The sequence below is a fragment of the Sphingomonas xinjiangensis genome (assembly GCF_014199255.1).
GTDB lineage: Bacteria > Pseudomonadota > Alphaproteobacteria > Sphingomonadales > Sphingomonadaceae > Sphingomonas > Sphingomonas xinjiangensis.
Window position 1 is genome coordinate 1 of record NZ_JACIJF010000015.1, and the last position, 57,489, is coordinate 57,489.

52 protein-coding genes, 1 tRNA gene and 1 pseudogene (1 of these 54 only partly in view) are annotated in these 57,489 nt (G+C 63.9%); 31 read left to right on the plus strand and 23 right to left on the minus strand.

Features of this window, described 5'->3' with window-relative positions; all coding sequences use genetic code 11:
- The first annotated feature begins 322 nt into the window (after positions 1-322).
- Positions 323-805, plus strand: a complete 483-nt coding sequence (locus FHT02_RS17075; RefSeq protein WP_184090520.1) for an NUDIX hydrolase — start codon at positions 323-325, stop codon at positions 803-805.
- Positions 806-826: 21 nt separating this feature from the next.
- Here the strand turns inward: FHT02_RS17075 and FHT02_RS17080 are convergent, their stop codons facing one another.
- A complete protein-coding gene (locus tag FHT02_RS17080; RefSeq protein ID WP_184090523.1) occupies positions 827-2,116 on the minus strand; it encodes an L-fuconate dehydratase in 1,290 nt (429 codons plus the stop codon).
- A gap of 247 nt (positions 2,117-2,363) precedes the next feature.
- Here FHT02_RS17080 and FHT02_RS17085 point away from each other — a divergent pair, with 247 nt between their 5' ends.
- Genes FHT02_RS17085 through FHT02_RS17095 form a run of 3 tightly spaced genes read left to right on the plus strand, consistent with a single transcriptional unit; the run spans position 2,364 to position 4,446 of the window.
- Positions 2,364-2,696, plus strand: a complete 333-nt coding sequence (locus FHT02_RS17085; RefSeq protein WP_184090526.1) for an L-rhamnose mutarotase — start codon at positions 2,364-2,366, stop codon at positions 2,694-2,696.
- Positions 2,693-3,721 (plus strand): aldo/keto reductase, encoded by a 1,029-nt coding sequence (locus FHT02_RS17090; RefSeq protein ID WP_184090529.1) that lies wholly within the window; start codon positions 2,693-2,695, stop codon positions 3,719-3,721. The genes FHT02_RS17085 and FHT02_RS17090 overlap by 4 nt, the downstream gene beginning before the upstream one ends.
- Positions 3,718-4,446 (plus strand): SDR family oxidoreductase, encoded by a 729-nt coding sequence (locus FHT02_RS17095; RefSeq protein WP_184090532.1) that lies wholly within the window; start codon positions 3,718-3,720, stop codon positions 4,444-4,446. Before FHT02_RS17090 ends, FHT02_RS17095 begins: the two co-directional genes overlap by 4 nt.
- On the opposite strand, the gene FHT02_RS17100 is transcribed toward FHT02_RS17095, so the two are convergent.
- The gene (locus FHT02_RS17100) at positions 4,443-5,225 is read right to left on the minus strand and encodes an IclR family transcriptional regulator (RefSeq protein ID WP_184090535.1); all 783 of its coding nucleotides are present in this window, start codon (positions 5,223-5,225) and stop codon (positions 4,443-4,445) included. The two genes, FHT02_RS17095 and FHT02_RS17100, sit on opposite strands and share 4 nt — an antisense overlap.
- Positions 5,226-5,418: 193 nt before the next feature.
- Here FHT02_RS17100 and FHT02_RS17105 point away from each other — a divergent pair, with 193 nt between their 5' ends.
- The 3 genes from FHT02_RS17105 to FHT02_RS17115 are packed head-to-tail and all read left to right on the plus strand — an operon-like array spanning position 5,419 to position 8,313.
- Positions 5,419-6,222: an SGNH/GDSL hydrolase family protein gene (locus tag FHT02_RS17105; RefSeq protein ID WP_184090538.1), complete on the plus strand. Its 804-nt coding sequence runs from the start codon at positions 5,419-5,421 to the stop codon at positions 6,220-6,222.
- A 55-nt stretch (positions 6,223-6,277) separates the two neighbouring features.
- On the plus strand, positions 6,278-7,549 hold the full coding sequence (fucP, locus tag FHT02_RS17110; protein ID WP_184090541.1) for an L-fucose:H+ symporter permease: 1,272 nt from the start codon (positions 6,278-6,280) through the stop codon (positions 7,547-7,549).
- Positions 7,546-8,313, plus strand: coding sequence for an amidohydrolase family protein (locus tag FHT02_RS17115; protein WP_184090544.1), 768 nt, complete (start codon positions 7,546-7,548; stop codon positions 8,311-8,313). Before fucP ends, FHT02_RS17115 begins: the two co-directional genes overlap by 4 nt.
- A gap of 30 nt (positions 8,314-8,343) precedes the next feature.
- On the opposite strand, the gene FHT02_RS17120 is transcribed toward FHT02_RS17115, so the two are convergent.
- From FHT02_RS17120 to FHT02_RS17130, 3 genes are read right to left on the minus strand one after another with little or no spacing between them, the layout of a single operon-like run.
- Positions 8,344-8,829: a metallophosphoesterase family protein gene (locus FHT02_RS17120; RefSeq protein ID WP_184090547.1), complete on the minus strand. Its 486-nt coding sequence runs from the start codon at positions 8,827-8,829 to the stop codon at positions 8,344-8,346.
- Between the two features lie 3 nt (positions 8,830-8,832).
- Positions 8,833-9,009 carry a hypothetical protein gene (locus tag FHT02_RS17125; RefSeq protein WP_184090550.1) on the minus strand — a complete coding sequence of 59 codons (177 nt, stop codon included), beginning with the start codon at positions 9,007-9,009 and terminating at the stop codon, positions 8,833-8,835.
- Between the two features lie 58 nt (positions 9,010-9,067).
- Complete coding sequence (locus FHT02_RS17130) at positions 9,068-9,886, minus strand: ferredoxin--NADP reductase (protein WP_425506451.1); 819 nt, start codon at positions 9,884-9,886, stop codon at positions 9,068-9,070.
- Positions 9,887-10,109: 223 nt separating this feature from the next.
- On the opposite strand from FHT02_RS17130, the gene FHT02_RS17135 reads away from it, so the two are divergent.
- Both FHT02_RS17135 and FHT02_RS17140 read left to right on the plus strand, forming a co-directional pair.
- Complete coding sequence (locus FHT02_RS17135) at positions 10,110-12,158, plus strand: carbon starvation CstA family protein (protein WP_184090553.1); 2,049 nt, start codon at positions 10,110-10,112, stop codon at positions 12,156-12,158.
- Entirely contained in the window at positions 12,155-12,340 is a 186-nt protein-coding gene (locus tag FHT02_RS17140) for a YbdD/YjiX family protein (RefSeq protein ID WP_184090556.1), read from the plus strand. The genes FHT02_RS17135 and FHT02_RS17140 overlap by 4 nt, the downstream gene beginning before the upstream one ends.
- 36 nt (positions 12,341-12,376) lie before the next feature.
- Here the strand turns inward: FHT02_RS17140 and FHT02_RS17145 are convergent, their stop codons facing one another.
- From FHT02_RS17145 to FHT02_RS17175, 8 genes are read right to left on the minus strand one after another with little or no spacing between them, the layout of a single operon-like run.
- The gene (locus FHT02_RS17145) at positions 12,377-14,035 is read right to left on the minus strand and encodes an ATP-binding protein (RefSeq protein WP_425506452.1); all 1,659 of its coding nucleotides are present in this window, start codon (positions 14,033-14,035) and stop codon (positions 12,377-12,379) included.
- Positions 14,025-14,381 carry a biotin carboxylase N-terminal domain-containing protein gene (locus FHT02_RS22300; RefSeq protein ID WP_425506453.1) on the minus strand — a complete coding sequence of 119 codons (357 nt, stop codon included), beginning with the start codon at positions 14,379-14,381 and terminating at the stop codon, positions 14,025-14,027. The genes FHT02_RS17145 and FHT02_RS22300 overlap by 11 nt, the downstream gene beginning before the upstream one ends.
- 27 nt (positions 14,382-14,408) lie before the next feature.
- The gene (gene bioB, locus FHT02_RS17150; RefSeq protein ID WP_425506454.1) at positions 14,409-15,416 is read right to left on the minus strand and encodes a biotin synthase BioB; all 1,008 of its coding nucleotides are present in this window, start codon (positions 15,414-15,416) and stop codon (positions 14,409-14,411) included.
- Between the two features lie 17 nt (positions 15,417-15,433).
- Positions 15,434-17,566 (minus strand): methylmalonyl-CoA mutase, encoded by a 2,133-nt coding sequence (gene scpA / locus FHT02_RS17155; RefSeq protein WP_184090562.1) that lies wholly within the window; start codon positions 17,564-17,566, stop codon positions 15,434-15,436.
- Positions 17,563-18,345, minus strand: a complete 783-nt coding sequence (locus FHT02_RS17160; protein ID WP_184090565.1) for an enoyl-CoA hydratase-related protein — start codon at positions 18,343-18,345, stop codon at positions 17,563-17,565. The genes scpA and FHT02_RS17160 overlap by 4 nt, the downstream gene beginning before the upstream one ends.
- Complete coding sequence (gene mce, locus FHT02_RS17165; protein WP_184090568.1) at positions 18,345-18,764, minus strand: methylmalonyl-CoA epimerase; 420 nt, start codon at positions 18,762-18,764, stop codon at positions 18,345-18,347. The genes FHT02_RS17160 and mce overlap by 1 nt, the downstream gene beginning before the upstream one ends.
- Positions 18,761-19,330, minus strand: coding sequence for a hypothetical protein (locus FHT02_RS17170; RefSeq protein WP_184090573.1), 570 nt, complete (start codon positions 19,328-19,330; stop codon positions 18,761-18,763). The genes mce and FHT02_RS17170 overlap by 4 nt, the downstream gene beginning before the upstream one ends.
- 51 nt (positions 19,331-19,381) lie before the next feature.
- Complete coding sequence (locus FHT02_RS17175; protein WP_184090576.1) at positions 19,382-20,908, minus strand: acyl-CoA carboxylase subunit beta; 1,527 nt, start codon at positions 20,906-20,908, stop codon at positions 19,382-19,384.
- Between the two features lie 238 nt (positions 20,909-21,146).
- Between FHT02_RS17175 and FHT02_RS17180 the strand changes: the two genes are divergently transcribed.
- The 11 genes and pseudogenes from FHT02_RS17180 to FHT02_RS17230 all read left to right on the plus strand — a co-directional run bounded on the left by FHT02_RS17180 (position 21,147) and on the right by FHT02_RS17230 (position 34,534).
- Complete coding sequence (locus FHT02_RS17180) at positions 21,147-21,905, plus strand: class II aldolase/adducin family protein (protein ID WP_184090579.1); 759 nt, start codon at positions 21,147-21,149, stop codon at positions 21,903-21,905.
- 58 nt (positions 21,906-21,963) lie between these two features.
- Complete coding sequence (locus tag FHT02_RS17185) at positions 21,964-22,461, plus strand: (2Fe-2S)-binding protein (RefSeq protein ID WP_184090582.1); 498 nt, start codon at positions 21,964-21,966, stop codon at positions 22,459-22,461.
- Between the two features lie 109 nt (positions 22,462-22,570).
- Complete coding sequence (locus FHT02_RS17190; RefSeq protein ID WP_184090585.1) at positions 22,571-23,392, plus strand: RcnB family protein; 822 nt, start codon at positions 22,571-22,573, stop codon at positions 23,390-23,392.
- 82 nt (positions 23,393-23,474) lie between these two features.
- Complete coding sequence (locus FHT02_RS17195) at positions 23,475-24,206, plus strand: 2OG-Fe(II) oxygenase (RefSeq protein WP_343056982.1); 732 nt, start codon at positions 23,475-23,477, stop codon at positions 24,204-24,206.
- 46 nt (positions 24,207-24,252) lie between these two features.
- A complete protein-coding gene (recJ, locus tag FHT02_RS17200) occupies positions 24,253-26,016 on the plus strand; it encodes a single-stranded-DNA-specific exonuclease RecJ (RefSeq protein ID WP_184090588.1) in 1,764 nt (587 codons plus the stop codon).
- Positions 26,017-26,078: 62 nt separating this feature from the next.
- A tRNA-Glu gene (locus FHT02_RS17205) sits at positions 26,079-26,153 on the plus strand.
- Positions 26,154-26,248: 95 nt separating this feature from the next.
- Positions 26,249-28,048: a site-specific integrase gene (locus FHT02_RS17210; RefSeq protein ID WP_184090591.1), complete on the plus strand. Its 1,800-nt coding sequence runs from the start codon at positions 26,249-26,251 to the stop codon at positions 28,046-28,048.
- Between the two features lie 322 nt (positions 28,049-28,370).
- On the plus strand, positions 28,371-29,276 hold the full coding sequence (locus tag FHT02_RS17215) for a sensor histidine kinase (RefSeq protein ID WP_246352490.1): 906 nt from the start codon (positions 28,371-28,373) through the stop codon (positions 29,274-29,276).
- Positions 29,277-29,401: 125 nt separating this feature from the next.
- A pseudogene (locus FHT02_RS17220) lies at positions 29,402-31,886 on the plus strand (PAS domain-containing protein).
- A gap of 178 nt (positions 31,887-32,064) precedes the next feature.
- Positions 32,065-32,850, plus strand: a complete 786-nt coding sequence (locus FHT02_RS17225; protein WP_343056985.1) for an alpha/beta fold hydrolase — start codon at positions 32,065-32,067, stop codon at positions 32,848-32,850.
- Positions 32,843-34,534, plus strand: coding sequence for a PAS domain-containing hybrid sensor histidine kinase/response regulator (locus tag FHT02_RS17230; protein ID WP_184090598.1), 1,692 nt, complete (start codon positions 32,843-32,845; stop codon positions 34,532-34,534). Before FHT02_RS17225 ends, FHT02_RS17230 begins: the two co-directional genes overlap by 8 nt.
- Before the next feature lie 389 nt (positions 34,535-34,923).
- On the opposite strand, the gene FHT02_RS17235 is transcribed toward FHT02_RS17230, so the two are convergent.
- The 4 genes from FHT02_RS17235 to FHT02_RS17250 form a co-directional block, all read right to left on the minus strand.
- Positions 34,924-35,418, minus strand: coding sequence for a hypothetical protein (locus FHT02_RS17235; protein ID WP_184090601.1), 495 nt, complete (start codon positions 35,416-35,418; stop codon positions 34,924-34,926).
- Between the two features lie 103 nt (positions 35,419-35,521).
- Positions 35,522-36,157 carry a hypothetical protein gene (locus tag FHT02_RS17240; RefSeq protein ID WP_184090604.1) on the minus strand — a complete coding sequence of 212 codons (636 nt, stop codon included), beginning with the start codon at positions 36,155-36,157 and terminating at the stop codon, positions 35,522-35,524.
- Positions 36,157-36,687: a hypothetical protein gene (locus FHT02_RS17245; protein ID WP_184090607.1), complete on the minus strand. Its 531-nt coding sequence runs from the start codon at positions 36,685-36,687 to the stop codon at positions 36,157-36,159. Before FHT02_RS17245 ends, FHT02_RS17240 begins: the two co-directional genes overlap by 1 nt.
- 157 nt (positions 36,688-36,844) lie before the next feature.
- Positions 36,845-39,964 carry a hypothetical protein gene (locus tag FHT02_RS17250; RefSeq protein ID WP_184090610.1) on the minus strand — a complete coding sequence of 1,040 codons (3,120 nt, stop codon included), beginning with the start codon at positions 39,962-39,964 and terminating at the stop codon, positions 36,845-36,847.
- Between the two features lie 740 nt (positions 39,965-40,704).
- Here FHT02_RS17250 and FHT02_RS17255 point away from each other — a divergent pair.
- From FHT02_RS17255 to FHT02_RS17270, 4 genes are all read left to right on the plus strand, one after another.
- Positions 40,705-41,148, plus strand: a complete 444-nt coding sequence (locus FHT02_RS17255; protein ID WP_184090613.1) for a DoxX family protein — start codon at positions 40,705-40,707, stop codon at positions 41,146-41,148.
- A gap of 785 nt (positions 41,149-41,933) precedes the next feature.
- Entirely contained in the window at positions 41,934-42,860 is a 927-nt protein-coding gene (locus FHT02_RS17260) for an L-lactate dehydrogenase (protein ID WP_184090616.1), read from the plus strand.
- Between the two features lie 10 nt (positions 42,861-42,870).
- The gene (locus tag FHT02_RS17265; protein ID WP_184090619.1) at positions 42,871-43,890 is read left to right on the plus strand and encodes an SDR family oxidoreductase; all 1,020 of its coding nucleotides are present in this window, start codon (positions 42,871-42,873) and stop codon (positions 43,888-43,890) included.
- On the plus strand, positions 43,887-44,912 hold the full coding sequence (locus FHT02_RS17270) for a patatin-like phospholipase family protein (protein ID WP_184090622.1): 1,026 nt from the start codon (positions 43,887-43,889) through the stop codon (positions 44,910-44,912). The genes FHT02_RS17265 and FHT02_RS17270 overlap by 4 nt, the downstream gene beginning before the upstream one ends.
- A gap of 136 nt (positions 44,913-45,048) precedes the next feature.
- On the opposite strand, the gene FHT02_RS17275 is transcribed toward FHT02_RS17270, so the two are convergent.
- Together FHT02_RS17275 and FHT02_RS17280 are read right to left on the minus strand one after the other, a co-directional pair.
- The gene (locus FHT02_RS17275) at positions 45,049-45,999 is read right to left on the minus strand and encodes a fatty acid desaturase (protein ID WP_246352491.1); all 951 of its coding nucleotides are present in this window, start codon (positions 45,997-45,999) and stop codon (positions 45,049-45,051) included.
- A 573-nt stretch (positions 46,000-46,572) separates the two neighbouring features.
- Positions 46,573-48,333, minus strand: a complete 1,761-nt coding sequence (locus FHT02_RS17280) for a sodium:proton antiporter (RefSeq protein WP_184090628.1) — start codon at positions 48,331-48,333, stop codon at positions 46,573-46,575.
- Positions 48,334-48,433: 100 nt separating this feature from the next.
- Here FHT02_RS17280 and FHT02_RS17285 point away from each other — a divergent pair, with 100 nt between their 5' ends.
- Genes FHT02_RS17285 through FHT02_RS17295 form a run of 3 tightly spaced genes read left to right on the plus strand, consistent with a single transcriptional unit; the run spans position 48,434 to position 51,411 of the window.
- Positions 48,434-50,458, plus strand: coding sequence for a PAS domain-containing hybrid sensor histidine kinase/response regulator (locus tag FHT02_RS17285; protein WP_184090630.1), 2,025 nt, complete (start codon positions 48,434-48,436; stop codon positions 50,456-50,458).
- The gene (locus FHT02_RS17290) at positions 50,436-50,816 is read left to right on the plus strand and encodes a response regulator (RefSeq protein WP_184090633.1); all 381 of its coding nucleotides are present in this window, start codon (positions 50,436-50,438) and stop codon (positions 50,814-50,816) included. The genes FHT02_RS17285 and FHT02_RS17290 overlap by 23 nt, the downstream gene beginning before the upstream one ends.
- 1 nt (position 50,817) lies before the next feature.
- The gene (locus FHT02_RS17295) at positions 50,818-51,411 is read left to right on the plus strand and encodes a DUF533 domain-containing protein (protein WP_184090636.1); all 594 of its coding nucleotides are present in this window, start codon (positions 50,818-50,820) and stop codon (positions 51,409-51,411) included.
- On the opposite strand, the gene FHT02_RS17300 is transcribed toward FHT02_RS17295, so the two are convergent.
- Complete coding sequence (locus FHT02_RS17300) at positions 51,408-51,833, minus strand: CBS domain-containing protein (protein ID WP_184090640.1); 426 nt, start codon at positions 51,831-51,833, stop codon at positions 51,408-51,410. The two genes, FHT02_RS17295 and FHT02_RS17300, sit on opposite strands and share 4 nt — an antisense overlap.
- Before the next feature lie 181 nt (positions 51,834-52,014).
- On the opposite strand from FHT02_RS17300, the gene FHT02_RS17305 reads away from it, so the two are divergent.
- Complete coding sequence (locus FHT02_RS17305; protein ID WP_184090643.1) at positions 52,015-52,926, plus strand: mechanosensitive ion channel family protein; 912 nt, start codon at positions 52,015-52,017, stop codon at positions 52,924-52,926.
- Between the two features lie 167 nt (positions 52,927-53,093).
- On the plus strand, positions 53,094-54,302 hold the full coding sequence (locus FHT02_RS17310; protein WP_184090700.1) for a multidrug effflux MFS transporter: 1,209 nt from the start codon (positions 53,094-53,096) through the stop codon (positions 54,300-54,302).
- A 176-nt stretch (positions 54,303-54,478) separates the two neighbouring features.
- On the opposite strand, the gene FHT02_RS17315 is transcribed toward FHT02_RS17310, so the two are convergent.
- Positions 54,479-54,763: an aldo/keto reductase gene (locus tag FHT02_RS17315; RefSeq protein ID WP_184090646.1), complete on the minus strand. Its 285-nt coding sequence runs from the start codon at positions 54,761-54,763 to the stop codon at positions 54,479-54,481.
- 122 nt (positions 54,764-54,885) lie between these two features.
- Entirely contained in the window at positions 54,886-55,281 is a 396-nt protein-coding gene (locus FHT02_RS17320) for a DUF4267 domain-containing protein (RefSeq protein ID WP_184090649.1), read from the minus strand.
- 103 nt (positions 55,282-55,384) lie between these two features.
- On the opposite strand from FHT02_RS17320, the gene FHT02_RS17325 reads away from it, so the two are divergent.
- Both FHT02_RS17325 and FHT02_RS17330 read left to right on the plus strand, forming a co-directional pair.
- Complete coding sequence (locus tag FHT02_RS17325; protein ID WP_184090652.1) at positions 55,385-55,609, plus strand: hypothetical protein; 225 nt, start codon at positions 55,385-55,387, stop codon at positions 55,607-55,609.
- Between the two features lie 155 nt (positions 55,610-55,764).
- Positions 55,765-57,000: an erythromycin esterase family protein gene (locus FHT02_RS17330; RefSeq protein WP_184090655.1), complete on the plus strand. Its 1,236-nt coding sequence runs from the start codon at positions 55,765-55,767 to the stop codon at positions 56,998-57,000.
- A 31-nt stretch (positions 57,001-57,031) separates the two neighbouring features.
- Here FHT02_RS17330 and FHT02_RS17335 read toward each other — a convergent pair whose 3' ends face one another.
- A protein-coding gene (locus FHT02_RS17335) for an RNA 2'-phosphotransferase (RefSeq protein ID WP_425506455.1) crosses the window boundary here: on the minus strand, positions 57,032-57,489 show its 3' portion. It continues 199 nt past the right edge of the window; 458 of the gene's 657 nt are visible here — the last part of the coding sequence; the start codon falls outside the window, past its right edge; it ends in the stop codon at positions 57,032-57,034.

Here is a 57,489-nt window from a genome sequence, read left to right on the forward strand (position 1 = left end):
TCATCTAAATCAACAATGTCAAAGAGCCGACAAAAACCGACGCCCAGTCGAACCCTACTTTCGTGGGGCCCCTTGGCGCCGTCTATGTGGTGACCTTCCGAAGCGCTCCGTTTCAGCGGTGCGCCCCGTCGGTGAGCAGCCATATATGGGGGGAGTTTGACGCCGTCAACGCCCCGCCACAACTTTCTGTCTTTTTTCCGCAACCAAACTGCAAAACCAACGGTTTTCTGCCCGTTCTGCCTGCATCACCGCGCGCCGCAGGGGCATCGGAACGGGTGAATCAAAGCAGAACCATCCCCGAATCGTGCGAATGAGAGGTCCCATGCCCAAGCGAAGCGCCGGAATCCTGCTCTACCGCCGGCTTGAAGGCGTGGTGCAGGTGCTACTCGTGCATCCGGGCGGGCCGTTCTGGCGCAACAAGGATGTGGGCGCTTGGCAAATCCCCAAGGGCGAGATCGAAGCGGATGAAGCACCGCTGCGCGCCGCGCTTCGCGAAGTGGCGGAGGAGATTGGCGTCGCCGTCGCCGGAACGCCCTGCCCGCTGGGCACGATCCGCCAGGCCGGCGGAAAGATCGTCGAAGCGTTTCTCGCCAAGCAGGATGTGGATGTCGCCGCGATCCGCAGCATCACCTTCGAGATGGAATGGCCGCCGAGAAGCGGCAAGCGCGCCGCCTTCCCGGAGGTGGACTCGGCCCGCTGGCTTGGACTGGATGAAGCCGAGGCGGTGATCCTGGCTAGTCAGCGGCCTCTGATCGACGCCGCGCGCAGGCTGTTGGAGAAGAACCAAGCGAGGCACCACAGCTAGCGGTGCCTCGCCATGAGGGCGTCAGGCTGCGGAAGCGCCCTGCCAGGTATAGGCCGCGATCGACTCCGGCTTCATTTCGATCGAGAAGCCCGGCGCCTGGGGCGGCATATATGCGCCGCCTTCCACCACGCACGGCTCGACGAAATGCTCATGGAGATGGTCGACATATTCGGCGACGCGGCCCTCGGTGGTCCCCGAGAAACACAGATAGTCGATCATCGACAGGTGCTGGACATATTCGCACAAGCCGACACCGCCGGCATGCGGGCACACCGCCAGCTCGTACTTGGCCGCCATCAGCAGCACCGCGAGGATCTCGTTGACGCCGCCCAGCCGGCACGCGTCGATCTGCACCACGTCGATCGCCTCGCGCATGATGAACTGTTTGAACAGCACCCGGTTCTGGCACATCTCGCCGGTCGCGACCTGGATCGGCAGCACCGCCTCGCGGATCGCGCGATGCCCCTCGACATCGTCGGGGCTGGTCGGCTCCTCGATGAACCAGGGTTTGGCGAAGGCGAGCGCCTGGACATGGTCGATCGCTTCGCCGACTTCCCACACCTGGTTGGCGTCGATCATAAGCTTGCGGTCAGGGCCTATCGCGTCGCGGGCGATGCCTACGCGGCGGATATCGTCCTCGAGCGAGCGGCCGACCTTGAGCTTCACATGGTTGAAGCCCTCGGCCACCGCCTCATGGCATAGCCGCGCGAGCTTCTCGTCCGAATAGCCCAGCCACCCGGCCGAGGTGGTGTAGCAGGGATAACCGTTGGCCTCGAGTGTGGCGAAGCGCTCCGCCCTGCCCGCCATCCGCTTCGTGAGCAGCGCCACCGCCTCGTCGGGGGTGATGCAATCGGTGATGTAGCGGAAATCGATCAGCCCCACGATCTGCTCGGGCGTCATCTCGCCGATCAGCCGCCACAACGGTTTGCCCTCGGCCTTGGCCCACAGGTCCCAGACAGCGTTGACCACCGCGCCGGTGGCAAGATGGATCACGCCCTTTTCCGGGCCGATCCAGCGCAGTTGGCTGTCGCCGGTGATGTGCCGCCAGAAACGGCCGGCATCTTCCTTGACCCAGTCGAGATCCAGCCCCTCGACGAGCGGCGCGAGCGCCCGGATCGCCGCACAGCAAATGTCGTTGCCGCGCCCGATGGTGAAGGTCAGGCCATGCCCCACCAGCCCAGGCTGGTCGGTCTCCAGCATGCAATAGGCGGCCGAGTAATCCGGGTCCGGGTTCATCGCGTCGGAGCCGTCGAGCTGCTGCGAGGTTGGGAAGCGGATGTCGACGACGCGAAGCTTGGTGATCTTGGTCATCGCGGCGTGACAGCCTTGAACCGGATATGCGCCATGTGCAGCATCGACTGATTGTCCCCTCATTGGCCGCTACCCCATGGCGCGGCATTTTGTCTTAATGTCACCGTAGTTCGCTAGTGCTCATTGTTTTCATATGTGTGAACAATGGCTGGCGCAAGCGCGTCGATATGCTATTCGCTCCCGTCACCAAGACCATGGCCAACATGGCTGACAAGGAGATTTCGATGCTCAAAAAGTTCGCACCACGATGAGCCGCCGGCTGTGCTTTGCGCTCGACCTGGTCGACGACGCCGCGCTGATCGCCGAATATGAAGCGCGCCATCGTCCCGGCGCGGTCTGGCCCGGGGTCATGGCGCATATCTACGCGCAAGGTTTCGAGGCGATGGAGATCTGGCGCACGGCCGATCGGCTGGTGATGATCGCCGATGTCGCCGACGATTTCCCCCGCGCCGTGACTCCGCCGCCTGAGAATGCGGCTTGGGAGGATCTGATGTGGAAGTTCCAGAAGCCGCTCGCCCATGCCGCCGCGGGCGAGAAATGGGTGCCGATGCAGCGCATCTTCAGCTTGGACGAACGATGAGCCTAGAACGTCGGCCTCTGGGTTCATCGGGTCTTCGGATCCCCGCGCTGGGTTTCGGCGCCGCGCCGCTTGGCAATTTGTACCGCGCGATCCCCGATGCAGAAGCGCGTGACACGCTGAAGGCAGCGCTCCACCGAGGCCTCGAATATGTCGATACCGCCCCGCATTATGGCCTGGGCCTCAGCGAGCGCCGGGTCGGTGATGTGGTCCGCGGGCACCAGGCGACGATCTCCACCAAGGTCGGGCGCATCCTGTTCCCAGCTCCCAACGCCAACACGGGTATGGAACGCTATGGCTTCCGCACGCCGATGCCGTTCGACGCACGCTTCGACTATAGCCATGACGGCATCCTGCGCTCGCATGAGGCGAGCCTTCAGCGCCTGGGGCTGGCACAGGTCGACATCGTCTACATCCACGACATTGGCCGGCTGACCCATGGCGACGCGCACCCGCACCACTGGCAGCAGCTGACGCAAGGCGGTGGGCTGCGCGCGCTCCGGCGGCTGCGCGACGAAGGCGCCGTCAAGGCGATCGGCGCCGGCGTCAACGAAGTCGCCATCTGCCTCGACCTGCTCGACCAGGCGCCGCTCGACGCCATCCTGCTGGCCGGGCGCTACACGCTGCTCGAGCAAGGCGCCCTCGACACGCTGTTCCCGCGTTGCGAGCAGACCGGCACGTCGATCGTGATCGGCGGCCCCTATAATTCCGGCATCCTGGCGGGCGGCGCGCAGCCGGTACGGCACTATGACTATGCGCCGCCCCCACCGGCAGTGCTGGACAAAGCCGAGGGTATCGCGGCGGTCTGTGCGCGCCACGGCGTGCCGCTTGGCGCCGCCGCCCTACAATTCGCCATGGCCCACCCGCTGGTGGCGAGCGTCATCCCCGGATTAGCAAGCGTGAAGGAAGTGCACGAAACCATGGACCGCACCGCACAGGACATCCCCGCCGACCTTTGGACCGAGCTGAAACAGGCTGGCCTGCTCGCCCCCCACGCTCCCACGCCCGTGCGGGAAGTAGCGGCATGACCGGACGGCTTGCAGGAAAGACCGCGCTGATCACCGGCGCGGGCCAGGGCATCGGCCGCGCCACCGCCGAGCTGTTCGCGGCCCAGGGCGCGACGGTGTGGATGACCGATCGCGACCCGGCGTTGCTTGAAGGACTGCCCGGCGTTCACCGCGCACTCAACGTACTCGATCCGGAAGCGATCCGGGCCGTGATCGCCGAAGCCGGCACGCTCGACATCCTGTTCAACTGCGCCGGTTTTGTCGCGGCGGGCACGATCCTGGACTGCGAGGAGGCGGACTGGTCCGTCTCGTTCGATCTGAACGTAACTGCCATGTACCGCACGATCCGCGCCGCGCTTCCGGCGATGGTCGCGGCAGGCCACGGCTCCATCGTCAACATAGCCTCGGTCGCCAGCTCGATCACCGGCGTGCCGAACCGCTTCGCCTATGGCGCCTCCAAGGCGGCGGTGATCGGCCTCACCAAGTCGGTGGCGTCGGATTTCGTCGCCAAGGGCGTGCGCTGCAATGCGATTTGCCCAGGTACCGTCGACACGCCTTCGCTGCACCAGCGCCTCCGCGACACCGGCGACTATGAAGGCGCCTGGGCCAGCTTCAAGGCGCGTCAGCCGATGGGTCGGGTCGGCGACCCGCAAGAGATCGCCGCCCTTGCCCTGTATCTCGCATCGGACGAATCCGCCTTCACTACCGGGCAGATCCACGTCGTCGATGGCGGCTGGACCACCTAGACCCGCCCGTCACCTTCGACCAGCTGGTCCGATATCCGGTCTGCGGCCTCCCGCACCAGAACCGCCGTGTCCTTGACCGAAGGCGATGGCTCCAGCTTCTTGAGATACGGAACGGTGAGCGCGGCCGCGGCGATGCCGCCGCGCATCACCGGCGCCGAAATGTCGGTCACGCCTGCCACGGACTGGCTGGGGGTGAGTTCCACATGCCGCTCCCGGACGCTTTCGGCATGGGCGCGGAACGCCGCGAGTTCCTCTTGGCTCGGCTGCGGGTCGAGCTGCGCTTCCCAGCGCCGTCGCACATCGGCTGGCTGAAACGCATACAGCACCGCGCCCGACGCGGCCTGCATCAACGGGCGACGATAGCCGACGCGGACCGAAAAGCCGAGCTGTTCGCCTGATTCCATCCGCGCCACCACCACCATCTCGCCCCGCGTGTGCAGCGCCAGATGGCACGATTGGCCTGCCGATGCGGCAAGCTCGCGCATGACCGGCAGCGCCAGTTCGATCAGGTTCCTGGTTCGCGGCTGCTGCATGCCCAGCGAGAACAGCCGGTCCGTCAGCCGGTACCCCTCGTTCGACGGGTCCGGCTCGATATAACCGCGATGTTCCAGCACCTGCACCATCCGGAACAGCTCACCATGCGAGCGCCCAAGGCTGTTGACGATCCGTGTCAGCGTCATCGGCCGCGGCTCGGTAGCCAGCAGCTCCAGGATATCGAGTCCTTTTTCGAGCGCCGGCGCCCGGTATTTGGGATCGACCTCCACTTCCCCCTTGTTCAAGCCCCTCTCCCTCTTGCTTTGCACCGGTGTATCCGCCCGCTCGCGATTAATGAAGGCCCGGATCGATTACCGGTGCAACGTTCACCAGTGAATGTTCTCTTTATCTGCGGATCATCTTGCGCGTAGAGTATCGCCGCTGGGTCAGATAAGTGCGGACCACAAACCGCATACAGCCCGCAGGAGAGCGATCACCATGGAACGGCACCCTTCCCTTTTCACCTGCGCGCTGCTCCTGAGCCTGGGCGCCACCCCCGTAGCGGCACAGACCCTGGTTCCGGGCGATCCGTACGCCGATGATCCCGTCGGCATCGTCGCCGATCCGTGCCCGCGTCATCCGCCCGTGGCGGGCCAGGACAGGCAGCTGTCGAACCTCCACATGCTTACGCGCGACTTCGGCCAGCTCTGCCGCTACCGCGACGCGAACGCCGCGCTGAAGGGCCAGCCGGTTCGCGTCGTCTTCATCGGCGATTCGATCACCGATGGCTGGATCGACAAAGACCCTGGTTTCTTCCGAAACGGCTTGGTCGACCGCGGCATCGGCGGCCAGACCACGCCGCAGATGCTGGTCCGCTTCCGCCAGGATGTTATCGACCTGCGCCCGCAGGCCGTGCACATCATGGCCGGCACCAACGACGTGGCTGGCAATACCGGTCCCGCGACCATGGAAACAGTGCAGGGCAATATCCGCAGCATGGCCGAACTGGCGCGAGCCAACGGGATCAAGGTCATCCTGGCCTCGATTCCTCCCGCCGGCGAGTTCCCTTGGGCCAAGGACAAGCGGCCGGTGCCGCAGATCGCGGCGATGAACCTGTGGCTGCGTGGCTACGCCGCGCAGAACCGCTTCACCTTCGTCGATTATCATCGGGCAATGGCGCTTCCGAGCGGCGCGATGAAGCCGGGCTTGGCGAGCGACGGTGTCCACCCAACGGCCCAAGGGTATGCGGTCATGGCGCCGCTGGCGCTGGCGGCGATCGCAAAGACGCTGGGGCGCAACTGATAACCATGCCGACGTCCAACAATCGCGGCCGCATCACAGAACGAGGAACACACGCATGACCGAGACGAGCCGCCGGACCAAGCGGGCCGCGCCGCTGCCCTTCGTCCTGATCGTTGCACTGTTCTTCCTGTGGGGTGTCGCGAACAACCTGAACGATGTGCTGATCGCGCATTTCAAAAAGCTGTTCACACTGACCGATCTGCGCGCGGGGCTTGTTCAGTCGGCCTTCTACCTCGGCTATTTCTGTCTCGCGATCCCCGCGGCGTTGTTCATGCGGGCAAAGGGCTATCGCGCCGCCGTGCTGCTCGGCCTCTGCCTCTACGCACTGGGTGCCTTGCTGTTCTGGCCTGCCGCCAGCGCGCAGAGCTACCCCTTCTTCCTGACCGCGCTGTTCGTCATCGCCAGCGGCCTCGCCTTCCTCGAAACCTCGGCCAATCCGCTGATCGCGCGGCTGGGCTCGCCTGAGACCGCGTCGCGCCGTCTCAATCTCGCCCAGGCGTTCAACCCGCTCGGCTCGATCGCCGGTGTGGTCCTCGGCAGCCAGTTCATCCTCTCAGGCGTGGAAATCTCGCCCGAACAGATGGCGGCGATGACGCCCGACGCGCTGACCAGCTTCCGCGCTGCTGAGGCTGCCGCGGTGCAGATGCCGTATCTGGTGATCGGCGTCGGCGTGCTCCTCTGGGCGCTGCTTATCCGCCTCACCCCCTTCCCCGCCGTCGCCACCGATCGCGAAGTCGAGGAAGGCGTCGGCGCCGGCAGTGATTTCGCCGCACTGTTGCGCAATCGCCGCGTGCTCGGCGGCGTGGCCGCTCAGTTCTTCTATGTGGGGGCACAGGTCGGCATCTGGAGCTTCCTGATCCGCTATTCGCAGGTCGCCGTCCCCGGCACGACTGAGATCGAGGCGGCCGGCTACCTCACTCTTTCCCTCGTGCTGTTCATGGTCGGGCGCTTCGCCGGCGCCGCGCTGATGAGCCGCCTGCCCGCGCTCCTCCTCCTCGCCGGCTTCGCCGCTACGGCGGGCCTGCTCTGCATCGTCGCGGCTCTGGTCGGCGGCCAGGTGGGGATCGGCGCGCTGGTGCTCAGCAGCTTCTTCATGTCGATCATGTACCCGACGATCTTCGCTGAATCGGTGCACGGGCTCGGTCCGCGGACCAAGTCCGCCTCCGCGCTGCTCGTCATGGCGATCGTCGGCGGCGCGGCCTTTCCCGCTATCATGGGCGTCGTCTCGGACGCGAGCGGATCGATGGTCAACGCCATGCTCGTGCCGGCGCTCTGCTTCCTGGTGGTACTGCTCTTCGCATTGCGCTCGCGGCGGCGCGCGGCATGATCGACGCGCATGTCCATGTCTGGCAGCTTGGCCGGCATGGCTGCACGTGGCCGACGCCGGATCTTGCGGCGATCCATCACGACTTCACGCTGGCGGAGTATCCGGGAGCGGCTGAGGGGCTGATCCTGGTCCAGACACAGGAAGATCCGCGCGACACCGCCTGGCTCCTCGATCTTGCCGCGGACCCCCGAGTGCGCGGCGTAGTCGGCTGGGCCGATCTCGAGCATCCGGACAGCATCCCCAATCACCCCAAGCTGAAGGGCCTTCGCCCAATGGTGCAGGGGCGCGAAGCGGACTGGTACGACCGTCCCGAGCTGGCCACGGGCTTCGTGGCGATGGAAGCTGCCGGCCTGGTGCTCGACGCGCTGGTGCGTCCGATGCATCTGCCCTCGCTCGCCCGCCTGGCCGATCGCCACCCCGATCTGACGATCGTCATCGACCATGCCGCCAAGCCGGATTTCACGGACTTGAAGGGCTGGAGCGCAGACATGGCGGCATTGGCCACGCGGCCAAATGTCGCCTGCAAGCTGTCGGGTCTGCTGACCGAACGCAGGCCCGGCGATACCGATGACGCGCTTCGCCCAGCCGTCGACACCGTCTGGCGACACTTCGGCCCCGCGCGCCTCTTGTGGGGCAGCGACTGGCCGGTCGTCACCCTCGCAGCGCACTATGACGAATGGCTGGCGCTGGCCCGCAACCTGGTGCCGGCCGAACATCACGACGCAGTTTTCCGCGCTAATGCCGAGCGCCTGTACCGCCTCTGATCGGCGGAAGAAGCGTTTCCGGCTAAGCCCTCAGGAGCCCAGCAGCGCCGTCAGCTGCACCGGCGCAAAGCCATGAACATCCACGCCGACATCGAACTGCCGCGGCATCTGCTTCAGCCGGCCATGGCTATGCCCATGCAAGTTGATCGCCCCTTTGTGCTGCCCGTTCCAGGATCGGAACGGGTAATGGCACAGCACCAGCCTGCGCCCATCCAGCTCAAGTTCGCGATAGTCGCCGACGCTCGCCCAGCCCCCGGCTTTGAGCACGGCATCGGGATCGTTGTTGCCGCGAATCAGATGCTTGGTGCCGTTCAGCTGATCCAGCAGCGCGGGCACGTCGCTCGCCTTGCGCGCCACGTCGCCCAGGTGCCAAACTTCGTCACCGATTGCGACCGCCGCGTTCCACCGCGCGATCATCAGCGCGTCCATCTGAGCCGTGTCGGCAAAGTCGCGCTTCCAGATGTTGATCGTGCGGTGGTCGCCGAAGTGCGTGTCGGCGGTGAAGAATACCGCCAAGGATCACCCGGTGCCGGGTTGAGCCGTCTCGGCCGCTTCGCCGCTTTTACTCAGCTCACCGGCCGGAAGAGACCCTTGCAGCGTTCCGTCACCGACTTCGGCATGCGCGTCGTCGGTCGGCGCGCCGCTATCGTGGTGAGTCTCGTCGGCTAGCGACTTGTCGTCCTTGGGATCACTCACGGTCGCGTCTCCTGTCGGCTGTTCGCTTCAACAACCGCCAGAAGCCGCAAAAGGTGCCTCAGCCGACGAAGGCGCGTTCCACCACGAACTCGCCGGGATCATTGCGGGTGCCCTCGTTCATCCCCCAGCCTTCCAGGATCTCGATCATGTCCTTGTTGAAGGCGATCGATCCGCAGATCATGAAGCGGGTGTCCGGCCGGTCTTCGACGGTCAGGTTCAGTTCCTCGCGGAACGTGCCTTCGCGGATCAGGTCGGTGATCCGCCCCTTGCGGTGGAAATCGCCGCGCGTGACCGTCGGGTAATAGGTGAAGCGATCCTTGAGCAGCTCGCCGAAGATCTCGTCTGTACGGATCTCTTCCTCCAGGAAATCGCGATAGGCGAGCTCCTCGGACTGGCGCACCGTGTGCGTGATGATGATCTGCTCGAACTTCTCGTGTGTTTCAGGATCGCGCAGCACGCTCAGGAACGGCGCGAGACCCGTGCCCGTGCCTACCATCACCAGCCGCTTGGCGGGCTTCAGTGCGTCGACCACCAAAGTGCCGGTCGGCTTGCGCCCCAGGAAGATGTGATCGCCGGGCTGCAGATGCTGGAGCCGCGACGTCAGCGCGCCCTCCTGCACCTTGACCGAGAAGAATTCGAGATGCTCTTCCCAGGCCGGGCTCGCCACCGAGTAGGCGCGCAGCAGCGGTTTGCCCTCGGGACCCATCAGCCCGATCATGATGAACTCGCCCGATTGGAAGCGGAAGCTCTGCGGTCGCTTGATCCGGAAGGAGAACAGGCCCGATGTCCAGTGATGGACCCAGGTAACTTCCTGCACGTCCAGACCCCGCTTCGCGCCGATTTCGCGCATCTGCTCCAGGTCGACCGTCTCGTTCACGTCTTGCTCCCGTATATTGGTTCGATGGGCCGGACGAAGGCCCGAAAGGATTTGATCGCGCCCCTTGACAGGTTTTGCCGCGCCCCACGACCCTTTTGCACGCGGACACAGCTAAGAAAAACTTGTCCGTCATGCCCGGTCGCGCGGAAAAGGCAGGAAAACCAGCCATTCCGTCAATCGCGGCAATGGGATAGCATCTCGGCCGGCAACAGGGGAAAAACACGTGACCATCGGCAGGATCGGCTGGATTCTTCTGGCGTTGCTCGGCGCCGTCGCGCTCGGCATCGTCGCAAGCGCGCGGGGCGAACCCGTCAATGCCGTATGGATCGTCGTCGCGGCGGTCGCGGTCTACCTCATCGCCTACCGCTTCTACGCGCTCTACATCGCAAAGAACGTGCTCCAACTCGACCCTTCCCGCCCCACCCCGGCGGTGCGCCACGGCGACGGGCTCGACTTTGTGCCCACCAACCGCAACGTCCTGTTCGGCCACCATTTCGCCGCCATCGCTGGCGCCGGCCCGCTGGTCGGCCCGGTGCTCGCCGCACAGATGGGCTATCTGCCCGGCATGCTTTGGATCCTGGCCGGCGTCGTCGTCGCTGGCGCGGTGCAGGACTTCATGGTCTTGTTCCTCTCCATGCGACGCGACGGGCGCTCGCTCGGCGAACTGGTCCGCATGGAAATGGGTCCAGTGCCCGGCAGCATCGCGCTGTTCGGCGCGTTCATGATCATGATCATCATCCTGGCGGTGCTGGCGCTGATCGTCGTGCGCGCGCTTGCCGGCAGCCCCTGGGGTCTGTTCACCGTCGCCGCGACCATTCCGCTCGCCGTGGTGATGGGCGTCTATATGCGCTGGATTCGCCCCGGCCGGGTCGGCGAGGCGTCGATCATCGGCCTGGTCGGGCTGATCCTCGCCATCGTCTATGGCCGTGCCGTCGCCGAGAGCGCGACGCTCGCTCCCTGGTTCACGTACACCCCCGTGCAGCTCTGCTGGATCCTGATCGGTTATGGCGCGGTGGCCTCGCTGCTGCCGGTCTGGCTGCTGCTCGCCCCGCGCGACTATCTTTCGACCTTTCTCAAGATCGGCGCGATCGCCGCGCTCGCGGTCGGCATCATCATCGTCGCGCCGCCGCTCCAGATGCCCGCGCTCACCAAGTTCATCGACGGCAGCGGCCCGGTGTGGTCGGGATCGCTCTTCCCGTTCCTGTTCATCACCATCGCGTGCGGTGCGGTGTCAGGGTTCCACGCGCTGATTGCCAGCGGCACCACGCCCAAGCTGATCGCCTCCGAAGGCGACGCCACCTTCATCGGCTATGGCGCGATGTTGATGGAAAGCTTCGTCGCGATCATGGCGCTGGTCGCCGCCTCGGTGATCGAGCCCGGCATCTACTTCACCATGAACAGCCCGGCGGCCATCCTCGGCACCGACGCCGCGAGCGCCGCCGCCGCGGTCAGCGCGATGGGCTTCCCCGTCACGCCCGAGCTGATCACCAGCACGGCGGCCGATGTCGGAGAGACCACAATCATCTCGCGCGCAGGCGGCGCGCCAACCCTCGCGGTCGGCATGGCGCACATCTTCAGCCAGCTGATCGGCGGCAAGGCAATGATGGCTTTCTGGTACCATTTCGCCATCCTCTTCGAGGCGCTGTTCATTCTGACCGCGGTCGATGCCGGAACCCGCTCCGGCCGCTTCATGCTCCAGGATCTGATCGGGCTGGCGGTGCCAAGCTTCCGCAACTCCTCCTCGTTCATCCCCGCATTGGTCGGCACGCTGGTCTGCGTCGGCGCCTGGGGCTTCTTCCTCTACCAGGGCGTGACCGATCCCCTGGGCGGCGTGAACACGCTGTGGCCGCTGTTCGGCATCTCGAACCAGATGCTCGCCGCCGTCGCGCTGATGCTCGCCACTGCCGTGCTGTTTCGGATGAAGCGTGAGCGGTTCGCCTGGGTGACGATGATCCCCACCACCTGGCTCCTCGCCTGCACCGTCACGGCGAGCCTCTTGAAGCTGTTCTCAGCGACGCCCGCGGTCGGCTTCCTCGCCCATGCCAATCGCTATTCGGACGCGCTGGCGGCAGGCACCCTGCTCGCTCCGGCGAAAACCGCTGACGAGATGCGGCGCATCATCACCAACGACTATATCGACGCGGCGCTCTGCGCGCTGTTCCTGTTCGTGGTGCTCTCGATCCTGTTCTACACGATCCGGACCTGCCTCGCCGCGCGCCGCATGGCCGAGCCAAGCGTCCACGAACTCCCGCTGGTGGCGGCGGCGGAATGATCCGCCGCCTCCTCGCGCGCGCCGCCGAAACGGCCCGGCTGATGATCGGACAGCCGCCCTATGAGGCGTACTGCACCCACATGGCGCAGACGCATCCCGGTGAGCCGGTGATGACCCGCGCCGAATTCTTCCGCAACCGCCAGGATGCCCGCTTCAACAGCCGCAATGGGCGGTGCTGCTAATCTGAAATCCGCCCCCGCCAGAGGGAGGATCCGGGGTCACTCGAACTCGAGGATCGCGGCGTCGACCGCCAGGCTGTCGCCGGCCGCGAAGTTTGCCGCCTTCACAACCCCTGCCCGCTCGGCGCGCAGGATATTCTCCATCTTCATCGCCTCGACCACGGCAAGCGGCTGGCCCGCCTCCACCTTGTCGCCCGGCGCGACGTTAAGCTGAGTGAGCAGCCCCGGCATCGGCGCCAGCAGGAACTTGGACAGGTCGGGCGGCACCTTCTCGATCATGTGGTGTCGATACTGCGCCACGTGCGCGGGCAGCACCTCCACGCGGTGGGTCGCGCCTCGCGCAGTCAGCAGCCACGCGCTGCCCTTGCGGGACACGCCCACTGTCAGCGGCTCGTCATCGATCCGCGCCACGAACAGCGGTTCACCTGGGCGCCATTGCCCCACCAGGCTTATCGCCTCGCCCGCGCCGGTCACCAGCCGCTCGCCCTCATGGCTTTCGACCTTCAGCGCAAAGCGTTCGCCATCGATCATCACCACCCGCTCGGATGATCCGAGCACCGGCCCGTTCAGTTGGCCGGAGATCATCGCGGCACGGTGGCTGCGCTCCAGGTCGATCACCGCCGCCGCAGTCGCCAGCTTACGCTTGAGTTCGGGCGAGGCCGGCGCGCCGGCGAACCCGTCCGGATACTCTTCGGCAATGAAACCCGTCGTCAGCGCACCGGCACGAAAGCGCGGATGCTGCATGATCGCCGACAGGAAATCGATGTTATGCCCGATCCCGTCGATCCGGAACCGGTCGAGCGCCGCGACCTGCCGGTCCGCCGCTTCCTCGCGCGTTTCGCCATAGGTGATCAGCTTGGCGATCATCGGATCGTAGAACATCGAGATTTCCGATCCCTCGGTCACCCCGTCGTCCACCCGCACGCCGTCACCCTCGCGTGGAGGCAGGTACCGGACCAGCCGCCCGGTGGAGGGCAGGAAGCCCCGATACGCGTCCTCGGCATAGACCCGGTTCTCGATCGCCCAGCCGGTCAGCGTCACGTCGTCCTGCGTGAAGGCAAGCGGCTCGCCCGCCGCTACGCGGATCATCTGCTCGACCAGGTCCAGCCCGGTCACCAGCTCGGTCACCGGATGCTCGACCTGGAGTCGCGTGTTCATCTCGAGGAAGTAGAACCCCTCCCCGCTCGTGTCCGCGCCCGACACGATCAGCTCGACCGTGCCCGCCGAATAATAGCCCACGGCCCGCGCCAAAGCCACCGCCTGCTCGCCCATCCGCTTGCGCATCTCGGGCGTGACGAAGGGCGACGGCGCCTCCTCGACCACCTTCTGGTGCCGCCGCTGGATCGAGCATTCCCTCTCGCCCAGATAAACGATAGTGCCGTGCTGGTCGCCCAGCACCTGGATCTCGATATGGCGCGGCTGCTCGATGAACTTCTCGATGAACACGCGGTCATCGCCAAAGCTCGCTAGCCCCTCGCGCTTGGTCGCTTCGAAGCCTTCGCGCACATCCTGCTCGGACCAGGCGAGCCGCATCCCCTTGCCGCCGCCCCCGGCCGAGGCCTTCATCATTACCGGATAGCCGATTTCCGACGCGATCCGCACCGCATGCTCGGTATCGTCGATCTCGCCGACGAAGCCCGGTACGACGTTGACCCCGGCTTCCTTGGCCAGCTTCTTGGACTCGATCTTATCGCCCATCGCCGCAATCGCCGCCGGCGGCGGGCCGATAAAGGCGATCCCCGCCTCCGCGCACGCCCGCGCACGCCCGCGCAAAGCTCTCGCGTTCCGAGAGGAAGCCATAGCCGGGATGGATCGCATCCGCCCCGGTCTCCTTGGCGGCCAGCAGGATCAGCTCGGCCTTGAGGTAGCTTTCGGCAGCCGGCGCCGGCCCAAGCCGCACGCTCTCATCCGCCATCCGCACATGCGGCGCCCGCGCGTCCGCATCCGAATAGACCGCAACCGTGGCGATCCCCATCTTCTTGGCGGTCTGCATGACACGGCAGGCGATCTCACCACGATTGGCGACCAGGATTTTCTTGAACACGCTATTCCTCTCCCAGCTGCGGCTTCTTCACTCGGCCGCTTGCAGTTCCGTCTTGCGCTCCGCCGCCATCGGCGTGAGCCCCAGCCGGGCGAACAGTGCCGCGTCCTTGTCGTCGCCGGCATTGCCTGCGGTCAACAGCTTGTCGCCGGTGAAGATCGAGTTCGCACCGGCCAGGAAGCACAATGCCTGCGCCGCATCGCTCATGCTCTCGCGCCCGGCGGACAGCCGCACCATAGACTCCGGCATGGTGATGCGCGCCACCGCCACGGTTCGCACGAACTCGATATCGTCGATCTTGGCCAATGGCGTGTCGGCCAGCATGTCGCCCAGCACCGTGCCCTTGACCGGCACCAACGCATTGACCGGGACGCTCTCCGGATGGCGCGGCAGCGTCGCGAGGGCGTGGATGAAGCCAACGCGATCCTCGCGCGTCTCCCCCATCCCAACGATCCCGCCGCAGCACACGTTGATCCCGGCGTCGCGAACATGCTCCAGCGTGTCGAGCCGCTCCTCGAAGGTTCGCGTAGTGATCACATCACCATACCGCTCGGGCGAGGTGTCGATATTGTGGTTGTAGTAATCCAGCCCGGCCTCGGCGAGCATCTGCGCTTGGGTCGGCGTCAGCATGCCCAACGTCATGCAGGTTTCCATCCCCATCTGGCGCACGCCCTGCACCATCTGGATGATCGCGGGCATGTCGCGGTCCTTGGGGTTGCGCCATGCCGCGCCCATGCAAAAGCGCGAGCTGCCATTGTCCTTCGCCTGCGCGGCCGATTGCAGCACCGCGCGCACGTCCATCAGCTTGGTCGCTTTCAGTCCGCTTTCCGAATGCACCGACTGTGAGCAGTACCCGCAATCTTCGGGGCATCCGCCGGTCTTGATCGACAACAGCGTCGACATCTGCACTTCGTTCGCCGCGTGGTTTGCCCGGTGCACCTGCGCGGCACGGAACAGCAATTCGGTGAACGGCAGGTCGAACAGCGCGGCAATTTCCCCGCGCGTCCAGTCGGTACGAACAGGGCTTCCCTCGATCACAGGGGTAACGAACGCATTCATTCGGCAGCTTCTCCAAGCGGGGGCAGGTTGTGCCCCAGCAATCGCAACACTTCGGCGGCGGCGTTCACCAGATTGGTGCCCGGTCCGAAGATCGCCTGCACGCCGGCCGCGCGCAGGAATTCATAGTCTTGGGGCGGAATGACGCCCCCGGCAACTACCTTGATGTCGGCGCGCCCGGCTTCCTTCAGCCGATCGATCAGCTCGGGGATCAGCGTCTTGTGCCCCGCGGCCAGGCTGGAGGCACCAACCACATCGACGCCGCGCTCGATCGCCAGATCGGACGTTTCCGCCGGCGTCTGGAACAGCGGACCCGAAATCACCTCAAACCCCAGATCGGCGAACGCGCTCGCCACCACATTTGCGCCACGGTCGTGCCCATCCTGCCCCATCTTGGCGACCAGCACGCGCGGCTTGCGTCCGGTGCGACGCTCAAATGCGGCGACGCCATCCAGCGCCCGCAGCCAGCCGGCATCCGCCGCATGCGCCGGGCCATACACACCCTTGATCGGTGTAACCCCAACAGCGTGCCGCCCGAACGCCGCTTCCATCGCCGCCGACATCTCGCCAAGGGTACAGCGCGCTCGCGCCGCCTCGACGCACAGCGCGAGAAGGTTCCCACCACCTTGCGCCCCACGCCGCAAATTGCCCAGCGCTTCCTCGGCCTTGGCTTGATCCCTTTCAGCCCGAGTCCGCTCGATCCGCCGGATCTGGTCCGCACGAACCCGCGCATTGTCGATGTCCAGGATGTCCATCGGCGCCTCTTCGGCCAGCCGGTATTTGTTGACGCCGACGATCACGTCCTCGCCGCGATCGACCCGCGCCTGACGCGCGGCGGCGGCGCGCTCGATATGTTCCTTGGGGAAGCCCTTCTCGACCGCATGGATCATTCCACCCGCGGCTTCCACTTCCTCGATCAACGCCCAGGCCTTCTCGGCCAATTCGCTGGTCAGCGCTTCGACATAATAGCTGCCGCCCAGCGGATCGACGACGTGCGTCATGCCGGTCTCTTCCTGCAGGATCAGCTGCGTATTGCGCGCGATCCGGGCGGAGAAATCGGTAGGCAACGCAACGGCTTCGTCGAGACTGTTGGTATGCAGGCTCTGCGTGCCGCCGAACGTCGCCGCCATCGCCTCCACCGTGGTGCGGATGACGTTGTTGTACGGATCCTGCTCCTGCAACGACACGCCCGAGGTCTGGCAGTGCGTGCGCAGCATCTGGCTACGCGGCGAGCCGCCGAAACCGGCGATGATCCGGCTCCACAGCGTACGTGCCGCGCGGAGCTTCGCGACCTCCATGAAAAAGTTCATGCCGATGCCGAAGAAGAACGACAAACGTCCTGCGAACGCGTCGATATCCAGCCCACGGTCCATCGCCGCGCGGACATAGGCCATGCCGTCGGCCAGCGTGAAGGCCAGCTCCTGCACCGCCGTCGCCCCGGCCTCGTGCATGTGATAGCCCGAGATCGAAATCGAATTGAACCGCGGCATGTGCTGCGCGGTATAGGCAATGATATCCGCGACGATCCGCATCGATGGCTCGGGCGGATAGATGTATGTGTTGCGGACCATGAACTCCTTGAGAATGTCGTTCTGGATGGTCCCGGTGAGCTGGTCCTGCCGCACTCCCTGCTCTTCGGCCGCGACGATGTAGAAGGCCAGGCACGGCAGCACCGCGCCGTTCATCGTCATGCTGACGCTCATCTCGTCCAGCGGGATGCCGTCGAACAGGATCTGCATGTCGGCCAGCGTATCGATCGCAACGCCCGCCTTGCCGACATCGCCGGTGACGCGCGGATGGTCGCTGTCATAGCCGCGATGGGTGGCCAGGTCGAAGGCGACGCTCAGTCCTTTCTGCCCCGCACCCAGGTTGCGGCGGTAGAACGCGTTCGATTCCTCGGCGGTCGAAAAGCCAGCATATTGCCGGATCGTCCATGGCCGGCCGGCATACATGCTCGCCTTCACACCGCGGGTGAACGGCGCGAAGCCCGGCAGGCCGGGATCGGGCGCATCCTCCTGCGTGTACAGGGGTTTGACCGCGATACCTTCCGGCGTGTGCCAGGTCAGGTCAGCGTCGCGCACTTCCTTTGCGGCAAGCTTCGCCCAGGCATCGAGGTCGGCTTTGTCGGTCACTGGCCCTTGAACTCCGCCTTGCGCTTCTGAAAGAACGCCATGCCGCCCTCCATCGCATCCGCCGTGCCCCGCGCGGCGCGCTGGTTGTCGGCTTCCAGCGCCATCGCCTCGCCATAGCTGGAGGACAGCCCGGCATGCAGTTGCTGCCGGACCATGCCCAGCGCTAGCGTCGGCCCCTTGGCCAGCCGCGCGGCGAAACGCCATGCCTCGGCCTCCAGCATGTCGTCATGCACCACCTGGTGCACCATGCCCCAGTCGCGCGCCTTTTCGGCCGAAACGCGCTCGCCCAGCATCATCATCTCCAGCGCCCGTGCCCGACCGATCAGCCGGGGCAGGATCCAGCTTGCACCGCCATCGGGCACCAGCCCGATATTGATAAACGCCTGGAGGAAGTAAGCGCTGCTCGCCGCGATGCAGAAATCGGCTGCCAGTGCCAGGCTGCACCCGATCCCCGCCGCAGGCCCACGCACCGCGCTCACCACCGGCACGCCCAGTTCAGCGATTGCCAGCAGCGTCGGATGGTAATGCTCGGTCAGCGCCCCGTGCGCCGCCGCGCCGGGATCATCGCCACCTACCGCCGCACCGCCGACATCCGCGCCCGAACAGAACGCCTTGCCCGCGCCAAGCAGCAGTACCGCGCGTGCACCCTCCAGCGCGCCAAGCGCCGCACGGATTTCGTCGAACATCGCCGGCGGCGCGGCATTCATCCGCTCCGGCCGATTGAGCGTGATCGCCAGCACGTCGCCACGCCGCTCAGTGAGGAGGTGTTCGAAAGCCATCAATGCGCGCCCTTCGGCGTTTCCATGATCTCGGTCAGCACCCCACCCATGTCCTTGGGATGGACGAAGAAGATCAGCGTGCCATGCGCGCCGATCCGCGGCTCGCCGAGCAGCCGGGCGCCCTTGCCTTCGAACCATGCCTTGGCTTCGAGGATGTCGGGCACTTCATAGCAGAGATGATGCTGCCCGCCCGCCGGGTTCTTGGCGAGAAAGCCGTGGATCGGCGATGCTTGGCCCAGCGGCTCGATCAGCTCGATCTGCGTATTGGGCGTGTCGACGAAGCACACCCGCACGCCCTGCGCAGGCAAGTCGAAGGGCTCACTGACGCCGGTCGCGCCGAGCACATCTCGGTACAGCGCCACCGATGCCTCGATCGAAGGCGTCGCCACGCCGACATGGTTCAGCCGTCCCAGCTTCATGCCTGCACCATAGGGGTTTTGGAGAGCGACGCGCGCATGCCATCAAAATCCTGCTGCTGGACCAGCTTGGTCTTGCCGAACGTAACAATCACCTGCACCACTACAGTTTCGTTGGCGCCGATAGCGATCTCCATCGGATCGGACCGACGGTTCTGCACCTCGGTCTCGATGACGTGCCGTCCAGGCGTGAGGGACAAGGCCGCGAAGCGCGGGCTCTTCAGCTGGGTGCGCACCGCACCATCGACAGACACGTCGACTCCCGCTGCCTTGCCGATGAACCCATGCCGATACACGATCAGGCGACCGGTGCCGTCGGAAAGCGGCCGCAAGGCGGCTTCCCGTGTCGCTGCATCAGCTATCGGCACCCGCCTGTTCCCGGCCAGGGCCATATAGATCACGCTAACCACGACACCGAAGCTTAGCCCGATGAACCATGTGTTTGTGGTCTTGTCTGCGGGGACGCCTGCGGCCGCCTGGAAGAACGCCAGCGACGCGGAGGTGACAAACGCCACGCCGCCCATAATCAGGCCCATGATGATCTGTTGGCGCAGTGACAGCTTCTTCATGGCCGCGCTCCAGCCATGCAAACGTGACCCGTCACTGCTTCCGCGAACGGGTCAAAGCGGGATGTTGTCATGCTTTTTCCACGGATTCTCGAGGCTTTTGTTGCGCAGCTTGCGCAACCCCAACGCAATCCGCCGCCGCGTCGAGTGCGGCAGGATCACTTCGTCGATGAACCCCTTGCTTGCCGCCACGAACGGATTGGCGAAGCGCGCCTCATATTCGGCGGTGCGCTCGGCGATCTCCTCAGGCGTCTTGCCCCGGAAGATGATCTCCACCGCGCCCTTGGCGCCCATCACTGCGATTTCGGCGGTCGGCCAGGCATAATTCAAATCGCCGCGCAGATGCTTCGACGCCATCACGTCATACGCGCCGCCATAGGCCTTCCGAGTGATCACCGTGATCTTGGGAACCGTCGCCTCGGCATAGGCGAATAGCAGCTTCGCGCCATGCTTGATGATGCCCGAATGCTCCTGGCCGACGCCCGGCAAGAAGCCGGGCACGTCCACGAACGTGACGATCGGAATGTCGAACGCGTCGCAGAAACGCACGAACCGCGCCGCCTTCTTGGACGAATTGATGTCGAGCACGCCGGCCAGCACCATCGGCTGGTTGGCGACGATGCCTACGGTCCGCCCCTCGATCCGGCCAAAGCCGATCAGGATGTTGCCGGCATGCGCAGGCTGAAGTTCGAAGAACTCGCCCTCGTCCACGACCTTCCGGATCAGCTCGTGCATGTCGTAGGGCTGGTTGGCCGATGGCGGGATAAGCGTGTCCAGGCTCTCCTCGGTCCGGTCCCAGCGGTCCTCGGACGGACGCTCCGGCACATCCTCGCGGTTCGATGCCGGGAGGAAGTCGATGAAGTCGCGCGCGGCCAGCAGCGCTTCGATGTCGTTCTCGAACGCGACATCTGCCACGCCCGACTTGACCGTGTGCGTCGACGCCCCGCCCAACTCTTCCTGCGTAACGACTTCGTTGGTGACCGTCTTCACCACATCGGGTCCGGTGACGAACATGTACGAGCTGTCCTTCACCATGAAGATGAAGTCGGTCATCGCCGGCGAATACACCGCGCCGCCCGCGCACGGGCCCATGATCAGGCTGAGCTGCGGCACCACGCCCGATGCCAGCACGTTGCGCTGGAACACCTCGGCATAGCCGCCAAGACTCGCCACGCCTTCCTGGATGCGCGCGCCGCCCGAATCGTTCAATCCGATCACCGGCGCGCCGACCTTCAGCGCCATGTCCATGATCTTGCAGATCTTTTGCGCATGCCGCTCGGACAGCGACCCGCCGAACACCGTGAAATCCTGCGAAAAGACGAACACCAGCCGTCCGTTGATCGTGCCCGATCCCGTGACCACGCCGTCACCGGGAATGACCTGGTCGGCCATGCCGAAATCGACGGCGTTATGCTCGACATACATGTCGAGCTCCTCGAACGATCCTTCGTCCAGCAGCACGTCCAGCCGCTCGCGCGCGGTCAGCTTGCCCTTGGCATGCTGCGCGTCGATGCGCTTCTGCCCGCCGCCCAGCCGGGCAGCGTCGCGGCGCCGCTCGAGTTCCTCGATGGTCGACGACATGGGTTCTCCTCTCGCCCCGCATCAACCAGAGTTGAGCGACCAGCGCAACATTATCACGCGCCGAAAGCTCGCCCGATTGAGTCGCCACATGGCCGCGCGACACACTGTCCGCACTGTTTTCCGCGTCGACAAGATAGTCTACCGTTCCCTCTCTGCATCGTTTCCAGCCAGCACCGATCGGGTTGCCGCCGCGCCCGCAGCCATGGCATGTTCGCCCGACAAGATAAGGAGAGGAACCATGGCCACTGCGCTCCAGCAGCCTTCGATGTCGGAAGCGGAATGGGAGGCGCGCCAGCAACTCGCCGCCTGCTATCGCGTGTTCGACCTGCTCGGCTGGTCCGAGATGATCTACAACCACATCACGCTGAAGATCCCAGGCGAAGACGGCGCCTTCCTGATCAACCCGTTCGGGCTCCATTTCTCGGAAGTGAAAGCGTCGAACCTCGTCAAGATCGACATCGAGGGCAACAAGCTCGACGCCTCGCCGTATCCGGTGAACCGTGCGGGCTTTGTTCAGCACGCTCTCTTTCACCGTCACCTGCCCGATGCGCATTGCATCGCCCATACCCACACAACCGCCGGCATGGCGGTGAGCAGTGTTCAAGGCGGGCTCAAGCCGATCAACTTCTACGCCTGCGCCTTTGCGGGGCAGATCGCCTATCACGACTTTGAAGGTGTGACGGTGCGCGAGGAAGAAGGCGAGCGGCTGTTGGCCAATCTCGGCGACAAACGTGTCATGCTGCTGCGCAACCACGGGATCCTGGTAATGGGCCGCACCGTGGCCGAAGCGTTCATGAAGCATTGGTCGCTGCAACGCGCCTGCGAGATCCAGCTCGCCACCGCCAGCATGGGCGAGCCGCTGATCGTTTCGGAGGATGTGGTCGCCGTCCATCAGCGCGACCTCCATATGGCACAGGTGCCCGGCGGCCCGGGCGCTGCCGACTTCGCCGCGATGGTTCGCCTGGTCGACAGAACGGACCGAAGCTGGCGGGAATAGTCGTACCTTGCGTCATGCAGGATTTCGAAAACCGGTGTTTTGCGGCTAGATGCCGGGCATGACTCGCTTCACCGTCAACAATCAGCCGGTCGAGTACAAGATGGACCCGCGCACCCCGCTTCTTTGGGCGCTGCGTGACGCATCCAATCTGACGGGCACCAAATATGGCTGCGGAACCGGCGATTGCGGGGCGTGTTCAGTGGATGTGGACGGCACCTTGCGGCTGGCTTGTCAGGAAACGATCGGCGGGCTGGAAGGAACCTTTGTCACCACGGTTGAAGGTCTGCCTCGCGACCGCAGCCACCCGGTTCAGCAGGCGCTGATCGCGGCCAATGTGCCGCAATGCGGATATTGCATTCCCGGCATCGTCATGGCCGCTTCCGTTCTCCTGCGGACCAACCGCAATCCCTCGGATGACGATATCAAAGTCGCCATTCCAAATGTCTGCCGATGCGGCATCTATCCCAGGCTGATCAGCGCGATCACCGATGCCGCGAGGATCGCACGCGGCGACGCGACGCTCGACGGCGCGGACGAGATGGATAACGCGCCATGACGAAGCTTTCCGCTTGCTTTCGGCTCAATTCACGAGCCGCTCATCCGCTGAAGGATAAACCATCGTCATCTCGGAGCCGGCGACTTCGCCGACCGAGCGGAGAGATGGCATGAAGAAGACCTTGTTTGCGACAGTGATCGCCGCAATGGCCCTGGTCCCGCCGGCACTTGCACAGGATCGCGACGGTCGCTGGGGCGGCGGCGGACGCCCCGCTGGTGATGCGCGGCCCGCACCGCAGCAGCGCGAAATGAGCCGGCCCGTTCCCTCCACGCAGCCGGGTCCGCAACGGCAATGGAGCGGCGCAGAGCGCACGCAGGGGCAATGGAGTGGCGGCGCGCGTAACGGGTGGAGTCGCCAGGGTCGGGAGCAGGGGCAGCAACAGGCGCAACGTGAGTGGAATGGCGGAAGCCGTGGTGAGTGGCGCAGGCGCGACGGCGCAAGCCAGGCGCAGCCGCTTCAGTCGCCTGGCCGCCACAGGAGTGAATTTGACCGCGGAAACCGTTCACAAGGCTCCGTAAATCCACAGCAGTTCCGCGGCGGCAATGATCGCTGGAACAACGACCGGCGGAATGATCGCCGCTGGGACAGCGGAAACGGCTTTCGCGGCGACCGCGGCGGCCGCTGGGATAATGGCTGGCGCAACGATCGACGTTACGACTGGCAGGGCTATCGCACGCAAAATCGAAGCTTGTACCGCCTGCCGCGGTATTACGCGCCCAGCGGCTGGGGCTACGGCTATCGTCGCTTCACGACCGGCTTCCGACTGAGCGCACTTCTCTACGCTTCACAATATTGGATCAACGATCCGTTCAACTACCGCTTGCCGGAAGTGTACGGTCCATATCGGTGGGTCCGCTACTACAACGACGCGCTGCTTGTGGACACCTACTCCGGCGACGTGGTGGACACGATCTACGACATCTTCTGGTAAACACCTAAGGGCCCGGCGTTTCGCCGGGCGCTTTCCCGTCGGCCGGCTTGCAATCCGATCATAGCCGGGCGATTTCAGGGAGGTGAGCAAGAACAACGGATTGATGTCGGGCGGTCCTTCGCCCGTTCGCGCCAAGGTCGGCCGCGAGGTCGCGGCCCGGCTCGGAGCCAACCCCAACGTGAAGCGCGTCAAGGTCGACGCAGCGCAGATGTACACCTACGAGCATTTCCTTTCAGAGGACGAATGCGACACGTTGGTTGCGCTGATCGACGAGAAGGCGCGGCCATCAACCCTGCTCGCGGTGACGGACGATCCCGAGTACCGCACCAGCGACAGTTCGGACCTGCACCGCTGGTCAGAGGAGGTATATGCGATAGACCTGCGTATCGCCGAACTGCTGGGCATCCCCGAAGAACATGCCGAAACGATGCAGGGGCAACGCTATTCACCTGGCCAGCAGTTCCGCGCCCATTGCGACTATTTTCACGAGAACAGCCATTATTGGGAGAAGATGAAGGAGAGCGGTGGCCAGCGGACCTGGACAGCGATGGCCTATCTGAACCAAGTGGAGGAAGGTGGCGCGACCTGGTTCCCGCGCGCCGGCATCCGCTTCAAGCCGAAGAGCGGCATGCTCGTCATCTGGAACAACATGGCCCCCGACGGCAGTCCGAATTACGACACCATCCACGAGGGCATGCGCGTGATGGAGGGCACCAAGTACATCATCACCAAGTGGTTTCGCGAGGAACCCTGGATACGGGGCCCGATCCCCACCTTTTTGGCCGCCGCCAAGCAGCAACACACGGACAATTGATCCGTGTCGCCTTGGTCTCGCCACTAGGCGCTCCCAGAGTACCTCAATGTCCTCCGTGCTGAATGTACACCGCTCGATTCTCGGCCAGCCTTGGCGCTGGCGCGGACTGGCAGCCGATGCTCGCGATCCGGGTTTCGCGCCCGATGACCTCGTGACGCAGTTGCTCCTGGCGCGTGGCTGTCCGCGCGACGCGCTCGACGCCCACAAGGCGCCGAGCATCCGCGCGTTCATGCCCGACCCGTCGATCTTCCGTGACATGGACAAGGCCGCCGAGCGCCTGGCGGATGCAGTGCAGGCGCGCGAACAGGTGGCGATCTTCGGCGACTATGACGTCGACGGTGCCACGTCCGCTGCGGTGATGATCCTGTTGCTGCGCGACCTGGGTTTGGAGGCTCGGCCTTATATCCCAGACCGGCTGATGGAAGGCTATGGCCCCTCGGGCGAGGCGCTGGTGCGGCTGAAGCAGGAAGGCGCGAGCCTCATAGTCACAGTGGATTGCGGCGCCCAGGCGTTCGACGCACTGGCAATGGCAAGCGATGCCGGCGCCGACGTGATCGTATGTGACCACCACAAATGCGCCGCGGAGTTGCCGGTGGCAGTGGCCGTGGTGAACCCCAACCGGCTGGACGAGGGCGAAGGTGCGGAACACGGGCACCTTGCCGCGGTCGGCATGGTTTTTCTCCTCGGCGCCGCACTAATCCGAACGCTTCGCAGGCGCGGCTTCTTCGCCTCCCGGCCCGAGCCGCGCTTGCTGGACCTGCTGGATTTGGTCGCTCTCGGCACAGTTGCTGATGTCGCGCAGCTCAAAGGCTTGAACCGGGCCTTTGTCGCCCAGGGCCTGAAGGTCATGGCACAGCGGCGTAATATCGGCATCGCCGCGCTCATCGAAGCATCCCGCCTCACCCGTGGGCCGACCTGCACCGACTTGGGTTTCGCGTTAGGTCCTAGGATCAATGCCGGAGGGCGGGTCGGCCGCTCAGACCTGGGCGTGCGGCTACTCACCACGCGCGATCCCGCCGAAGCGCGGGAGATCGCCGCCGAACTCGACCTGTTGAATGAAGAACGCCGGGCGATCGAAACGGAGGTTCAGCAGGCCGCCGAGTCGCTCTGCTTTGCGAACACCAATCGCACGCTGACCATCGTCGCCGCGCGCGGATGGCATGCGGGCGTGATCGGCATCGTTGCGGGACGCTTGAAGGAAAAGCTCAACCGGCCCGCGATCGTGATCGCGCTTGACCATCAGGGTATCGGCAAGGGATCGGGGCGATCGATCCCCGGCGTCGACCTTGGCGCCGCGGTGCTCGCCGCGAAGGACGCCGGGCTGCTTCACGCGGGCGGCGGTCATGCCATGGCGTGCGGCGTCACCATCGCCGAAGATCGGCTCGACGCGTTTGCCGAGTTCCTGGAGGCGCGTCTGGCCAACCGCATCACGCAGGCTTTGGGAGAACGAGCGCTGCTTCTCGACGCCGTGGTAGCGCCCGGTGGGGTCTGCCCCGACCTGGTGACGGCAATGGAAGCAGGTGGCCCGTACGGCATGGGCTGGCCCGCCCCGCGCGTCGCGGCAGGCCCGTTGTCCGTGCTCAAGTCCGACGTCGTCGGCAATGGTCACGTCCGCGCGATCGTGTCGGGTGATGATGGCCGTAGCATCAAGGCCGTCGCGTTTCGCCAGGCAGAAACCGAGCTGGGAGCTGCCCTGCTCTCCGCCCCCCGCCACCGGAAGCTTTGGCTCGCCGGCCGTGCCAAGATCGACGACTGGGGCTCCCGCCCCGCAGCGGAATTGCACGTAGAAGATGCCGCTTGGGCAGATTAGTTGCGGAAGATGCTTGACCACCGCCCGATCCTTCCCTAACCGGCCCTTCCACGCTCCGGCATGGCCCCTTCGTCTAGCGGTTAGGACGCGGCCCTTTCACGGCTGAAGCACGGGTTCGATTCCCGTAGGGGTCACCAGCGGCCGCCTAAATGGCGGATTGGCGCGGGTTTTGTGGTTTCCATGGACGCTTTGCCCATCCTTGTGTACAAAGGATGCGTACAAAGTGATCCGTATGGCGACCCCTTCCAAAGACCCTCGCACCGGCATCTTCTACTTTCGACGGGTCGTTCCGGCAGCGCTCCGGCCGTTCTTCGACGGCGGCACGAGCGAGTATAAGCGGACCCTCGATACGCGTGATCCCGAAGAGGCGAGGCAGCGCTATCATCCGCATGCGGTAGTGTATGAACAAAAGCTCGCTGCTGCGAGACGCGCCCTCTCCAGCCAACATCTTCGCTCCGCACGCGCGATGGTTGACGCTTATCTGGAGGACACGAGCGAACAGCAGTTGCAAGGGATCGCCCAGAAGCTCGCCTCGCTCGAGTTCGGAGCGTTCACCCACGCCCATGGTCTGACAGACCATGATCCGGGTGCCCGTTACGACTTCGGCACTCCCCCGACGCTCGACGATCTCCGTGACCATGGCGACCGCAAGGCGATGCTGGAGGCCATTCCGGACTTCAAGCCCCTGCCCTGGCTGGAGACGCTGCAGCGCGTTGCTGCCCTGCCGAGCCTCGATCCCATTGACTGGGCCATCGTCATGGTCGCGTTCGACCACGGTGTCGTTCAGCCGATCGAACCACCGCTTTACGAGGCGATTGGACGAGCCTTTCTGGATCGGCTCTGCGCAGCCTGCGCGCCGAAGATCGATCCGGCACGGACCCGCATCCTGCCATCGCCGATCTTGGTCGCCGGGGGCGACACCTCGACGTTGACGATGCGGAATGTCGAGCCCTCATCGAAGGATGCCGCCCCGACCATTACGCAGGTCTTCGAGGAATGGGCTGTTTTCCAGCCACGCGAACCCAAGCTGGTCGACGAGTGGCGCACGGCCATCGGCCGGTTCGCTCGTTTGCACGACGATCCGCCCGTGGACACCATCACCGCATCCATGGTCCGCGCCTATCGGCGCACCTGCGCTGGGCTGCCAGCCCGCGCAGGCAAGAAGATCACTGCCCTGCCGCTCGTCGATCAGGTCGAACTCGCCAAAGCGCACGGCTTGGCGACGCTGTCGCCCGCGACTGTCAACAAAGCGCTGTCTGCGGTTCGCGTGACGCTCGAGCATGCAGTCGAGGAACTCGAGGTCATCAGCGGCAACGTGGCAAAGACGGTCAAATCGCTGCCAACGAGCGAGATCGAAGACCCCCGCCTTCCGTTTGAGCCGCAGGATCTGGTCAGGATCTTCAACGCCCCTCTACCGGAGAAAAGCGGGGTTTCGACCAGCACGTTGTGCTGGACCCTGCTACTTGCCCCCTTCACCGGATGCCGATTGGAAGAGCTAGGCAAGCTGCGCCCTGGTAACATTAAGATCTATGACGGCATCCCCTATATCGCAATCGAGCCCGACCGCGTTCGCGTCCGTGAGGAACAGGAAGGCCCTGCCAAGCGGGTAAAGACTGCGAGCGCTAAGCGCGACATCCCGCTGCACCCGATCCTTATAGAAGCAGGTTTTCTCGACATGGTCGCCAAGCGGCGAGACGAGGGAGCAGAATGGCTCTTTCCGGAACTTGGCACCAACAAATATGGCAGTCGGACGCAGCGCCTTTCGCGCGTGATGAACGACTTTCTCGACCAGATCGGACTGTCGGACCCGGAGCTCGTCTTTTACTCATTCCGGCACACCGGCAAACGGGCCATTCGGGGCAAAGCCAACAAGGAAATCGTCGACCTGCTGTTCGGCCATGCCGATGGATCGGTCAGCACGCAATACGGGCGAGGTGCCGATATGGCGGTCCTTCGCGACGCCATCGAGAAGATCAGCTATCCGGACGTCGATTGGGCTCGGGTAATTGAGAACGCCAGAAGAATGACTTGAATTGGGCCGAAAGCCGACAGGCTGCTTTTAGCCGCGATGGGCGCGATGCAGACGTTCGCTACCAGCCTGCGCCGATTGCCCGAACCTTCTTCACCGTCCACACGACGGCGCCGCAAGATCTGCGGCCCGAGGATTGCGGCCGCTGCTGGTGGCGTTGCGCACGATAACGAGTTAGGTCGTTCCGTACTGCTGCTCCGACAGTACCCTGTTGCTTGAGAGATTTCGACGTTGTCCGCTCAAGGCCCCGGCTCGCACATCTGGCATCCTGAACACCTCAGGCAGGCAATCGACGCTGCAGGCGTTGCGCTGTGGTCCTGGAACGTTGATAGCGACCACTTCACCATGGACGAGCGCGTTCGACCTGTGGGGATTACCTTGGGCTGATGCGGTCTCCTTTGAAGAGCTTTCCGCGCACATCCATCCCGCCGACCGTAACCGCGTTCGGGCGGCGTTCGTGGGCACGCGCTCGGCCGCGGGCTCATACGAGATCGATTTTCGAATCATGCTCGAGGAAGATGTCCGGTGGATCTCCGCTCGAGGTCGTGGCGCGGACGCCGGGATGGTCGATCAGATCATGTTCGGCATTTTCCTTGATGTAACTAATCGAAAGCAGGCCGAAGAAAGCCACGAACTGCTTGCTGGTGAGATGAGTCATCGGGTCAAAAACCTGTTGGCGATCGCGACAAGCCTCACCCACATCTCACGGCGCTCTGCAACCAGTCTCGAAGAGATGGCGACCGACCTGACGCAGCGCCTCACGGCGCTCGGGCGGGCCCATGATTTGGTCCGGCCCCTGTCGGGAAGCGAAGGAAAGGCCGCGCTGCTGGGTGACCTTTTGTCGATCCTGCTTGCGCCCTATGACAACCCGGAGGCGTTCGCTGGACGTATCCGCGTTGCCGTTCCGAGGATGGGAATAGGCGACGGCACCGCCACAACCTTGGCCATGGTGATCCACGAGCTCGCTACCAACTCTGTGAAACACGGCGCCCTCTCGGTTCCCGAGGGCACGCTTGATGTTTCCGGCTCCTGCGATGGAGACCACTTGTCTCTCGTGTGGGCCGAGGACGGTGGGCCACGCGTCAAGGGCAAGCCTGAAATGAGCGGCTTCGGGAGTAAAATGATCTCGCGAAGTATGTCTCAGCAGTTCGATGGCGGGCTCAGATACGACTGGCAGCCCAGCGGATTGGTCGTGACGTTGCGGATGCGCAAAGGTCGTCTTGCAGCCTGACCACACCTAGAACTTGCATCCTTTTGTGGCCCCCCTTCGCGGGCAGCCCCATCGGCCGCTCCACGGAACTAAGAACTCGCGGCGGCGCTGATGCGGCGGGCCCGGAGGTACAACGGGTACGAGCAATGCGTGGTAGGGTGAGTGGATTGAAAAACGAGGCGGAGCACGTTCTGGCTGGGGGAGGCCAGACAGGGGCCCTCTTGCGCGCCATCGACTGGACTGCGTCGCCGCTTGGACCGCCTTCCAGCTGGCCGCAGCCTCTGAAAACGCTGTTGAGCGTGATCCTTGGATCCGACCAGCCGATGTTCGTCGTTTGGGGTGCCGAGGGATCGCTCCTGTACAACGACGCCTACAGCGAAATTCTCGCGGCGAAGCACCCCGCCGCGCTTGGCCAGCCGTTCCTGAAGGTGTGGGCCGAGATCCGGAGCGAGCTGATCCCAATCGTCGAGCAGGCGTACCGCGGCAAGCCGGTCCATATGAGCGACATCGAACTCTATATGGAACGCAAGGGCTTCAAGGAGGAAACGCACTTCGCCTTCTCCTACACCCCGGTCCGCGAGGAGCGCGGCGCTATTGCGGGTTTCTTCTGCGCATGTACCGAAACGACTGGCCAGGTGCTCGCCGACCGGAAAGCGGCCGCCGCAACGGACCGACAACGGCGGCTCTTTCAGCAGGCACCTGGTTTCATCACAATCCTGGGGCAACCAAGCCACGTCTTCGAATTCGTCAACGACGCTTACGTCAGGCTGTTCGGAAACCGCGACTATAACGGGCGAACCGTCAGGCAGGTCTTCCCGGAACTGGAGGGCCAAGGCTTTTTTGAGCTTTTGGATCAAGTCTATACCAGGGGTGAGCGTTATTCAGCCTACCACCTGCCCGTGCGCCTCCGCCTGTCTCCGGGAGAACCCGAGGTCGAGCGCTACCTGGACTTCATTTACGAGCCCGTCGTCGACGAAGCCGGGCGAGTCACCGGGGTATTCTGCGAGGGTTACGACGTCACCGATAGTCACGCCGCGCAGGTTGCCCTGCGGGAGAATGAGGCGCGTCTTCGCGAACTGAATTCAACGCTGGAGCAGCGAGTGGCAGAAGCCCTCGCCGAACGCCGCATCCTCGCCGAGGTCGTGGAGACGACCGACACCTTCATCCAGGTCGCTGACCTTGATTTCCGGTGGCTCGCCATCAACCGGGCCAGCGCAGAGGAGTTCGAGCGCATCTTCGGCGTAAGACCGAAAGCCGGTGACTCCATGCTGGATATACTGGCGGACAAGCCCGAGCTTCAGGCGCAGGTGAAGCAGGTATGGGCTCGCGCGCTCGCGGGTGAAGCCTTTACGCGGATCGACGAGTTCGGCGACCCGGACCGTTTGCGCCGCTATTATGAGATGAAGTTCAACGTTCTGCGGGACGGCAATGGACAGCGGATCGGCGCGTACCAGTTCGTTCATGACGTCACTGACCGGCTACATCGCGAGGCTGAACTCGCTCAGGCGCAGGAGGCCCTGCGGCAAAGTCAGAAAATGGACGCGATGGGCCAGCTGACCGGCGGCGTCGCGCATGACTTCAACAATCTGCTCACGCCGATCATCGGCAGCCTCGACATGCTCTACCGAAAGGGCGTGGGCGATGCGCGGACGCGCCGCATGATCGATGGCGGCCTCCAATCGGCTGAGCGTGCGAAGACGCTCGTGCAGCGTTTGCTGGCTTTCGCGCGTCGGCAGCCGCTGCAGCCTCAAGCCGTCGATGTCGGAACTTTGGTCCACGGCATGGAAGACCGTGCTTGCAAGCACGGTCGGGCCTCGCATCGAGATCAGCCTGGACGTGCCCACCGACCTGCCTGCCGCGGTAGCGGATGCCAACCAGCTTGAGATGGCTCTCTTAAACCTCACGGTGAACGCGCGCGACGCGATGCCGGACGGCGGGAACCTCACCATCGCCCTGGCCGCGGACAACCTCGAGCATGATCACGGTGGGTTGCGGCGCGGCCGGTACCTTCGGCTCTGCGTACACGACACCGGCATCGGAATGGATGCGGCTACTCGGGCCCACGCCACCGAGCCGTTCTTCTCGACTAAGGGAATCGGGCGCGGAACGGGCCTTGGATTGTCCATGGTGCATGGCCTGGCCGCCCAACTCGGCGGGGCCCTGACGATCGAGAGCGAGCCGGGCGAAGGAACCACGATCAAGATCTGGTTGCCCGTGGCCGAAGCCGGCTCAAGGAACCCGGCTCAAGCCACCGATCCAGAGGTCGGACCCGGGTCGGGAACGGTCCTTCTCGTCGACGACGAGGCGCTGGTTCGCGCCAGCACCGCTGAGATGCTGACCGAGCTCGGTTATTTCGTGATCGAAGTCGAATCCGCCCGTGAGGCCCTGCGCCGCCTAGATGAAGAGGTGAGCGTGGACATTCTCGTCACGGATCACCTGATGCCCGGAATGACGGGCACCGCGCTGATCGCGACGGTCCGCAAGCGGCGCCCGAACCTGCCCGCCCTTCTGGTCTCGGGCTATGCGGATGTCGATGGCACCGGACCCGAGCTGGAACGTCTGACAAAGCCGTTCCGCCAGGCAGAGCTCAGCGCTGCGGTTGCGAAGCTGTTGCTCGCCAGTGACGCGTGACGCTGGCCGCGCAGTGGCGAGCCCATCCATGGGCCCGGCGACTTGAGTATGCGTGCAGCGCTCCCACCCGATCCGGGACGAGGTGGCTCGCACGCTCCTGGGTAAGCCTTTTGGTTGGCAAGCAAACCTTCCGGGTGCTAGCCGCTGCACTGCTGTTCAGGAGGATCTAGCATTGTCTGTGGCGACAAAACATAATGTGCAGGTCCGCGGCGCCGGCGAGCAGACTATGGTCTTTGCGCACGGCTTCGGCTGCGATCAGAACATGTGGCGCTATGTGGAGCCAGCCTTCGAAGGCGATTTCCGCACGGTCCTGTTCGACCATATCGGCGCAGGCGGCTCCGATCTCGGCGCCTATGACCGGGCGAAATACGCGTCGCTCGAAGGATATGCGGACGACGTCATCGACCTGTGCCGCGAACTGGGCGTTCGGCGGGGCATCTATGTCGGCCATTCGGTGAGCGCGATGATCGGTATCCTCGCCGCAAAAAAGGCGCCGGAGCTGTTCGAAAAGCTGGTCCTGGTCGGCCCCTCGCCCCGCTATATCGACGATACCGAAGGTTATGTCGGGGGCTTCAGCGAGGCCCAGATCCATGAGCTTTTGGAGTTCCTGGACAGCAATCACATGGGCTGGTCACAGGCCATGGCACCGGTGATCATGGGCAACGCCGAAAGGCCGGAGCTGGGCGAGGAACTCACCAACAGCTTCTGCCGCACCGACCCAGAGATTGCGAAGGCATTTGCCCGGGCGACCTTCCTGTCCGACAACCGCGCGGATCTGGTGGACGTGCCCGGCCAGGTACTCGTGCTGCAATGTTCGGAGGATGTGATCGCGCCGCAATGCGTCGGCGAGTTCGTGCACCGGAGCATCCCTGGCAGCCAGCTCGTGATCTTGGAGGCGACCGGCCATTGCCCCAATCTCAGCGCCCCCGAGGAAACGATCGCGGCGATCCGCGCCTTTGTCTGAGGACGGTTCCTCCGTTTCGGGCGAGCGCGAGGCCGCAGACGACCTCGAAGACCTCTTCGAGTTCGCGCCGTGCGGCTATCTCTCCGCGCAGCCCGATAGCAGGATCGTCCGGGTCAACAGCACGCTGGCGAAATGGCTCGGGCGGGAGCCCCGGGAACTTGTCGGACGGCGTTTCCCGGACCTGCTGAACATCGCCGGCAAGATCTATTACGAAACGCACTTCGCCCCGCTTCTGAGGATGCAGGGTGCCTTTCACGAAGTGGCACTCGATCTGGTGCGCGCCGACGGCAGCCTGCTTCCCGTGTTGGTCAACGCCGTAGAGCGGCAGGATGCGAACGGGTCCGTTCGCTTCATCCGGATCACCGTCTTCAATGCCAGCGACCGGCGGCGATACGAACAGGAACTGCTCGAGGCGCGGCGCACCGCCGAAGATGCCAGCGCCGAACTCCGCAAGCTGAACGCCGACCTGGAAATGCGGGTAGCGGCAGCAGTCGAAGAGCGGATGAAGGCCGAGGAAGCACTCCGCCAGGCCCAGAAGATGGAGGCGATCGGCCAGCTGACCGGTGGCGTCGCCCATGACTTCAACAATCTGCTCACAGTGATCCTGGGCGGGCTCGATACGATCCGCCGCCAGGTGTCGACGCTGCCGGGATCGCCCACGACCGAGCGCATCGAGCGGTCGATCCGCATGGCGTCTCACGGTGCTGAGCGGGCTGCGACGCTCACCGCCAGGCTGCTCGCCTTCGCGCGGCGCCAGCCGCTCGAACCGAAACCGATCGATGCCGGCCGCCTGGTGACGAACCTCGCCGACTTGCTGCAGCGCACCCTGGGAGAAACCATCGCGCTGGAGACCGTCACGGGAGGCGGCCTGTGGCGGGCACAGGCTGATCCGGGCGAACTGGAAAATGCACTCGTGAACCTGGCGGTAAACGCACGGGACGCGATGCCGGGCGGGGGCCGCCTGACCATCGAGACCGGCAACGCGCACCTCGATGAGAGCTATGTTGCCCAGGTGGCCGAGCCTGTCGCGGCCGGCCAGTATGTGCTCATTGCCGTCAGCGATACGGGAACGGGCATGTGCGCGGCGACGCTGGCACAAGTATTTGAACCGTTTTTCACGACGAAGGACGTCGGGAAGGGCACTGGCCTTGGCCTCAGCCAGGTATACGGGTTCGTGCGGCAATCGGGCGGCCACATTCGCATCTACAGCGAAGTCGGCGAAGGAACTTCGGTCAAGATTTATCTCCCGCGCCTCCTGAACGAGGGGCTCGTGCCGGAGTCCGAAACTGCAGCTGCCGCGGCGGTGACGCACGGGGGAACTGAAACTATCCTGGTGGTCGAGGACCATGACGATCTTCGCAGCTTCAGCACGGGGATTTTGCGCGAGCTCGGCTACCGAGTCCTGGAGGCTGCGAATGGGCGCCGCGCCCTCGAGGCGCTGCAAGCGGCTCATGACGTTGATCTGCTGTTCACCGACGTAGTACTGCCCGAGGGGATGGATGGGCGCCGATTGGCCGATGAGGCGCTGCGACGGCGCCCAGGCATTAAGGTACTTTTCACGACCGGCTATACGCGCAATGCGATTGTCCACAACGGCCGGCTAGATCCTGGCGTGAACCTGATCGGCAAACCCTTCAGCTTCGAAAACCTCGCCGCAAAGGTGCGTGAGGTGCTCGACAGCTAACTGCGTTCGCCTCCGGTTAGGTCAGTGTGCGAGCATGTTTCCAAATCGTGGTGGCGAATGGGCGCAGTTAGATCACGTGCCGAGGGTGCCTATCGGAGCATCGAGGCCAAGTTGCGGTGATGATGCACCTGATTAAGGTTTCCTGTTGAGGCTCCCACATTTCAGGTGCTCGGCGAGCGCAGTTTCTATGCCCTTTATCTGATCAGCTCCCGATTGGCTTTTGGCGGGTGTGGAACCTTCTTACCCGACCAACGGCAGCTTTGAGGTTCCGTGACCTTGACCTTAGACGGCTACAACTGGGCGCGTAGCTGCCGTCTCGCCGTGGAGGGAACGAAGGGCAGCGAGCTAGGTGAAAGTGGTGTCGCCGGCCCGACTTATCGCGGGACTGGTCACGCGGCGAGCGGGTAAGTGTTGATCACCGCACGACCATCGAGCTGCACACCGCGCTCTACCAGCTTCGCCAGCCGTGCGGTGGCACGGGCGACGCCATCCTCGACATCGGCGGGCTTGCGGTCGATGTGGAGCAGTTCATTCGGGGACAGGCGGAAGAGCCCGCGGACGTGCGGCTGCGGCAAGATCACGGCACGCGCGCCGGTCTTGGACAGGTACAAGCGGCAGTCGGTCTGCCCATGGCAGATGCCGTCCCGCGCAGCGACGATCGAGATGTTGGTGAGGCCATATCCTTCCGCGGAATCGGCGAAGCCCAGGAAGACAATGTCTTTGCCCGAGGTTTCCGCAAGCCGGGCAAGGGCAAGGCGGCCTTCGATGCCTGCCATTTCACCCGCGATGATCATCGCACCGGGCTGCAAGGTGCGGTTGCCGACTAGCATCTGAGTGACGGCTGCGACGTGGCGGCGGACGATCTCGGTCTTGTCGATGGTCATGGTGTTCTTCCTGATTTTCATCCCCGGATCGGGGACCATTTTCGCTGACTTGTCTCCTTGCCCCCGGCAGGCGGGGAGCCGGTGCCCGGCTCCCCTTTGATCGTCACCGCTGGTGGAAACGCGGCGCCCATGTGTCGCGGTACGTCTCCCACTCCGCCTGGAAGGCCGCTTGCGCGTTCTTTGCGATCAGGTCCGGGTGGAGGGCACCCCAACCCGAGGCGCGGTGGACGCGGGCAAGCACGATGACGTGCGCGTGCGGGCGGCGTGCCGAGAGTTCGTCGGCCGGCATGTGGACCACCGCCATGCTGGTCAGCCGGCGCTCGAGCGCGAGCCTCTCCAGGGCATAGCCGCCGACCAGCGACAGGATGTCGCTGGTCAACCAGTCATGGTCCAGCCGCATCGTCAGCACGACCGCGAGCAGACGCTGGTGCGATTTGATCTTCGCGTCATAGCCGTGGAAAATGTCTTCAAGTGCGTCCGGTTCGAGCGGAACACCGGGAGCCGGAACGACCCGGCTCGTCGTGCAGGTGATCGGCCACAGCGCGTTTTCCTGCCAGTCGGCATCGGCGGGCCGGCTTGGCTGGAGCTTGGCTCTTGCAAGGTCCGCGGTAAGGTTCTGCTTCCCTTTGGCGTTGGGCCTGCATAGCGCAAAACCAAAATCTGGGGTCGAGCCGTCGGGATCATCGTAGAGCATGGCATCGGCTTCCGCCGGGCTGATCCAGGGGAGCGGTGAGCCCATTAGCGATCCCCCCACACAGCGGCGAGATAGGCGTCAGCCCGTGCGAAGCCCGCCGCGATCTCGCCGTGGTTGTACGTCGGCGGATCGATGCTGAGGCGCAGACGCCCGGCGGCAAGGCGGTAGAACACCTCGGGTTCTTCATACTCCATCGGGTCGGCCACCAGCCACGCTTCGTTGGTGCGCGACAGCCAGAGCCGGCGAGCATGGCGCCAATGATTGTCGCGACGCAGCCACTCGCCGACCGCGCAATAGAGCGTGCGGTGCCCCTCGCTCGACGCCTTGACAACCAGCGCGTCGCAGCGCGCCTCGCGCATGCCGCGGCCGACCACTTCGAGGTCCCCGCGCGACGGCTCGATCGAGGGGACCAGCAACAGCTGTGCCTGTTCGATGTGGAGATAGTTGCGGAACGGCGGAGCGAGGATCAGCGACGACGATCGCTCGATCTTCCAGCCGGCGAGGTCGGCAAGCGCCAGCGCGCCGGACAGCGCGCGGGCTTGGGCGAGCGCACGCTCGCGAGTAACGATATACATGGGAGTCCTTCATCTGCGCGAGGGACGGCGGGCTGCACGCCGCGCCTCCGCGCATCATCATTTCGCCTTCACGGCACAGCCGCAGGCTTCTCCCGTCTCCTTCACCGCCGAGTCGGCGGCTCTGTCATCCTCGTGTTCGAGGCACGTTTGATCGTGATCAGCGCTCGTGACCGGACTTGTTGCGGGTACCCGATGCTGCCGTAGAATCTGGCCCCCCCTTTGGTTTCGTGATCATCGTCTTGCCATCCAGAGCTTCGGCTTCCGCCTGCTTGAAGATATTGCCGCCAGCATTCTGGAAGCCGGTAGTTATCGCTGGTGCTTCGCCGCGGCCATTTTGCGCAGGCGGGGCGGGATCGCTCGCAGACGCAACGCGCTTGGCCGATTTCCTGGCGCCACGAAGCCCCGGCAGGCCCCCCAAGCTGGGAGCGGCATGCAAGGCAGGAGACTCGCGTAGCGCGACAGCCGGGCCATCTGGCCAGTCGGAAATAGTGGATCCGCCAAATGGCCAAAACAGCCTGCGACCGCGCGGTGTGGTCGCCAGCCTGAGCTTGGGATTCGCGGCAGCGCCTGCCAGCTGTTCCTCAGACAAAGTCGCCAAGCGCCTATCGAATTCTTCTCTGTAACCAGGCTGTAGCAACGCCTTACGGTTGACGTCAGGCATATCGGTGATGGCGTACCCGTCATTGGATCTGGTGATGGACGCCTTGCCGCTCACCAGCATAGCCCAGCCATCGTCGCGCAACGCGTTCAACTTTGCCAACGCTTCGCGCCGAGCGACCTTCGACGGAGTCGCGTGATCCGGATCCGTGACATCACGGGCGACACGATGCTCCGACACCTCAGGAACTTGAGGACTCGTACTATTCTCTCCCGACGCGTCGGTCAGATCCTGAGGCTTCGGTGCACTTCCTGCTCGCTGCTGCCTTTCGATTCCTTCAACAGAATTTGTCGCACCCGACAGCGGAGGCACAATCGCTGTGCGCCCGGTCTCGCTGTCGCGAACCGGCTTGCCTCCGCTATCAGCAACGTCAGGCACAGAGATGGTGTGGCCCATTTGCGGACCATCCCCGACAGCCCGGTCGATGATTGCCGGCTCTTCCGAGATGGTCGCGACCGCTGCATTTTCGGCCTGACTGGCCAGTAGATCATCCACCTTCCGTTTCAGACGCCGGTCGCGGATCGCGCGCAGGCGTTCCTGGACGATCAGATCGTCGATGAAGAGGCGGAACAACCGGTCGATCGCCTTTCGCCGCTCTGCCACGCCCAGCGCGACACCGACGTCGTCAAACACCAGCGCGTCACTGTTATCCTTATGCTCGTCGAGCCATTTGAGCAGGCGATCGCGAACGCTGTCGCGATGCTGGACGCTCACCGGTTGCAGATCCTGATGCCCTCTTGGGCGATAGATCAGCGGAGGTGCGGAAGCGGGAATGGCACCACGCACCTTCCTGTGCAACAGATCGGCCATGACCGCGACCGCCTCGGTCCCCCACTCGGCATCGCTCAATTTGCGCGAGCCCTCGACTACCCCCGCCGCCTGATCGGTTTCGGCGATCCACGCCTTTGCTGCTGCGACGCGTTTGGCATCCTGGCTGTGCTCGGTCACCGTGACCGCGCGGGAGATCGCCATGTCACGGACGATGCCTGCGGCGGTCGCCTGTGCCTGCTTCCGGATTGCCAGCCCTTGCACCTGCCGCCACTGCCAGACCGAAAGCCGGACCGCATCCGTGTCCGCCATGGCGAGCAGCGCCCGTGCTTGGCGGCGGAGCGCGAGCAGTTCTGACACCACGATATGGCGAACATGGCGCAGTCGGTCATTGAAGATGATGCGCGCGTTGCGGCTGCCGGCGTCCGTCACCAGCCCGCGCTTTTCATTGCCGATGATCTTGTCGCCCAGATGCTCCAGCCGGTCCTGCCGGATGCCGTTATCCCGATAGGTGCCGGTCACATAGCGCGTCGCGCCGGCGGTGCCTGCCGCCACTTCGTTGGCGATGGTGACATAGGCGGCGCGCAACTCCTTGAAATAAGCCTCGCCGACCTCGCGCCGGTTCTGCCCCTTCTCACCCCGCAGGACGGCGATCTTCTGCTGCCGGTGGGGGTATTGTAGGCTGCCGTTCCGTTTGCGCTCCGCGACTTCGAAATCCCAGCACCCTGGGCCGGGCTTGCCGGCGGTACCCATGCCCACCATCCATTTGGAGGGGCGGTCATACGCATCGACATGGAGATGGACATGGCGGGGATCGTTCTTGCCGTCCGGGCAGTGGATGGCCGCGACATACATCCAGCTTTCACCGTCCAGCCGGGCGCAGAACCGCTCCATGATCATTCGGTGCTGGCGTGCGTCGAGGCCGTTCGGCAGTTCGACGACAAACCGGGTCTGGACCCGCCCCGCACGTCCCTGTTCGAACTGAGGCAGCGCAGCAGCATCATTCCCCAACGCGGTATCGGCCCACACGAGCCGCTCGTACGCCTGGGTCAGATCGACGTCCGCAATCTCCACCGCTCTATGGTGGTGCTTGCGCCCGGCCTTTGCCGCCTTTGCTCCATCCGCGAGCAGCGCTCGCTGCAGGAGCAGGGCGGCCTCTCGCACCCATTGTGGCGCGCTCGACGCGGCGGCCAGTTCGGCCCAGACGTCCGCATGCTCGGTCGATACTGCCAGCGTGCCCCGGTGAGCCTCTCGCTCGCACCGTTCCGCCGCCTCGAACAGCCCGCGCTGCCGCGCCGCGCCCCCGGGGATATTCGACAGGAGCGCCAGCGCATTACGATCGCGGTGATCGGCCTCGAAGTCCAGGATGTCCATCGCGGGCTCCCCGCGTCCCACCGTCATGGGTCCGATCAGCCGGGTGATATAGTCAAAGTGGGTGCGATAGCTCGTTTCCGCCCCCTCGGTCAGATAGTCGTAGTGCTCGGCGGCGACGGTGGTGCGTTCTGGATAGCGTGGGTGCGTCTCGCCGCTGGCCGAGCGCGGCACGGACGTGCGGGTGATATTGGAATAGCCAAGGTGCGGGATCCGCATGTCGGCGCGTTGCCGCGGCGTCGACGAGATCGGGCTGGCATAGCGGAAGTCACAGCCGCGCGACCGCTTCCGGGCGTTGCCTGGCGCACGCCCCGGCCTGCTTTCGCGACGCGCGTCGGCGTCCGGCCCGTTCTGAATTCGAAACCCCAAGCGGCGGAGCGAACCCGCGACAGCCTCGCGATCCTCGCGAGCCATGCGCGCCAGGCAGGCCGCCACCTGATGGGCGAACTCGGGATAGGGTGCAGGATCGAACGGGTTCACGGCAACAGCATCTCATGCTGGAGCAGTCGCCGACAAGGACCCCTTCGGACATGATCATGTCCGCTTCAACGCCTTCCGGAACGCGAGCTTGCTCGCGTGGAGGACCGGACGCCAAACGCGTCCCGCATCCCGCTAAAAGGTGGTCCCGACTTCCGTGACCACCTTTTAGCGATTTTGCGCCCAAAGATTACCTCCTCCCCAGTCACGATGGGGCCTTTTCCTACGAAGCCCTGGCTGCTTTATCGCGAGCGTATCAATGCTCGATCATCATGATGCCTGGCTGTGCATCTGAGCCCAGCCCGCTAACGGACCTGACGTTCGTCACTGCCGCTAGGGGAGAAGACACGCAGGTGGGTTGCGGCCGGGCGCCGCTGCCAGCCGCAGCCACCTAAAGCATTGCGGCAGTCAGTCCGCGCGACGGCGCATCCTCAGCAGGTAGCTCCGTCCGCCACCGGTTCGGCTTTGGACCTTCGGGGTCACACTTCGGGGCCAACACCTGCTAAGAGGCGACGACATCACGCGCCAATTAGAATGCCGGATCGACCGCGATCGCTGCTACCGTCAGCGCATGGTCGCGATGTCACACCTTCGCACAACGACCCACAATCGGCCGTTCAGCCGCCCTCGCCTCGTCCCCGGAAGCGGACGGTCATTCATGTTCTTCGAGGAATAACCGCAGGACGGATTGCTTAGCTCCGCAGGCCTGAACTAAGCTTCTCATCGTTAGCGAGGAGCAGGCAATGAACACCTCGATTGAGGGTCTTCTACGTCTCGGCGTGGTAAGTTGGATAGCGCGGGTGGCGCTGACTTTTCCATTCTGGGGCAGCGGCCTCACGAAGTTGATCGATTTCCCCGCAGGGATGGCGGAGATGTCGCGCTTCGGTCTGGAGCCTGCGGCTGCATTCAACTTGGCTACCATCTCGGTACAGCTTGGGGGCTCGCTGCTCATTATCCTGAACCGCATCGCATGGCTCGGCGCCGGGGCGTTAAGCGTTTTCACCGCTCTCACAATTTTACTGGTACATCGATTTTGGGACATCCCAGGCGAACCGTTTCGCACGATCGCTTTTCACACGGCAACAGAACATGTGGGCATGATTGGCGGTTTGCTTGCGATCGCTGTCCTCAGCGTACAGGAACAGAAGGGCGCTGGTATGAAAGCCGCTGACGCGGCGACACGCTGAGGAACTGACCAGACAGTTGCGAAATCGAGGGCCGCTGGCGGTGCCGCCGGTGATGTGAACCCGAGACGGAAAGAGGCGCTTTCAACCGCTCCCCGGTGCCTCGGGATCCTCCGTCTTCCGGCGGATTGCCCCAGATGCTTCAGCCGCCGCCGTGCCGGAACTTTCTTCTACCGTGATCACACGTTCGCCGGTGTCGACTTCGCGTCGCATTTCTGGGCGTGACACGCCTGGGTCCTCAAGTTCGCTCGCCAGCCAAGCCCCGCACGCCCTGGCCCTGTTTGTCGCTGTTGCCGACACTGTCTATAGGCATACCCGTCCGCTTGTCGGTCATGAGTGGCTCCTCTTGGTCTAACCAGAATATCTTCGAACGCCGTACCGTTTCAACGGATCAGGAGCGCGGTCGGTCCGCCCAGCGACAATGCATCGCGAATACAAGACGGCGGCACATCACTCACCCGCCATACCTCAAGCTTCCTGATCGGGACGGCGCAGCCGCTTCAGAGCGAATGTCGGCGCGAACCTGCTCCCACTTTGATGGCCCATCAGCGCGCCCGCACCAGATGACTAGATGGACAGGGACGCTTCCAATGAACATGGAGCGGCTTCCTTGTAGATGCGTGCTTCGGCGCGGCTCAGACATCACTGCCGCGTGCCGCGGATAGCCGCATCAGGATTGCGCCCACGGGCAAAAAAAGATCGCGCCTTTGTCGCGGCCTTGGTCGTTGAGCCATTAAGAGCCAAAGCGGCGGCTTTGGGCGTTCGCACTCTTTTTAGAAGGGCTAATCATGGCCACAACGTCCCGCATAGCCATTGTCGGCGCCGGTAATGTCGGTGCCACCGCCGCGTATGCATTGATGCTGCGCGGCCTGTTCGCCGAGATCGTTCTTATAGATCAAACGCCGGAGCGGGCTGCAGCCGAAGCCACCGATATTGCGGATGCCAACGCGATCGCGCAGCCCGTGCGTATCTGGGCCGGTGACTATGCCGATGTCACCGACGCCAGCATCCTCGTCATCACCGCGGGTGCCGCAACCAAGGCCGGCGAGCCGCGCACTGCGATTGCAGGCAAAAGCGCAGTGATCGTACGGGACTGCGTTCGCCAGGCAATGGAGGCAGGTTTCGACGGTATCCTTGTGGTCGCGTCCAACCCGGCCGACGTGATGACCCAGGTGGCGCAGGCGATGTCGGGACTACCCTCAGAGCGCGTGATTGGCACGGGCACGCTGCTGGACAGCAACCGGTTCAGGAAGCGCATCGCGGACCAGCTTTCGGTCGCACCGGGCGCTCTGGAGGCCTTGGTGCTCGGCGAACATGGCGACAGCGAAGTCATGGCCTATTCGACCGTGCGCATCGGCGGCATGGAACTCGAAACCTATCTGGCGGGGCAGAGCTTCGATCGTCCGGCAATCGCCCACGACGTCATGCGCGCGGGGTACACCATCGCCGAAGGCAAGGGGTACACCTCCTTCGGGGTGGCCACAGCCATCGCCCGGATCTGCGAGGCGATCCACCGCGACGAGCGCGTGATACTGCCGGTCTCGACCATGCTGCGTGGGCAGTACGGGATCGAGGGCATCTACCTGAGCCTGCCTTGCCTCATCGGCGCGGGGGGCGTCCTGCGCATTCTAACTCCGGCTCTTGCCGCCGACGAGCAGACTGCACTGCTCGCCTCGGCCGACATCCTGCGCCAGACCCTGCAAGCAGCCGGTTGAGGAAACAAACATGGCGATCAAACTGAAACCTCTCCGCAAGCAAGTGATCGTGGTGACCGGCGCGACCAGCGGGAACGGCCTGGCTACGGTGGAAGCAGCAGCTTCTCGCGGTGCAGCCTGCGTCGCAGTCGCCCGCAACGAGGCGGCGCTGGAGGCACTTCGCGCCCGGCTTTCCGCGAGGGGCGCGCGCATCGCGACGTGTGTGGCGGACGTGAGCGACTTGGCGGCAGTCGAGCGGGTTGTTGAGGTTGCCATAGAGGCGTTCGGCGGGTTGGACAGCTGGATCAACAATGCCGGCATCGGCACCTACGGCACGCTCGAACAGGTTCCCGTCGCCGACCACCGCCGGGTCTTCGACGTCAACTACTTCGGTGTCCTCCACGGCTCGCTGGTAGCCGCCCACCATCTGCGGGAGCGCGGTGGGGGCGCCATCGTCAACGTCGGATCGATCCTCGGCGACCGCGCGATCCTGCAACAGGGGCCATATTGCGCGACGAAACACGCGGTGCAGGCACTCACCGACACGCTGCGGATGGAATTGGATCGGGAGAACGCCGGCATTTCGGTGACTTTGGTCAAACCAGGAGCAATCGATACGCCCTTCCCCGAACATGCTCGCAACTTCATGGATCAGCCCCCGCGCCTGCCGCCGCCGCTCTACGCGCCTCAGGTGGTCGCCGATGCCGTGCTGTTCTCCTGCGTTCATCCACGACGCACGCTCTATGCCGGGGGTGGCGGACTACTCTCCTCCATATTGTCGCAGGCGGCACCGCGGCTGACCGACGCCGTGATGGAGGCGATTGGCACCAAAGCCCAGCAGAAGCCGGACGATGCCGGAGACCCTGCCAGGCGCGACAACCTCCACCATCCTCGTGCCGACGCCCTCCGCGGGAGCCAAGATGTACACGCGCGGCAATCGAGCATCGCGTTGCAGATCCAGAAGGCAGCTTCGCCACTGCTCGTGCTCGGCATGCTGGGCGGCGGGGCAGTTCTGGCCATCGGCAGGCACATGACGCGGACACGCCGATGACGACCGACATGGCCGAAGCGGGGACCGAGCGCGACTTTGGCATCGTGCTTGTGCTGAGCGGGGGCAATGCGCTCGGCGCGTTCGAAGCCGGCGTCTACGAGACGCTGCACGAGCACGGCCTCGAGCCAGACTGGATCGTCGGGGCATCGATCGGAGCGATCAATGGAGCCCTTATCGTCGGGTCTGCGCCAGACCGCAGGATCGCCACGCTGCGTAAATTCTGGCGACCTAGCATGTTGGCGTTGATGGGGATCGATACGTCCCGGATGCCCTCTGTGTTCGAAAACAGCCGACGAACGACGGCAGTGGCCTGGACCGCCGCGGCAGGCCGATCCGGCATCTTCGGCCCGCTTCTCTCTTCGCTCATGCCATGGACCGACGACAAGCCGGCGATCTTCGAAACCAACCAGCTCGGTGCCGAGCTTGCCCGATTGATCGACTTTGATCGCCTGAACACCGGGCCTTGCCGCTTCAATGCCACCGCTGTCGACCTCGAAACCGGGAACGATGTCGTCTTTGACAACCAGCGCGAGCGGATCGAGCCGGATCATGTCCGCGCCAGTGCCGCTTTGCCGGTCGCCTTTCCCGCGGTCGAAGTCGGCGGGCGGTGGATGGTCGATGGCGGGCTGTCGGCGAACCTGCCGTTGGATCCCGTTCTGTCTCACCCGCCGGCACGACCGACGTTGTGCATCGCCGTCGATCTCCTTCCGCTTTGCCAGCCGCTGCCAACCACTCTCGGGGAGGCTGCCACTCGCATGCAGGACTTGATCTTCGCCGCCCAGTCCCGCCGAACGATCGCAAGGTGGCAGGAGGCTTATGCCGGTCGCGACGACATACAAATGTCGTTGGTGCGGGTGGCGTATACCGAGCAGGACAACGAGGTAGCAGGCAAGGCGCTCGACTTCTCTGCTCCGACAATCGAAGCGCGTTGGGCGGCCGGACACACTGCGGGCATGCATGTTGTCCGTCGGATCAAGGCTGGATCGCTATCGATCGGCACCATCGGGCTGAACGTCGTTTAGTATCGCGAAGCTCCGGGTCCAGCCAGGAAGGATCGATGGGCAGCCGTACCAGTTAAAGCGGTCCCACCGGCTCTGGGTCAAGCCCGCATGGTGAAGGGAGCAATTTCGCAACGAGCTTGTGCGAATTGATGCCTTTTCAACGCCGGCCGCCTCCGCTCACGCGGGCTTCTCGGAACGAGATCAAGCGACCAGCCGCCTCATCCCACAGAACGAGCCTTACCGACCGTAAGCTTTCACGGACTGTCAGACGGTTGATGTCCGCAAGCTCGGGGCGCGCCTCAAGCGCTGCAGAAAGTCGGTAAAACGGGATGTTACTGCAGAGGTGATGAATGTGGTGCATGCCAATGTTTGCGGTGAACCAGCGCAACACGCCAGGCAGCGCATAATGAGAGCTTCCGAGTAACGCAGCTTCGTGGAAGGCCCAGTCAGTGTCTTTGCTCCAATGCGTCTGCTCAAACTGGTGCTGAACGTAGAACAGCCATACGCCAGCGGAGGCTGCGATTAGGGTGATCGGTAGTTGAATCAGGAGAAAAGCTTGCAACCCCACCAAGAGGATCAGGCCCGTCGAGACAAGTGCGATCGCACAGTTCGTCCCTATAGCGCTGGCCCAAGGGCGCCAACCCTCGCGCATGTGACCGAGCGGTAGCCGATACCGTAAGAAAAACAGCCACGCCGGGCCGAGCCCAAACATCACCGCAGGATTTCGATACAACCGGTAGCGGAGTTGACCCCAGAAGCCGAGCTTCCTGAACTCGCAAACAGTGAGCGTGTCGACGTCGCCCGTGCCACGCCGATCGAGATTGCCTGTTCCCGCATGGTGTGTCGCGTGCCCCCGACGCCACAGATTATAAGGGCTCAGCGTCAGCACGCCGATGCAGCGGCCCACCCAGTCATTCGCGCGCCGGCCCCTAAAAAACGCACCGTGCCCGCAATCGTGCTGGATCAAGAACAGGCGCAGCAGAAAGCCTGCCGCGGGAAGTGCCAGGAGCAGCGTCATCGCGTAATGGATGTGCAGCGAACGCCACATCAGCAACCACAGCAGCGCCATTGGCATGACGCTTACGGCAATTTCATAGAGCCCGCGCAAGTTGCTGGGCTGGCGAAAAGTGGCAAGATGCCGCGCGATCTCCCGAAGGTCACGAGGCGCGCTCCCGGGAACGTGGCCCCCGCCGGCCGCCGAAGCTTCACTGTGTATCATGGTTCAGGGGGGACCTGTCTTCGTCGAAGCGGGAGTGCGCGCAGGCTCGATCTTGTCGTGCCGCGATCGTCGTGACGCTGGGGAGAACGAGTTAACGATCCGTGGAGCTATAAGGATGCCTGCAGGTCAGCCTTTTCACTCCCCGTTCAGCAACTTGATGTTCGAGCAAGCATACCACGTGAACTCACCCACTCGCGACGCAGACCCCTCGGCGGACCGACACCGCTTGCAACCTTCATGAAGCGGCAGGGTTGCCCATCACCTGCTTTGGCGTTCTGAGTTGGCATCAAGACCCACATCGGCCATTCAGGGCGCCACATCCAGCTCCCCAGGTTCAGACACTTGTCCATGTCAACGCGACGGCTGCTTTCATCAATCCGGATAGGCCGCCTAGCCCTCTCGAAGTGGGTGCGGAAGCGGCCTTGGGAAGTTTCCAGACCGAAGTTCATGGCCAAGCCGACGTCAGACCGGCCAGAAATACATGATGAGTGCCGTGCCGAGCACCACAATCATCAAAGATAGGGGAATGCCAAGCCGCGGATAGTCGGCGAAGCGATAACCGCCAGGGCCCATCACCAGTGTATTGCATTGGTGCCCTATCGGCGTGAGGAAGTCGCTACCTGCGCCCACGGCGACAGCCATGAGAAGCGCATCCGGACGCATGCCAAGCTTTGTTGCAAGGGCCGCCCCGATCGGTGCCATCACGAGAACAGTAGCGGCATTGTTCAGAAATGGCGTGACCGCCATCGCAGCGGCCATGACCAAGGCTATCGTCGCGAAGGATGGCAGTCCGGCTGCGACACTGGACAGACCACTGGCGATTAAATCGGTGCCTCCGGTGGTTTCAAGCGTTTCACTCACGGGAATGAGCGCGCCTATCAGCACAAGGATCGGCCATTCAATGGCTTCGTAGGCTTCGTCCGGCTTGAGCACCCCTGAAATGATCATCGCCACCGCTGCGCCCAGAAACGTCAAACCCACTGGCGCGAGCTGAAGCCCGAGCGAAGCGATCGTGGCAGCCAGCACCGCCACGGGCACCCACAGCGGCCGCCGGCGCCCGATCTGAAGGCGCCGTTCTGCAAGCGGGAAGAGCCCCGCGGACGATAGCCGATCACCCAATCCCGTAGACTGAGCCCTCAGCAGAAGTACGTCGCCTTCGCGCATCGACACGCGCGAGAGCCGCCGGCGGAAGCGATGTCCGCTGCGACTGACCGCAAGCATTTCCAGAGCAAATCGCTCGCCCATGCGGACTCCGGCTGGGGTCTGGCCGATCAGCGGCGATCCCTTTTGCACGACGGCCTCCGCAATCGCCACGTCGTCTGCGGTCACGGCGCCAGCGGAGGCGGGCATAAGCCCTGCCGCAACGATGACGCGCTGCAACGCAGGCGCGTCGCCTTCGATCAGGAGGATGTCGTTGCCGTGGATCTTCCAATCCTGGTCGGGAATAAGGCGGCGATAATCCTCACGGATCAATCCCACGACGCGCACTTCCCCGGAGGCCAGCTTCTCCAGTTCTACGATCTTACGCCCGACATAATCGGAGGTTTCAGGCAGAACGAGTTCTGACACATAGTCTTCAACAGCGAAGGCATCCTCGGCGGACCTAGCTCCCTGGCGATCTGCCGGCAGCAAGCGCCAGCCCACAGACAGGAACAGCATGCCTGCCAGCGTGATCCCCAGTCCCACCGGAAGATAGTCGAACATGGAGAATGGCTCACCACCCATTTCTTCCCGGACGCGGCTGACCATCAGGTTCGGGGACGTCCCCACCAGCGTCATGAGCCCACCCATTAAGGATGCGAAGGCAAGCGGCATGAGCACGAGATGGCTCTTCGTCCCGTGGCGGCGGGAGAGCTGCTGGGCGATCGGCAGGAAGATGGCGAGTGCGCCGATATTCTTCATGAAGGCGGAGAGGACGGCAACTGTGCCGCCAAGCACGGCAACCTGTTTGCCGGGTGTGTTCAGCTTCGCAGCAAACGGCCGGATGAGCATGTCCACCAGGCCCGAGCGGGCGACGCCAGCACTCACGACCAAAGCAGACGCGATGATCAGGACGATGTCGTCGGAGAAACCTGAGAATGCATCCCCTGCCGCCACAAGGCCCGCGGCAACCGACGTCAGCAGGGCCAAAAGGGCAACCACATCGTAGCGAAGCTTGTCCCAGATCAACAGCACCACGACCGACCCGATGATGCCGAAAGACAGTGCCTGATCCAGTGTCACGATGGTCCCCTTTCCTGCAGAACGGAGCGGATGCGGCCCCGTTCCTCCGCATCGACATCAGGCCGTGCCACCGAAGCGCCCCGCACGCGTTGTGCAAGCGATGACATCCTACAAGCGCAACCTCCGGATCGGTGCCGGGCTACTAGGCACCGCGATTGCAGCCGGCGCGACATGGCGCGGCCGCATCTATGCGCAGGCGCGCGCGGAGATCCGTGCCGCGGAGCGGCAAGCGCATGCAAGCCAGGCCCGCTTCCGCTCCTTAATGGAGGCAACCGCAGCTATCGTGTGGTGGACCGATCCCGAGGGTGAGTTCATCGAGAACCAGCCCAGCTGGGAAATCTTCACCGGCCAGCCCTTGCAAGTCATGTCGGGAAGAGGGTGGCTCCAGATGATCCATCCCGAGGATCGTGAGGGAACCGCAGCGGCCTGGACAGCGGCCAGGGCTACGCTTCAACCCTATGAGGTCGAGCACCGCGTTCTTCGTCACGACGGCGTCTATGTAGACATGCTGGCTCGGGCCGTGCCGGTCCGCGACGATCAGGGCGACGTGGTCGAGTGGGTCGGTGTCCACACCGACATCAGCGCGCGCAAGTCGGGCGAGCGCGCATTGATCGCTGCAAAGGAAGAAGCCGAGCAGGCTACGCTCGCCAAGAGCCAGTTCATCGCGAACATGAGCCATGAGCTTCGTACGCCGCTTTCGGCGGTGATCGGCTACGCCGAGATGTTGCAGGACGAGAGTAAAGAGATGGACCCCGCTGAGGTCCAGCAGGATCTAAAGAAGATCACGACCAACGCCCGCCATCTTCTGGATCTGATCAACGCGGTGCTAGATCTTTCGAAGCTCGAGGCTGGTCGTGATGAGCTGTATATCGAGCGCGTCGATGTAGATGCGCTGGTCCAGACGGTTGCGGACACCGCGGCCGCGCTGGTCAACCGCAATGGTAACCGGCTGGTCATCGATGTCGCGCAGCCGCTTGGGGAGATAGGCTCCGACTTGGTCAAGCTGCGGCAATGCTTGTTCAATCTCGTGAGCAACGCCGCGAAGTTCACCGAGAACGGCGTGATCACCGTCGGCGCTAACCGGACAGCGGAGTCGATCGTGTTCACCGTCGCCGATACGGGCATCGGCATGACGGAAGAGCAGCGCGGAAAGCTGTTCGAGCGGTTCGTGCAGGCGGACAACTCCGTCACGCGCCGCTATGGTGGTAGCGGGCTGGGACTGGCGCTTACCCGCGCCTTTGCTGACCTCCTGGGTGGCAGCGTGGCCGTGGAGAGCGAAGCCGGAGAAGGGTCCACCTTCACGCTTGAAGTTCCGCTGGAAAGCCATCCGCCTGTCGAATGGTCCAGCCCGGGGTCGGCGAGTTCCGGCCAGATCACCATTCTGGTGATCGACGATGAAGCGCCGATGCGCGAACTCCTGGGCCGTTTTCTGCGGCGAGAAGGCTTTCACGTCGTCACCGCCGCGGACGGCGCCCAGGGCTTGGCCGCTGCCCGCAGCCAGCGCCCGGCTGCGATCATTCTAGACGTGTTGATGCCGCAGGTGGATGGTTGGTCGGTCCTGGGAGCATTGAAGGCGGACGCTGCACTCGCCGACATCCCCGTGGTCATGGTCACATCCAGCCGCGAGAAGCGGCTTTCGCTCTCCCTGGGAGCTATGGATCATCTTCCAAAACCAGTCGATTGGACGCGTCTGAAATCGATCCTGGCGAAGGTACGTAGTTCCGGACATCACCGGGCGGTGCTCGCGAGCGGTGATGAAGCGCTTGCAACTATGCTGATGGAGACATTCAAGAAGGAAGGCTGGGCTTTGGAGGTGCTACCCTCCGAAGCGCTTTCTTCGCTGACGGACCGGCCCGAGCCCGAGCTTGTCTTGATCGAGAATGGACGGGGCATAGATATCGCAAGCACCTTGCCCCGCGTTCGGCGCCAACTTGGCTCCGACGTCCCAATCGTGGTGCTCGCCGATGATCTTGAACCAGAAGCTAGAGCGGCGGTCGACGCCGCCGACGCGGAATTGATGGTGGCGGCCGACGTGGAAGCGCTGGTCGATGAGTTGAAGGAAATGCTGGCGGCCCTTCCCTTGGCCCCAGAAGGAGACAATGATGGCCCGGTTGTTGCTGGTTGAAGATCATGAGGAAATCTGGGATTTCCTGTCCCGGCGCCTCAAGCGAAAGGGGTACGAGGTATCCCTTGCCTTTGACGGTCAGGAAGGCGTCGACAAGGCGCTGGCGGAGCACCCGGATCTGATCCTGATGGACGTCAATCTTCCGGTTCTGGACGGCTATTCTGCGGTTCGTGCGTTACGCAGCAATGCGCGGACCTCCCATGTGCCGATTATCGCGCTGACCGCCCATGCCATGGCCGGCGACCGGGATAAGGCGATCGCCGCGGGCTGTACCGATTATCATCCAAAGCCAGTAGATTTCTCCCGCCTGTTGGAACAGATCCAGGCCGCGATCACCGTCGCTGGCACGCCCGCCTGACATGACCGATATCCGACGCACGTCCGACGGCGTGGCAAACCCCGACTGGGTGCTCGAAACGGCGTCCCGTTTGGTTGAGGATCGAGGATCGGAGAAGCCATCCTCACCTGCTAATTCTCCGGCGCTGCGGCGCGCGGCAGTAGACGGCGCACTCGCCAGCAAGGTGTTGAACGGGCACCTGCGAAATCGCCTCCAGCTCATGCAATCCAACCCCACGGAACTGGGAGGCCTTGCGCCGGGCGACGCAGCCCTCTTGTTGCGGGCAATGATGGCAGCGGGACATGCCGACGGCGTGCTCGGCGATGACGAGCGGCGGCGGCTGGTCTCGATTGCTGAGCGCGGCATCGACGATGACGAGCTCCGGCACTCCCTGTTGCGCGCGATCGACACACCTCCCGCGCTGGAAGACATAGCGCGACGTGTCGAAAGCCCGGAGATCGCCGAACGCGTATACGCTGTATCTGCGGCGACGATCGGCCATCTGAGCGAAGTGAATAGAGCCTATCTAGCCTACCTGGCTGCGCGGCTGGGCGTGGCGCAGGATGTAGTCCTGCGCGTCAACGCTTCAACGGAGGTGGCGGCAGGAAAGGATTAGCTGGTCGACCGGGTTAGATCGTCCAGGCCGCGCTGCACCAGCTCGCTGTCGACCAACAGTCTGCGGGCAAGGTCGCTCAGGGTGACCCATCCAACAACGACGCCTTCGTCGCTCTTAACGAACAACCGGCGGACGTGGAAAGCCGCCATCAGATCTAATGCCGCGCTCACGTCATCATCCTCACGGCAGGCATGTACGGAGGAGCTCATGACTTCTCGAACGAGGGTCTGTGCTGGATCCAAACCGCGTGCGCAGACGCGAAAGACGAGATCTCGGCTCGTTATCACCCCTTCGGGACGTTCCGGGGTTCCAACCGGCAATGCACCAACGTCGATCTCGCCCATCAACGAAGCTGCCTCCTGCACGGTGTCGGTCGCCACGACAAATTCCACGTCGCGGCTCATCAATTCATTGACGCGCATGCTCGCTCCCTCAGCACTTCAAGGCTTCACGGCCTCCCCGGTTCCCGAACATGCGCATGTTGGCTCCCCGAGAGCTTCAATCCACGCTGAGGTAGAGCGCCGAGTGCGGCTCGCCTTGCGTGAATCCTGCGCAACTCGTTTCGCTGGCAGCAGTTGAGCCAGGGCGAGCGATGGAGCAGAGATGAACCTGATCAATATTCTCGGCGATCGCCTTCGCGAAATGCTCGCGGACTTTATCCGCATCACGCCTCAGCTGGCGATTGGACTGCTCGTCCTCCTCGTGACTTGGGTGGCGGCCAAGTTCGCGCGGCGCATCGCTGATCGTCTACTTGGGCGCACTCATGTCCGCGGCACGCTCGTGAACCTTGCCGAGACGCTGGTCAACGTTCTGATCTGGCTCATCGGCATGATGATCGCCAGCTCCATCGTGCTCCCCGGGGTGACCCCGGCAAACCTCTTGGCCGTGCTAGGCCTGGGTTCGGTGGCGGTTGGCTTCGCCTTCAAGGACATCTTCGAAAATTTCCTGGCGGGCGTTCTGATCATGCTACGCCGGAAGATGCGTATCGGGGACATGATCGAGTGTCAGGACGTGGAAGGCAAGGTCGAGCATATCACGCTCCGCGACACCCACCTTCGGCACTTGAGCAATGAGCTTGTGCTCGTTCCAAATGCCTACCTCTTCAAGAATCCCGTGAAGATCCTCACCGACGACAGCAAGCGCCGTCATCAGGTCGAAGTTGGCGTTTCGTACGACGCAGATCTGGATGAAGCAGCAGCAATCATCGAAGCTGCCGTACGTTCTGCACAGTGGGTTGATGCAGAGCGACGGATCGACGTCTTCGCGAGGGAATTCGGCGATAGCGCCATAACCTTCCTCGTTCGCTGGTGGGCAGGCTCGAAGCCTTATGAGGCCCACCGGTCTCGGGATGCCGTTGTGCGCTCGATCAAGCGAGCTCTCGACGAAGGCGGTGTCGAGATCCCGTTCCCGAACCGAACGCTGACCTTTAAAGAGCCCCTTCCGCTACGGCCCACCAAGGAACGATTGGCCGATCGCGCCGCCGCGTCGTCGGGTAGCCCTGACGACGGTCAGTGATCACATGGGTGTTCGATCGATCAACTGTTCAGAGGCCACGAGGAAGCGGCTCGCTGCAATCAATCGAAAGGTCGCGTTGGACGGCGATCGCCCAAACCCTTCGCCTTGCGCCGATCGTCGCCGACCCCGATACGCGAGCGATGGCGTCTAATCCTACACCTAGCGGCATGCACCCGCGCGAGTTCGTAGCGTTCATCGCTGCGTTGATGGGCGTCAATGCTTTGGGTGTTGACCTGATGCTACCAGCACTCGCGGATATCGGCCGAGACCTCCGCGTTAGCGAAGCTAACCATCGGCAGTGGGTGATAACCGTTTACATGCTCGGATTCGGTGCCGGGCAGCTTGTATACGGCCCCCTTGCAGATCGCTTTGGCCGCAAGCCAATACTCATAACGACGCTTGTCGGCTTCGTCGCAGCCAGCATCTTCGCCGCGAGTTCGGCAACGTTTGCTGCGCTCCTTGGTGCTCGCTTGCTGCAAGGGCTGATGTCAGCTTCTACGCGAGTTCTAGCGGTGGCAATCGTGCGCGATGGTGCATCGGGGCGCGCGATGGCACGAACTATGTCGATTGCTCAAATGATCTTCTTCATCGTACCCATTCTTGCCCCGACGCTTGGCCAGGGTTTGCTTGAGCTCGGACCTTGGCGCTTTATTTTCTATGCCCTTGGCATGTTCGCAGCCTTTGTGCTGGCGTGGACCTTGATGCGTTTGCCTGAGACGCTGCCCGCGGGGCGACGCGTCTCGATTTCGATATCGACCCTGAAGCGGAGCTATCGCCTGACACTCACCAACCGCTTCTCGGTTGGCTACTCCGCGGCTGCATCGCTCACGTTTGGCGGCATAATTGCGTTTGTCTCCTCATCTCAGCAAATCTTCGTAGATGAGTTCGGTGCTGGGGATAGCTTCACCATACTCTTCGCGGTATGCGCCGGCGCGATGGGCTTTGCTTCATTTGCCAATAGCAGGCTGGTTGAGCGGCTCGGGACCAGAATGATCTCGCAGTCTGCCGTTGTAGCTCTCATTGGCCTCTCGATTGTGCATTTGTTGGTGGCGCTGACGAGCACGGAGACGCTGACGAGCTACGTCGTTTTCCAGGCGCTCAGCATGACTTGCATTGGCCTGTGTGGCGCCAACTTCGGAGCTATGGCAATGGATCCGGTAGGCCATATTGCAGGTACCGCATCTTCCGTGCAGGGTTTCATCACCAGCATAGGGGCGGTACTCGTCGCTTCTGTGATCGGTCAGTCCTACTCTGGCACCACGCTGCCGCTTGCAATTGGTTACCTCGCAATCGGCTTGGTCGTTCTGCTGCTCATCTTCATCATAGAAGGCGGCAAGCTGTTTCAGGCGCGGATGAACCACGCTGATCCTGGCTGAATTCTGCAGACCTGAAGCTAGAAGCTACCATTCAAGCTTGACCGAGCCCTTCGCTGGCAAGTTTGTAGAAGAAAGCCGCTTGGTCAGCTAGCTGGCTTGTCGGAAAGACCCAGTTCCGGTCGCTCAAGACCCGTCAGGCAGCTGTGACCAGCTGACATCCGTTCATCTTCGCCGGTTTAGCGCTCCCATTTTTGGACCTGGCTGCTGCCGAAGATCTGCGACCAGGGGAGCTGGAAGATAAAGTAGGGATTTAGCGCAGGTGGCACCCCCGCGGCATCGAGCCCCGCCTGGTGCTCTGGCGCAAGAACGATGTCCAGTGACGCCGCGTTCTCGGTTACTTGCTCCGGTTGGCTCGCGCCCATCAGGACCGAGGAAACACCCGGCCGCGACGCGACCCAAGCCAAAGCGACATCCGCCGTACGGCCACAGGTTCCCAAGGACCCTTTGATAGGGGGACTCAAGTCCGCCGAAGCAGGCCGATAGCATGCTCCAAAACAGCTTCAGCCGATCCTCACCTGGATAGACATACCCGCAGAGCGACTCGGCACTGCAGAGCGGCGTAGCGCGGCCACGCCGGCAGCTTCTATTGCCGCGCAGAAACCTGAAGAACTTGACGGGTCCAGAGCACCAACGCCGAGAAGCAAAGCAAGCTCGTGCCGTGCAGCAAGTAGGAAGTAGCCCCACCAGCCCCCGAAGAAGCGAGCAGCAGTAGGTCGCCGGTCGGGATGATAATCGTGACGGTCAGCACGATAGATAGGGCGCGCCGCTGCCGTGTGAGCGTCAAACCGAGCAGATAGGCAGCGAGCGCGATATCGCGGAAGCCGATTGCACGAACATAGAACAGCGCAGCTGGATCGCGGGATGGCAGGCCATAGATCCAGGCTGCCGGAGCAGGCGTCGCCACGAACAGGCCGCCCAGCATCAGGAACACGAGCGCAAGCAGGCAAACGACCAAGCTCACAGGCTCTTTCAATACCATAATGATGACCCTTCCGCCGAACCCATCTTCGCCTCGGATCAACGCCTTGCCGGAACTTTCGAGCGTCGCCTTCGCTCGTCGAACAGCATTTCGGAGAGGTCCTATGGCTCACCACGACACCAACGCAGACTCGCCCGCAAAGGCAAATGAAAGCGCCAAATTGAAAGACGGTACGACGTCGCTGACGGGCAACGGACTTTCAAGCGGACTCCAGCCGGGCGGAACCCTGCCCGGCGGTGGTCCCGGCGCGAGCGTCGGCAGCGTCGGCACAGGCGGCGCCTCGACGGCTGGCGCCGGAACGGGCAACACTGCGTCCGGGGGGCACTGACACGTTCAGCGCGCGGGGCCGGTCAAGTGATTCTGCGACTGAGGTCCTGACCTGCCATGTTCCCTGTCGCTCTTCGGCCCCGCGCCTCCAAACGCCGGCGCTTGCTGGCGGTACTGCCAACGACCGGTGCCGGGATCCTGCTTGCCGGATTTTTGATGGCGGCGATGCCAACCCCACTGAGGCCTGAGACTGGGCGCGAAGATCCGGACCAAGCTGCTATTTTGGCTGCAGCGGCGGCGGACGTGGTCCTGCTCGGCGAGGCGACGCACGGGACGAGTGAGTTCTACACTGAGCGCGCGCGCATCACCGAGGGCCTGGCCCAAGACGCTCGCACCGCCGCCGTGGTGATCGAGGCCGACGGAACAGAGGTTGCGCGGGCGAACCGCTACGTGCGCGGCATCGGTCCCGATCCGTCTGCAGCCGTCGCCCTGTCCGACTTTCGTCGCTTCCCGCGGTGGATGTGGCGCAATCAAGAGCTCGCCGAGTTCGTCGAGCGCCTGCGGGCGACAAACCTGCGCCGACCCGAAAGCGCGCGCATCGGCCTGTATGGCATGGACGTCTACGATCTTTATGGCGCGCTGGACCGCGGCCGCGCATTCCTGCGCGTCCACGGAGGCAGGTCGCTAGCTGCCGCTGACGCCGCGGCGAAGTGCTTCGCGCCCCATCGGCGCAGCACCGAAGCGTACGGAACTGCGGCGCGGAAGCCAGCACGGTCCTGCGCCGCTGCAGCGCAAAGCCTCCTGGACGCCGTGACGGCCACTCCCTCCGCGATAGACCTAGCCGCAAGCGAAGCGCACTTCGAGGCGAGGCAGGCCGCTGCGGCGGTCGTCGATGGCGAAGCCTATTTTCGCGCTGCCTTCGCCGGATCCTATTCATGGAACGTGCGCGAGCGCGCAATGGCGGGGGTAATTGAGCGCGTCGCGCAGCACGCAACGAGCGCCCGGCACCATCCGGCGCGCATCGTCGTGTGGACCCATAACAGCCATGCTGCAAAAGCAGCTAGTACCACGCTGGTAGACCAAGGCGAGACGACCCTAGCCGACCTGCTTCGTCACGGGGACGCGCGGCAGGTGTTTAGCCTCGGCCTCCTGACGCACTCGGGCACGTTCATGGCCGCTTCGGCATGGAACCGGCCAGGTCAAATCTTTCGGCTAACCCCTGCTGCCCGCAACAGCGCCGAAGGCCTGCTTTATCGCGCTGGTGGAGCGCGTACGCTCCTGATGCTCCCTGGCTCAACCGCAGCCTTTGCGGAATGGCGCCCGCAACGCATGGTCGGCGCCGTCTTCGATGCTGCTAATCCTGAGGCCGTCTACGCCCGCGCGCAACTGTCGACGCAGTTCGACGCGGTGCTGTTCGCGGCGGAGACTCGCGCTGTCACACCACTCCCATGAGACCGTGGCGCCAATCTCCCGCGCTACGGGGCTAGACCAGTTCCAAATATCCGGGCGGAACTGTGTCGGTGAGCCAAATGCCGTTGGCTGTCAGATAGAAGCGCCTCCCGCACGCGTGAAGCTGCGCCGCGCGTACCGCGAGGACCACCGGGGTTCCGTGCCTTGCGCCCACCAGGCTCGCACTTTCCACGTTGCGCGAGAGATGAACATGGTGCCGCCGCATCGAGTGCAGCCCCTGGTCGAGGATGGCCGGCAAGGCTCGCGCGGCCGTTCCGTGATAAAGCAGGTCGGGCGGTACTCGCACCGGCCAATCGAGTTGGACCGCCACTGAGTGACCCTGCCGGGCGCGAATACGGCGGCCGTCCGGACTGAGCTCGAAGCGCTGCTTGTCGTTGGCCGCCACGACGGAACGCAGTCGTTCCGCTGCCCTATCAACCCCGATCCGGTCAAGCGCGGCAAGCACCGCATCGACCTCCGCCCAGCCCTGTT

What these genes read in the sequence shown, in the direction of transcription:
- FHT02_RS17300 (WP_184090640.1), bottom strand. Translation starts at nt 51,833, where the DNA reads ATGCGCGTCAATGAATTGATGAGCCGCGACGTGGAATTTGTCGTGGCG.
- FHT02_RS17080 (WP_184090523.1), bottom strand. Translation starts at nt 2,116, where the DNA reads ATGACCAAGATCACCAAGCTTCGCGTCGTCGACATCCGCTTCCCAACC.
- FHT02_RS17330 (WP_184090655.1), top strand. Translation starts at nt 55,765, where the DNA reads ATGGCGGCGATGCCAACCCCACTGAGGCCTGAGACTGGGCGCGAAGAT.
- FHT02_RS17210 (WP_184090591.1), top strand. Translation starts at nt 26,249, where the DNA reads ATGGCGACCCCTTCCAAAGACCCTCGCACCGGCATCTTCTACTTTCGA.
- FHT02_RS17295 (WP_184090636.1), top strand. Translation starts at nt 50,818, where the DNA reads ATGACCGATATCCGACGCACGTCCGACGGCGTGGCAAACCCCGACTGG.
- fucP (WP_184090541.1), top strand. Translation starts at nt 6,278, where the DNA reads ATGACCGAGACGAGCCGCCGGACCAAGCGGGCCGCGCCGCTGCCCTTC.
- FHT02_RS17240 (WP_184090604.1), bottom strand. Translation starts at nt 36,157, where the DNA reads ATGGGCTCACCGCTCCCCTGGATCAGCCCGGCGGAAGCCGATGCCATG.
- FHT02_RS17170 (WP_184090573.1), bottom strand. Translation starts at nt 19,330, where the DNA reads ATGAAGAAGCTGTCACTGCGCCAACAGATCATCATGGGCCTGATTATG.
- FHT02_RS17180 (WP_184090579.1), top strand. Translation starts at nt 21,147, where the DNA reads ATGGCCACTGCGCTCCAGCAGCCTTCGATGTCGGAAGCGGAATGGGAG.
- FHT02_RS17310 (WP_184090700.1), top strand. Translation starts at nt 53,094, where the DNA reads ATGCACCCGCGCGAGTTCGTAGCGTTCATCGCTGCGTTGATGGGCGTC.
- FHT02_RS17305 (WP_184090643.1), top strand. Translation starts at nt 52,015, where the DNA reads ATGAACCTGATCAATATTCTCGGCGATCGCCTTCGCGAAATGCTCGCG.
- FHT02_RS17160 (WP_184090565.1), bottom strand. Translation starts at nt 18,345, where the DNA reads ATGGCTTTCGAACACCTCCTCACTGAGCGGCGTGGCGACGTGCTGGCG.
- recJ (WP_184090588.1), top strand. Translation starts at nt 24,253, where the DNA reads ATGTCCTCCGTGCTGAATGTACACCGCTCGATTCTCGGCCAGCCTTGG.
- FHT02_RS17085 (WP_184090526.1), top strand. Translation starts at nt 2,364, where the DNA reads ATGAGCCGCCGGCTGTGCTTTGCGCTCGACCTGGTCGACGACGCCGCG.
- FHT02_RS17320 (WP_184090649.1), bottom strand. Translation starts at nt 55,281, where the DNA reads ATGGTATTGAAAGAGCCTGTGAGCTTGGTCGTTTGCCTGCTTGCGCTC.
- FHT02_RS17285 (WP_184090630.1), top strand. Translation starts at nt 48,434, where the DNA reads ATGACATCCTACAAGCGCAACCTCCGGATCGGTGCCGGGCTACTAGGC.
- FHT02_RS17145 (WP_425506452.1), bottom strand. Translation starts at nt 14,035, where the DNA reads ATGGGCGATAAGATCGAGTCCAAGAAGCTGGCCAAGGAAGCCGGGGTC.
- FHT02_RS17255 (WP_184090613.1), top strand. Translation starts at nt 40,705, where the DNA reads ATGAACACCTCGATTGAGGGTCTTCTACGTCTCGGCGTGGTAAGTTGG.
- FHT02_RS17325 (WP_184090652.1), top strand. Translation starts at nt 55,385, where the DNA reads ATGGCTCACCACGACACCAACGCAGACTCGCCCGCAAAGGCAAATGAA.
- FHT02_RS17140 (WP_184090556.1), top strand. Translation starts at nt 12,155, where the DNA reads ATGATCCGCCGCCTCCTCGCGCGCGCCGCCGAAACGGCCCGGCTGATG.
- FHT02_RS17075 (WP_184090520.1), top strand. Translation starts at nt 323, where the DNA reads ATGCCCAAGCGAAGCGCCGGAATCCTGCTCTACCGCCGGCTTGAAGGC.
- FHT02_RS17095 (WP_184090532.1), top strand. Translation starts at nt 3,718, where the DNA reads ATGACCGGACGGCTTGCAGGAAAGACCGCGCTGATCACCGGCGCGGGC.
- FHT02_RS17105 (WP_184090538.1), top strand. Translation starts at nt 5,419, where the DNA reads ATGGAACGGCACCCTTCCCTTTTCACCTGCGCGCTGCTCCTGAGCCTG.
- FHT02_RS17260 (WP_184090616.1), top strand. Translation starts at nt 41,934, where the DNA reads ATGGCCACAACGTCCCGCATAGCCATTGTCGGCGCCGGTAATGTCGGT.
- FHT02_RS17235 (WP_184090601.1), bottom strand. Translation starts at nt 35,418, where the DNA reads ATGACCATCGACAAGACCGAGATCGTCCGCCGCCACGTCGCAGCCGTC.
- FHT02_RS17190 (WP_184090585.1), top strand. Translation starts at nt 22,571, where the DNA reads ATGAAGAAGACCTTGTTTGCGACAGTGATCGCCGCAATGGCCCTGGTC.
- FHT02_RS17115 (WP_184090544.1), top strand. Translation starts at nt 7,546, where the DNA reads ATGATCGACGCGCATGTCCATGTCTGGCAGCTTGGCCGGCATGGCTGC.
- FHT02_RS17265 (WP_184090619.1), top strand. Translation starts at nt 42,871, where the DNA reads ATGGCGATCAAACTGAAACCTCTCCGCAAGCAAGTGATCGTGGTGACC.
- FHT02_RS17290 (WP_184090633.1), top strand. Translation starts at nt 50,436, where the DNA reads ATGGCCCGGTTGTTGCTGGTTGAAGATCATGAGGAAATCTGGGATTTC.
- FHT02_RS17090 (WP_184090529.1), top strand. Translation starts at nt 2,693, where the DNA reads ATGAGCCTAGAACGTCGGCCTCTGGGTTCATCGGGTCTTCGGATCCCC.
- FHT02_RS17245 (WP_184090607.1), bottom strand. Translation starts at nt 36,687, where the DNA reads ATGTATATCGTTACTCGCGAGCGTGCGCTCGCCCAAGCCCGCGCGCTG.
- FHT02_RS17175 (WP_184090576.1), bottom strand. Translation starts at nt 20,908, where the DNA reads ATGTCGTCGACCATCGAGGAACTCGAGCGGCGCCGCGACGCTGCCCGG.
- mce (WP_184090568.1), bottom strand. Translation starts at nt 18,764, where the DNA reads ATGAAGCTGGGACGGCTGAACCATGTCGGCGTGGCGACGCCTTCGATC.
- FHT02_RS17270 (WP_184090622.1), top strand. Translation starts at nt 43,887, where the DNA reads ATGACGACCGACATGGCCGAAGCGGGGACCGAGCGCGACTTTGGCATC.
- FHT02_RS17185 (WP_184090582.1), top strand. Translation starts at nt 21,964, where the DNA reads ATGACTCGCTTCACCGTCAACAATCAGCCGGTCGAGTACAAGATGGAC.